The organism is Armatimonadota bacterium, from assembly GCA_036504095.1.
In the GTDB taxonomy this organism is placed as follows: domain Bacteria; phylum Armatimonadota; class DTGP01; order JAKQQT01; family JAKQQT01; genus DASXUL01.
Genome location: DASXVS010000013.1, coordinates 1 through 57671, shown reverse-complemented (window position 1 = coordinate 57671; position 57671 = coordinate 1). Strand labels below are relative to the sequence as shown.

At 62.0% G+C, this 57671-nt stretch carries 50 protein-coding genes and 1 tRNA gene (1 of these 51 running past the window's edge); 34 read left to right on the top strand and 17 right to left on the bottom strand.

Annotated features, from left to right (window positions below; all coding sequences use genetic code 11):
* From VGM51_02125 to VGM51_02115, 3 genes are all read left to right on the top strand, one after another.
* On the top strand, nt 1-1584 hold the 3' portion of the coding sequence (locus VGM51_02125) for a right-handed parallel beta-helix repeat-containing protein (protein ID HEY3411833.1). Its footprint begins 801 nt before the window's first position; only the last 1584 of its 2385 coding nucleotides appear in the window; its start codon lies beyond the left edge, outside the window; its stop codon occupies nt 1582-1584.
* 17 nt (nt 1585-1601) lie between these two features.
* Nucleotides 1602-2348 carry a hypothetical protein gene (locus VGM51_02120; GenBank protein HEY3411832.1) on the top strand — a complete coding sequence of 249 codons (747 nt, stop codon included), beginning with the start codon at nt 1602-1604 and terminating at the stop codon, nt 2346-2348.
* A 229-nt stretch (nt 2349-2577) separates the two neighbouring features.
* Nucleotides 2578-3873 (top strand): outer membrane protein transport protein, encoded by a 1296-nt coding sequence (locus tag VGM51_02115; protein ID HEY3411831.1) that lies wholly within the window; start codon nt 2578-2580, stop codon nt 3871-3873.
* Nucleotides 3874-3942: 69 nt separating this feature from the next.
* Here VGM51_02115 and VGM51_02110 read toward each other — a convergent pair whose 3' ends face one another.
* From VGM51_02110 to VGM51_02100, 3 genes are all read right to left on the bottom strand, one after another.
* Nucleotides 3943-4374 carry a thioesterase family protein gene (locus VGM51_02110; GenBank protein ID HEY3411830.1) on the bottom strand — a complete coding sequence of 144 codons (432 nt, stop codon included), beginning with the start codon at nt 4372-4374 and terminating at the stop codon, nt 3943-3945.
* 65 nt (nt 4375-4439) lie between these two features.
* Complete coding sequence (locus tag VGM51_02105; GenBank protein HEY3411829.1) at nt 4440-6026, bottom strand: cache domain-containing protein; 1587 nt, start codon at nt 6024-6026, stop codon at nt 4440-4442.
* A 182-nt stretch (nt 6027-6208) separates the two neighbouring features.
* Complete coding sequence (locus tag VGM51_02100; GenBank protein HEY3411828.1) at nt 6209-7708, bottom strand: hypothetical protein; 1500 nt, start codon at nt 7706-7708, stop codon at nt 6209-6211.
* Between the two features lie 139 nt (nt 7709-7847).
* On the opposite strand from VGM51_02100, the gene VGM51_02095 reads away from it, so the two are divergent.
* The 3 genes from VGM51_02095 (at nt 7848) to VGM51_02085 (ending at nt 11023) form a co-directional block, all read left to right on the top strand.
* A tRNA-Ser gene (locus VGM51_02095) sits at nt 7848-7941 on the top strand.
* Between the two features lie 91 nt (nt 7942-8032).
* The gene (locus VGM51_02090; GenBank protein ID HEY3411827.1) at nt 8033-9469 is read left to right on the top strand and encodes a tetratricopeptide repeat protein; all 1437 of its coding nucleotides are present in this window, start codon (nt 8033-8035) and stop codon (nt 9467-9469) included.
* A 90-nt stretch (nt 9470-9559) separates the two neighbouring features.
* Nucleotides 9560-11023 (top strand): tetratricopeptide repeat protein, encoded by a 1464-nt coding sequence (locus VGM51_02085; GenBank protein HEY3411826.1) that lies wholly within the window; start codon nt 9560-9562, stop codon nt 11021-11023.
* Between the two features lie 40 nt (nt 11024-11063).
* Here the strand turns inward: VGM51_02085 and VGM51_02080 are convergent, their stop codons facing one another.
* On the bottom strand, nt 11064-12476 hold the full coding sequence (locus VGM51_02080; GenBank protein HEY3411825.1) for an MATE family efflux transporter: 1413 nt from the start codon (nt 12474-12476) through the stop codon (nt 11064-11066).
* 177 nt (nt 12477-12653) lie between these two features.
* On the opposite strand from VGM51_02080, the gene VGM51_02075 reads away from it, so the two are divergent.
* Together VGM51_02075 and VGM51_02070 are read left to right on the top strand one after the other, a co-directional pair.
* Complete coding sequence (locus VGM51_02075) at nt 12654-14471, top strand: hypothetical protein (protein HEY3411824.1); 1818 nt, start codon at nt 12654-12656, stop codon at nt 14469-14471.
* A gap of 19 nt (nt 14472-14490) precedes the next feature.
* The gene (locus VGM51_02070) at nt 14491-16008 is read left to right on the top strand and encodes a trypsin-like peptidase domain-containing protein (protein ID HEY3411823.1); all 1518 of its coding nucleotides are present in this window, start codon (nt 14491-14493) and stop codon (nt 16006-16008) included.
* Between the two features lie 69 nt (nt 16009-16077).
* Here VGM51_02070 and VGM51_02065 read toward each other — a convergent pair whose 3' ends face one another.
* The 4 genes from VGM51_02065 to VGM51_02050 all read right to left on the bottom strand — a co-directional run bounded on the left by VGM51_02065 (nt 16078) and on the right by VGM51_02050 (nt 17866).
* Nucleotides 16078-16464 carry a hypothetical protein gene (locus tag VGM51_02065; protein HEY3411822.1) on the bottom strand — a complete coding sequence of 129 codons (387 nt, stop codon included), beginning with the start codon at nt 16462-16464 and terminating at the stop codon, nt 16078-16080.
* 105 nt (nt 16465-16569) lie between these two features.
* Nucleotides 16570-16956: an iron-sulfur cluster insertion protein ErpA gene (gene erpA, locus VGM51_02060; protein HEY3411821.1), complete on the bottom strand. Its 387-nt coding sequence runs from the start codon at nt 16954-16956 to the stop codon at nt 16570-16572.
* 107 nt (nt 16957-17063) lie between these two features.
* A complete protein-coding gene (gene folB / locus VGM51_02055) occupies nt 17064-17447 on the bottom strand; it encodes a dihydroneopterin aldolase (GenBank protein ID HEY3411820.1) in 384 nt (127 codons plus the stop codon).
* Between the two features lie 47 nt (nt 17448-17494).
* The gene (locus VGM51_02050) at nt 17495-17866 is read right to left on the bottom strand and encodes a hypothetical protein (protein HEY3411819.1); all 372 of its coding nucleotides are present in this window, start codon (nt 17864-17866) and stop codon (nt 17495-17497) included.
* A gap of 233 nt (nt 17867-18099) precedes the next feature.
* Between VGM51_02050 and VGM51_02045 the strand changes: the two genes are divergently transcribed.
* The 7 genes from VGM51_02045 to VGM51_02015 all read left to right on the top strand — a co-directional run bounded on the left by VGM51_02045 (nt 18100) and on the right by VGM51_02015 (nt 28801).
* The gene (locus VGM51_02045; protein HEY3411818.1) at nt 18100-18615 is read left to right on the top strand and encodes a hypothetical protein; all 516 of its coding nucleotides are present in this window, start codon (nt 18100-18102) and stop codon (nt 18613-18615) included.
* Nucleotides 18616-18934: 319 nt separating this feature from the next.
* Complete coding sequence (rpsO, locus tag VGM51_02040; protein HEY3411817.1) at nt 18935-19204, top strand: 30S ribosomal protein S15; 270 nt, start codon at nt 18935-18937, stop codon at nt 19202-19204.
* Nucleotides 19205-19505: 301 nt separating this feature from the next.
* Nucleotides 19506-21806 (top strand): polyribonucleotide nucleotidyltransferase, encoded by a 2301-nt coding sequence (locus VGM51_02035; GenBank protein ID HEY3411816.1) that lies wholly within the window; start codon nt 19506-19508, stop codon nt 21804-21806.
* 204 nt (nt 21807-22010) lie between these two features.
* A complete protein-coding gene (locus tag VGM51_02030; GenBank protein HEY3411815.1) occupies nt 22011-24632 on the top strand; it encodes an RCC1 repeat-containing protein in 2622 nt (873 codons plus the stop codon).
* A 279-nt stretch (nt 24633-24911) separates the two neighbouring features.
* A complete protein-coding gene (locus VGM51_02025; GenBank protein HEY3411814.1) occupies nt 24912-26123 on the top strand; it encodes a right-handed parallel beta-helix repeat-containing protein in 1212 nt (403 codons plus the stop codon).
* Nucleotides 26124-26481: 358 nt separating this feature from the next.
* Nucleotides 26482-27921, top strand: coding sequence for a nitronate monooxygenase (locus tag VGM51_02020; GenBank protein HEY3411813.1), 1440 nt, complete (start codon nt 26482-26484; stop codon nt 27919-27921).
* Between the two features lie 79 nt (nt 27922-28000).
* Complete coding sequence (locus tag VGM51_02015) at nt 28001-28801, top strand: class I SAM-dependent methyltransferase (GenBank protein ID HEY3411812.1); 801 nt, start codon at nt 28001-28003, stop codon at nt 28799-28801.
* A gap of 23 nt (nt 28802-28824) precedes the next feature.
* Here the strand turns inward: VGM51_02015 and VGM51_02010 are convergent, their stop codons facing one another.
* Nucleotides 28825-30228: an alkaline phosphatase family protein gene (locus tag VGM51_02010; GenBank protein HEY3411811.1), complete on the bottom strand. Its 1404-nt coding sequence runs from the start codon at nt 30226-30228 to the stop codon at nt 28825-28827.
* A gap of 185 nt (nt 30229-30413) precedes the next feature.
* On the opposite strand from VGM51_02010, the gene VGM51_02005 reads away from it, so the two are divergent.
* The 9 genes from VGM51_02005 to VGM51_01965 all read left to right on the top strand — a co-directional run bounded on the left by VGM51_02005 (nt 30414) and on the right by VGM51_01965 (nt 40451).
* Entirely contained in the window at nt 30414-31655 is a 1242-nt protein-coding gene (locus VGM51_02005; GenBank protein HEY3411810.1) for a pitrilysin family protein, read from the top strand.
* A gap of 87 nt (nt 31656-31742) precedes the next feature.
* The gene (dapB, locus tag VGM51_02000; GenBank protein ID HEY3411809.1) at nt 31743-32558 is read left to right on the top strand and encodes a 4-hydroxy-tetrahydrodipicolinate reductase; all 816 of its coding nucleotides are present in this window, start codon (nt 31743-31745) and stop codon (nt 32556-32558) included.
* A gap of 93 nt (nt 32559-32651) precedes the next feature.
* Nucleotides 32652-33737, top strand: a complete 1086-nt coding sequence (asd, locus tag VGM51_01995; protein HEY3411808.1) for an aspartate-semialdehyde dehydrogenase — start codon at nt 32652-32654, stop codon at nt 33735-33737.
* Between the two features lie 104 nt (nt 33738-33841).
* Nucleotides 33842-34747, top strand: coding sequence for a 4-hydroxy-tetrahydrodipicolinate synthase (gene dapA, locus VGM51_01990; GenBank protein ID HEY3411807.1), 906 nt, complete (start codon nt 33842-33844; stop codon nt 34745-34747).
* Between the two features lie 12 nt (nt 34748-34759).
* A complete protein-coding gene (locus VGM51_01985) occupies nt 34760-35080 on the top strand; it encodes a DsrE family protein (protein HEY3411806.1) in 321 nt (106 codons plus the stop codon).
* A 156-nt stretch (nt 35081-35236) separates the two neighbouring features.
* Nucleotides 35237-35743 carry a hemerythrin domain-containing protein gene (locus VGM51_01980; GenBank protein HEY3411805.1) on the top strand — a complete coding sequence of 169 codons (507 nt, stop codon included), beginning with the start codon at nt 35237-35239 and terminating at the stop codon, nt 35741-35743.
* A 62-nt stretch (nt 35744-35805) separates the two neighbouring features.
* On the top strand, nt 35806-39321 hold the full coding sequence (gene metH, locus VGM51_01975) for a methionine synthase (protein ID HEY3411804.1): 3516 nt from the start codon (nt 35806-35808) through the stop codon (nt 39319-39321).
* 38 nt (nt 39322-39359) lie between these two features.
* A complete protein-coding gene (locus VGM51_01970; GenBank protein HEY3411803.1) occupies nt 39360-39977 on the top strand; it encodes a hypothetical protein in 618 nt (205 codons plus the stop codon).
* Between the two features lie 30 nt (nt 39978-40007).
* A complete protein-coding gene (locus VGM51_01965; protein ID HEY3411802.1) occupies nt 40008-40451 on the top strand; it encodes a GNAT family N-acetyltransferase in 444 nt (147 codons plus the stop codon).
* A 66-nt stretch (nt 40452-40517) separates the two neighbouring features.
* Here the strand turns inward: VGM51_01965 and VGM51_01960 are convergent, their stop codons facing one another.
* The 4 genes from VGM51_01960 to VGM51_01945 form a co-directional block, all read right to left on the bottom strand.
* Nucleotides 40518-41708 (bottom strand): hypothetical protein, encoded by a 1191-nt coding sequence (locus tag VGM51_01960; protein HEY3411801.1) that lies wholly within the window; start codon nt 41706-41708, stop codon nt 40518-40520.
* Between the two features lie 16 nt (nt 41709-41724).
* Nucleotides 41725-42741 (bottom strand): cytochrome c peroxidase, encoded by a 1017-nt coding sequence (locus VGM51_01955; GenBank protein HEY3411800.1) that lies wholly within the window; start codon nt 42739-42741, stop codon nt 41725-41727.
* Between the two features lie 170 nt (nt 42742-42911).
* The gene (locus VGM51_01950) at nt 42912-44417 is read right to left on the bottom strand and encodes a TIGR03790 family protein (GenBank protein ID HEY3411799.1); all 1506 of its coding nucleotides are present in this window, start codon (nt 44415-44417) and stop codon (nt 42912-42914) included.
* A gap of 4 nt (nt 44418-44421) precedes the next feature.
* Nucleotides 44422-45246 carry a hypothetical protein gene (locus VGM51_01945; GenBank protein HEY3411798.1) on the bottom strand — a complete coding sequence of 275 codons (825 nt, stop codon included), beginning with the start codon at nt 45244-45246 and terminating at the stop codon, nt 44422-44424.
* Nucleotides 45247-45296: 50 nt separating this feature from the next.
* Between VGM51_01945 and VGM51_01940 the strand changes: the two genes are divergently transcribed.
* Entirely contained in the window at nt 45297-45944 is a 648-nt protein-coding gene (locus VGM51_01940) for a DedA family protein (GenBank protein HEY3411797.1), read from the top strand.
* An 18-nt stretch (nt 45945-45962) separates the two neighbouring features.
* On the opposite strand, the gene VGM51_01935 is transcribed toward VGM51_01940, so the two are convergent.
* A complete protein-coding gene (locus VGM51_01935; GenBank protein ID HEY3411796.1) occupies nt 45963-46880 on the bottom strand; it encodes a hypothetical protein in 918 nt (305 codons plus the stop codon).
* Nucleotides 46881-47018: 138 nt separating this feature from the next.
* Here VGM51_01935 and VGM51_01930 point away from each other — a divergent pair, with 138 nt between their 5' ends.
* From VGM51_01930 to VGM51_01900, 7 genes are read left to right on the top strand one after another with little or no spacing between them, the layout of a single operon-like run.
* Nucleotides 47019-47606 (top strand): response regulator, encoded by a 588-nt coding sequence (locus tag VGM51_01930; protein ID HEY3411795.1) that lies wholly within the window; start codon nt 47019-47021, stop codon nt 47604-47606.
* Nucleotides 47603-48226, top strand: a complete 624-nt coding sequence (locus VGM51_01925; protein HEY3411794.1) for a histidine kinase dimerization/phosphoacceptor domain -containing protein — start codon at nt 47603-47605, stop codon at nt 48224-48226. Before VGM51_01930 ends, VGM51_01925 begins: the two co-directional genes overlap by 4 nt.
* A complete protein-coding gene (locus VGM51_01920; GenBank protein ID HEY3411793.1) occupies nt 48217-49080 on the top strand; it encodes an ABC transporter permease in 864 nt (287 codons plus the stop codon). The genes VGM51_01925 and VGM51_01920 overlap by 10 nt, the downstream gene beginning before the upstream one ends.
* Entirely contained in the window at nt 49080-49811 is a 732-nt protein-coding gene (locus VGM51_01915; GenBank protein HEY3411792.1) for an ABC transporter ATP-binding protein, read from the top strand. The genes VGM51_01920 and VGM51_01915 overlap by 1 nt, the downstream gene beginning before the upstream one ends.
* 3 nt (nt 49812-49814) lie before the next feature.
* Entirely contained in the window at nt 49815-50807 is a 993-nt protein-coding gene (locus tag VGM51_01910) for a potassium channel protein (GenBank protein ID HEY3411791.1), read from the top strand.
* 14 nt (nt 50808-50821) lie between these two features.
* Nucleotides 50822-51700, top strand: a complete 879-nt coding sequence (locus VGM51_01905) for a metallophosphoesterase (GenBank protein ID HEY3411790.1) — start codon at nt 50822-50824, stop codon at nt 51698-51700.
* 50 nt (nt 51701-51750) lie between these two features.
* Entirely contained in the window at nt 51751-52665 is a 915-nt protein-coding gene (locus VGM51_01900; GenBank protein ID HEY3411789.1) for a phosphatidate cytidylyltransferase, read from the top strand.
* 182 nt (nt 52666-52847) lie between these two features.
* On the opposite strand, the gene purN is transcribed toward VGM51_01900, so the two are convergent.
* Entirely contained in the window at nt 52848-53927 is a 1080-nt protein-coding gene (gene purN, locus VGM51_01895) for a phosphoribosylglycinamide formyltransferase (GenBank protein ID HEY3411788.1), read from the bottom strand.
* Nucleotides 53928-54027: 100 nt separating this feature from the next.
* Nucleotides 54028-55062 carry a phosphoribosylformylglycinamidine cyclo-ligase gene (gene purM / locus VGM51_01890; GenBank protein ID HEY3411787.1) on the bottom strand — a complete coding sequence of 345 codons (1035 nt, stop codon included), beginning with the start codon at nt 55060-55062 and terminating at the stop codon, nt 54028-54030.
* 235 nt (nt 55063-55297) lie between these two features.
* Between purM and VGM51_01885 the strand changes: the two genes are divergently transcribed.
* A complete protein-coding gene (locus VGM51_01885; protein ID HEY3411786.1) occupies nt 55298-55756 on the top strand; it encodes a DoxX family protein in 459 nt (152 codons plus the stop codon).
* A 43-nt stretch (nt 55757-55799) separates the two neighbouring features.
* Nucleotides 55800-56465 (top strand): YceI family protein, encoded by a 666-nt coding sequence (locus VGM51_01880; GenBank protein ID HEY3411785.1) that lies wholly within the window; start codon nt 55800-55802, stop codon nt 56463-56465.
* An 86-nt stretch (nt 56466-56551) separates the two neighbouring features.
* On the opposite strand, the gene purF is transcribed toward VGM51_01880, so the two are convergent.
* Nucleotides 56552-57671 (bottom strand): amidophosphoribosyltransferase (gene purF / locus VGM51_01875; protein ID HEY3411784.1); only part of this gene is annotated, 1120 nt, incomplete at its 5' end.

The following is a 57671-nucleotide window of genomic DNA, read 5'->3' as shown; positions in this document are numbered from 1 at the left end:
GCCTGCCAGACCGGCGTCACCCTGGACGGCGCGGCCGCGGTCCTGAGGAACAACCTTGTGGCCTACCATTTCGCCGGCGTCACCGTGATCGCGGGCACAACCGGGGTCTCGCTTAAGTCCAACGGGTTCTACGGCGCGCGTATGCCCTTCGACGGCATCTCCGACCCAACGGGAACGGACGGTAACATCACCGCGGATCCAAAGCTCGCGTCCGCGACGTACGGCAACTTCCATCTGCAGCCCGATTCCCCGATGCGTGATGTTGGGGACGATTCCGCCGTTGCCGGCGGAGACACCGACATCGATGGTCAGCCCCGGCTGCAAGGCACGGTGGACATCGGCGCGGACGAATCGGACGGCACGCTCTGGACGGTCACCCCGTCCATCGTGCGGGTGATCGCCGACAGCGGCGACGACGCGAATGACGGGTCCGACTGGAGCAAGGCCAAAAAGACGATCCAGGCGGCCATGGACACAGCGATGCTGTCGGGCGGCGAGGTCTGGGCTGCGGTCGGGACCTACCCGGAGTCTATCACGCTGCGCCCCTTTGCTTACCTCTACGGCGGATTCACGGGCAATGAAGTGGCGCGCGAGCCCAACCGCCGCCAGTTGGGCGGAACGGTCGTTTCAGCCGGGACGCTCCCAACGGCGGTCAAGGTCCGCGGTGGCCACTCCTTCACGCTGATGGATGGGCTGACCGCAAGAGACGCTTTCTACTGCGCCTCTCTGATCGGCACGTCGACGAGCTTCGTCAACAACACGTTCGCCAAACGAGGCTTCATCTCTGAAACGAACGATGCAGCGAGCTTTCGCCGCAATCAGTTCAACGTGGACTGGAGCGCCATCCGCGCGGAGTCCTCTCAGCCTGAAATCTTGTTCAACGTATTCTCCGGTGGACCTTCGACTGCGTACGGCATCGACTCGGCGATCAGACTTAGCGGTGGTGCAGGGCTGATTGCCGGCAACCTCATTACCACTCGTGACATCGGCATCAACCTGGTCAACTCCGCTGCGAGCATCCTGAACAACACGCTGTATGGCACGGCCTATGGAATTCTGTACGGCCGGGTCGAGCCGCTTATCGCCAATAACATCATCAACAGCGTAAAGTGGGGGATCCAACGCAGTTCATCTTCCGCGACCCCATCCATCCGGAACAACGACGTCTTTGGCGGAATGGGGCTCTACTCCGGTCTGCCCACTCAGACTGGCGCCAACGGCAATATCTCTGTGAACCCGAAGTTCCGGGACGCAGCCCACGGTAACCACCGTCTTGCCGTCGGATCCCCGTGCATCGATACCGGAAACGATGCAGATATCCTCCCCGGGTCAACCGACCTGGATGGCAAGCAGCGCATTTTGGGCGCGCACGTCGATATCGGCGCCTATGAGTACACCGCCTCCCAGTTCGTCGTCGCGGACGCTGTCGCCTCCCTGCGGATCGCCGCCGGATTGGCGCAAAGCACCGTGGCCAATCTGGTGAAGCTCGATATCGAGACGACCGGCGCATCCGCCGGCAAGATCGATCTTCGCGATTCACTGCGCATCCTTCGCAACGCCTTCGGGCTGGACCCGGCCCAATGAAAAGGGGAGAGCTACGGATGAAGAAACAACCTGCAACGTCGGTTGGCGAGGTCGTGTTCATCACCGCTATCGCCGGATTTCTGATGTCGATCGTCTCGCCGATCGTCGCGGGCCGGCTCACGGGAGACGCCGCGGTCTGCTCAAACAACGAACGCCAAATCGGTGTCGCACTCCGGCTCTACGCCGACGACTATGACGGGACTTTCCCGCCGAACCGGTTGAGCAGCCCGCGCCAGGTGTGGAGGGACGTCGTCTTCCCATACCTGGCGCTGGATACGGCCCGCGCGCAGACCCTGTTCACCTGTCCCACCAACTTCGCCGCCTTTGACTCCGGAGGCGACGAGAGCCAACGTTGGCCCCGCAGTTACGCATACAATGCCGGCTTGATGTACGGGAAGTACGTTCTAACGGCCGGCGCCACGGATACCGTCCGCATCACGGACGTCAAGACTCCAGGGCGTTACATGCTCCTCCTCGAAACGCGAAACGCTGCGCCTGACCTGGGACCGTGGATGATCGACGGCAACGCCACGCCAGATGGCTCGTGGAGTAACCCTGATGTACGGTATTGGAACCAGCTTCCCTCAACCGGGAAGGGCGTATTTCACCACCACGACAAGTACATGAACGTGGTGATGGTTGACGGCCGGGCGTCCGCGGTGACACTGCCGCAGACGATCGCCGTCCCGCAGATGTGGAACGCATGGCAGCCTGCCGACGCGTACACAGGAAAACTCGCCGGGATGCTGGACGAGTACAAGTAAGAGGCTGAGGGACGTGGGCTGGGGGCTGAGACGGGGTATCCTGTCTCAGCCCCCAGCCCTTTTTCGTGCCGGATCTGAGGCCTTCCCGTTTCCCAGATGCCCGCTCGCATGCTACCGGCATGTTTACGTCTATAATCATCGCGTATGGACCGTCATCCGTGTTGCGGCGGCCCATATATATTCCGCGGCAGATTTGCCGCCCCTTCCTTCGATTGGAGGATCGTTTATCATGAAGCATCTCCGCGTGGCCCTCGCGGCCGCCGCCGTTCTGGCTTTCCCCACTTGCGTGCATGCAACGCACGGCTATTTCGCCTATGGCTACGGCACACAGGCGAAGGGCATGGGTGGCGCCGGCGTGGCTCTGCCCCTTGACTCGGTCCAGGCCGCCGTCAATCCCGCCGGTATGGTCTACCTCGGCAACCGTTTCGACGTGGGTGCGGGCCTGTTCAGCATCCGCCCGCAGTACAAGGTGACCGGCAACCCGTCCGGCGCCGCGCACACCTTCCCGCTCGTTCCGGAATCGGTAAGCGGCAAGCGCGATTTCATCCTCGCACCCAACGCCGGCTGGAACCACATGATTGACCCGCGGGGCTCCGTGGGCGTGTCCATCTACACCAACGGCGGCGCCAACACCAAGTATCCCGCGAGCGCCGGAGGCGGAAGAGGATCGTTCTACGCCGGACCGACCGGCGTGAAACTGAAGCAGTTGTTCATCCAGCCCTCATACTCCAGGATGATTGGCGAGAAGGCCTCGTTCGGCCTCGGACTGCCCTTCGCCATCCAATGGTTCGGCGCGGATGGCCTTGGCTCCTTCGCCCCGTTCGTCGCCGATGGCGTCGCTAACCATCTCACCAACATGGGCACCAAAGCCTCCACGGGCATGGGCTTCAAGGTGGGCGTGCAAGGGGAAGCGGCCGAAGGCCTTACTCTGGCGGCGTCCTACCAGAGCAAGATCAGCATGAAGCGCTACAAGGACTACGAAGACCTGATGGCACAGCGCGGAAAAGTGGACGTGCCTGCCACGGGCACCATCGGCCTGGCGTACAAGTGCGCGCCCGCGTCCGTGGTGGCCTTCGACATCCAGAAGATCTGGTACAGCAAGGTTCCCAGCCTTGCGAACCCGTTCGCCAATGTCTACGGCTTTGAGGCGGGCGATCCGACGAAAGGCCTCGGCGGCGAGAACGGCATCGGCCTTGGCTGGAAGGACGTAACCGTGTTCAAACTGGGCTACCAGGCGAAAACCAGCGAGGACATGACATGGCGCGCAGGCATCAGCTACGGCAAAGAGCCTATCCGCGCCTCAGAGGTGTTCTTCAATCTGATCGCGCCCGGCGTCAATGAAATGCATTACACGGTTGGCGCCACGAAGACCCTGAAGAAGGGCGGCGAAGTATCCTTCTCCGCCATGTTCGCCCCCACGCGGAAGGTGACCGGATACAATCCGCTCGAGGCCCCGGGACAGCAGACCATTCAACTCAGGCAAGGAGAAGTCGGTCTCGAGGTTGCGTACGGACGCAAACTGTAGGGGCCGACGGGAAATGAGGAAACGGGGAAGTGTAGGCACTGAACACTTCCCCGTTTCAACGATTGAACGTCAACCAATGCTCGCGGTTGCTTCCCGCCATGCGGATGCCAACAACTCCGGCATGGGAACGGGCCGGCTGTCTGAGAGTCGCACGAAGCCGCCGCTTTGGGATGCCTCCGCGGCGATTTCACCGTTTACAAGAAACTCGGCGGCGAGGCTCCATTTCACCCTGCCCACGCCGGTCATCCACATGCGGCAGGTAACCTGATCGAGCAAGCGGATCGGGCGCCTGTAGTCCACCTGGGTGTGCGCGAGAATCGGCGACAATCCCTCTGCGATGAGACCGTCCAACGGACAGTACTCGTCCAGCATCGCCAACCGCATGTCTTCCAGCCAGCGAACGTACACGATGTTGCTGACGACGCCGGCGAAATCGATGTCGTATCCTTGAACGCGGATCGGGCGAATCAACTCCAGATGGCGAGGCGATTGCGGTGACATGGCGGACTCCGTACGGTCGGTTGGGCGTTGTGATTATCGTCAGAATAGCATGCTCAGACACGGTGTCAGGTCATCCGCGCCATGGCGGCTTCGATGGCCGGATCCAGTTCCGGGGGTGGAGCAAGCTGCTTTTCCAACTGAACGGTCGTCCCCCCCGGACCGGTGGCAAGCCAGACCCGGTCCGACAATGCCAGCATCAGGGTGAAGCCCATGCCGAGAGAGACCTTGGTGGAGAAGCCGGGCAGGAGGATTGTCGCAGCCAGGTCCTCGGCTCTAATGCCGGGGCCCGCGTCGGATACGCGAACGATGAGGCGGTCACTCTCCGCGAAGATCTGGCAGCGTCCGCTTGTTGTATGCTTCAAGGCGTTGGTGACAGCTTCGCCCGCAGCCTGAACAAGAGCGGTGGTGTTGCTGTGGTCCATGCCCAGGCCTCTGGCGATCTCGACGATCTTTCGCCGGACAAAGGTGTAGTCGTCTTCACCCCTCACCTCAATGTCCGCTTGCACCGATGGTGGTTCCGGGATCGCACCCGGCGCCACCAGGTTGAATTTGCCGTGCGTTACGGCGCGAATGACCTCGGTGTAAACGCGTTGCCGATCGCGCTCGGCGTCCAGCAGTTTCTGCTGGGCGGTTTCCAGAGACATGCTCATGTCGTCAAACGATCGAGCGAGTAAGCCGAGTTCGTCCCGATGAGCTCCCATACCGGTCCGGGCTGTCAGGTCGCCCGAGCTCAGTCGGCGGGTCGTTTCCACCAGCACGCGGATGCGCTTCAACACGAAGACATCGGCGCTAACGTATGCCGCAACCGCCGTCAATGCGACGACGCAGAGCAGAATCACGGCGTTGCGTACCCGAACCCGGTCTACTTCAGCAAAAGCAACCGACCTTGGAACGCCGACGCACACGGTTGCCTCCAGGCCGGCCGCGGATTCGGTGAGCGGCGCGAATACATAGAGGCGCATCTTCCCATGGGCGTCACGCAGTTCCGCAACTCCCGAGCGCATGCGGAAAACGGTCGATCCCTGTGGCATGGAGCGGAAGGGGCGGCCGATCAGCGCGGGGTTCGGCGGTTCGACAACAATGATTGTCCCCTTACGGTCGGCGATGACGAATTCAGCGGCCGGCGGCAGATCGAGGCTGGCGGTCAGCCGTCCGAGGAACTGGAGATCGAGTGCGGCGTACACCACCCCCACCACGCTGCCGCTTGAACTGCGGACCGGATAAGCCACGTTGACCGACGGGCGCCCGGTTACCCTGCCGATTTGATACTCGCCCACGGCGAACGTACCGTTCCTGATGGCGCGCTGGATGTACCCCCTGTCGCCGAGGAACGTGTGAGGCCGGGCCGGCACCGCGCTGCAGATCAATCTGCCGTGCGCATCGGTCATTCCGAAATTCCTGTACTGCGGATTGCGCGGCAGAATGCGCCGAAACAATTCGGTACACGCTTGCGGGTCATTGATCCGCACGTCAGACGTTTCCGAAACGACCATCAGGAGGTCTCGCGAGCCGTCGATGATGCGCTGGCACTCGCCGGAGGTCCGCTCAATGAGCCGGATGGCATCCTGATGTACCTGCCGTTCCCGGTCGGCACGACGCTCAGCGGCGTTGTAGAACATCAATGCCGTGGATGGCGTCAGTGCACAAAGCACTAACCCAACGAGACGGGTCCGAAAACTCCTTGGATGCAATTTCAACATAGCTAGGCGATGAACCGGTCATGCATCTCTGCGCAACGTAACCGAATACATCGAATGATACAACCATTGTGTCATATCGGCACACTCACCCATCGCTGGCGGCTTTGGCCCGGAGAGGCTCCGCGGCGTTTCCGTCACAGCCCCCAGGCGGCTCGCGCCAGGAAGACGACATCCTGATAGTCAATCCTGGATGTGGACGGTGCATCTGTGACTCGATTCAAGCGGGTGAGGTCATCGGTTGTTGTTTTGGAGAGGCCGCCCGCAGCGCGGAGCGCGATGACGATATCCGGCACCGTGAAGTTCCAGGTGAGATCGTAGTCCCCGGTACAGGTACCGTTGAACCCATCGCCCACAAGCACCGTGTATGCGCGCGACGGTTGTGCAACGGCGGTCAGCATGGCGCTGTTGGTGCTGATAGCCTCCGCCCATTTGTTGCCGTAGGCGTCGTAGAGGCGGATCATCGGCCACAGGCTACCACCCGTTCGCGTCATCCGCAGCGCCAGGGTGGTTGGGCCAGAGGGTGGCATCGTCAGTGTGTAGGTCCTCATGACTCCCGGCGCGCCGATGTTGTCCGAAATGCGGGCGCCCACACCCAGTTCGCCCGCGTTTGCCGGGTGTGTAAGCGTCTGGGTGAACAGGTTGTACTGCCCGGTGTATGTGCCGTTGAACGCGTCGCCCACCAACAGTGTGTAGCTTCCCGTCGTGCCAACCGCGCGGGTCAACTCGGTTGTGAGCGAGGATCCTTCCTGCTGCAGGAACACCCCGTTTGGATCGTAAAGGCGAATCAGCGGCCAGACGTTCCCGGAAGACCGCGCCATGCGGGCAAAGATGACTTCACCGCGTTCCGCCTCAATGCTGAATGTCCGCATCACCGCCGGTCCGTCGATGCTGCCGAAGCCGGTCAGTCCCGGAGCGGCTGCCGAAACCGCTCCCGGGCGATTGGTCTGTTGAACAAAGAGACTCACAGTGCCGGGAAAAGTGCCGTTGAAGCCGTCGCCGACCAGGACCGTGTACATACCCGTGTTGGACAGGGTACGCGAAACCTCTGCAGTCACAGTGCCGGAGGCCGAGTCAACCAGACAGCCCGTCGGATCATGGAGGCGGATCAGCGGCCAGACGTTGCCTGTCGATTGGGTGGCGCGACAGACCAGAACGTCGCCCGCCTGTGCCGGGATGCTGAACGCAGCGAAAGCGCCGGGCGCAATTGCCTGCGCGGCCAGTGTCTGCCCCGCGCTGATGGCGGTAGATTTCCCCGGACGGTTGTTCACCTGCGCGTATATCGCGTATTCGCCCGTGGCGGTTCCGCTGAAGCCGTCGGACACATTGATACGGATGAGGCCGGAGATCGGCGTGGTACACTGCAGGTCAACTGTGGGGATCTGCGTAACATCGTATGCGGTGGTGCTGGCGGGGTCGCGAACAACCAACCTGGGCCACATCTCTCCGCTGGTGCGACACACTCGAACGGTGATTACATCTCCCGCCTGCGCAGACAATGTGTATGCGTTTGTCTGCAGAGGGGATGAAATGGCCCCACTGAGCACGTCGCCCGCATCTATACGAGTCTGCGCGTGTACATTCCAGGCGCCGATGAGGGCCAGCACGGTGACGATCTTGGCAAGAGCTCTGAACATAGGTCTTCCTCTTGAACAATCAAACCGGGTCGTCTTACGCAGTCATGCCTGCACATTAGCACCGTGCGCTCGTCATCGGGCAATTCCGGACACAGCCATTTGCCGCCGGGCGCAGGATGTGGTAAACTGTCCATGGCGTGGAGTGGTGACCGAGCGGCTTAAGGTGATCGCCTGCTAAGCGATTGTAGGGGCATAAACTTCTACCCCGGGTTCAAATCCCGGCCACTCCGCCAGACAGGCGGGCGGATCGTGCACGACGGGCACGTCTGCCCGCCGTTTGCCGTCATAGGCCCGCCCCAGATCGTGCACTCGGAGCAAACAACTGTGAAAATACTTCTAGCGACCATCAGTATCATCGCGTTGTCCACGCCGTCTTTTGCGCAGACTGCCCCCGCGACGCTGAATTCAACGCGCGCGCTTGTCACAGACCAGCGCTACGCCGATGCCCGGCCCGCCGCACAGGCTCTCGTGGCCGCCGATGCCACATCCGCCGCGGCACACGACCTTCTGGGGCAGTGCTTGTGGCGGACCGAGAAGCCGGACGCAGATGCGGCTGTGAAGGAACTGACGCAGGCAGTAACGCTGGATCCCCAGACAGCCTCATACCAGTCTGACCTCGGCGACGCGTATATGGCGAGGTTCATCATCGGGCTTCGGGACTGGGTGAAAGACCATCCCGGCGACATGGTCGGATCCATCACGTCCAGCGTTCCCGGGACGTTGGCGGGAGGCACCTTCGGTATGGGCCGGATGAACCCGGACCTGTTCTCCCAGCAGACGGATATGGTGAGGTCATCCGCGCAAATGCAGCCGGCGGATTGGGCCCGCCTCGAATCCGGTGTCAAGTCGGCTTTGAAGGCGTACAATGCCGCCCTGGCGGTGGACCAGGCTAACAAGCCCGCCCTGCACGGGAAGGGCCTCGCGTCGTTGATGCTCGGAGAGTGGAAAGATACCGTTTCCGCGTGGAAAGCCGGCGGTGTCCCGGCCTTCGATTCCTTCCTATGGGATATCGCCCGAAACGTCACCGATGCGCATGGCAAGGGGCCGGAGTCCATTGACATCTGGGAGATGGTCTCGCAAGCGCAGCCTGCCAACCCCTGGGCCTATTGGAACCTGCGCGCGCTCTACGACGAGTTCCGGCATTCCGACTGGAAATACGGCTATTACGATGCGATGCGGATGCTTTTCGCCAACCAGATAAGCAACGAAAGCGATGCACAGAAACCGTCGCCGAAGGATGCCCTCAAGGGTCTGAAGGACGTCACGGACAAGCACCCGGAGTACGCGCCCGCCTGGCGCGGAACCGGTATGACACTGCTGGTGCTGAAGGATAAGAAGGGGGCGGCGGAGGCCTTCGCGAAAGCGGTTGCCGCGGATCCGACCGACGGGTACAGCTTCCTGATGTTGGGCGTCGGCCAATTGGCGGGTGGAAATGCGCAGGCCGCGCAGGCCAGCCTCGCCAAAGCCGCGAAATATCGGCCCGAGGATGCCACCGCCTGGAATGCGCTGGGCGCGGCGGCCGAAAAGAACGAGGATCTGGATGGCGCTGAGATGTATTACCAGCGCGCCGTGGAACTGGCCCCGAACTGGCCCGATGCCCGGTTCAGCCTCGGCAGCATCCTGCTGGACCGCCGAAAGGGCGCCGAAGCCCTTCCGCACCTCCAGCGATATGTGGAACTCGTGCCGGACGCGAAAAACGTCAAGGATGTGAAAAAGGCCATCGAGCAGGTGAAGGAAATCCTGGCCAAGCAGAACAAATAGGGCAGGCGGCAACGCTTCAATCCAGCAATCATTTGCAGCGCTGACTCTGAACGCCTGCCACCAACGGGTGGAGCGGAAAGAGGCATCGTAATGAAGCACTTATCGGTGTTGGCGGTCACTCTGAGCCTGGGCGCGGCGGCACTTGCCGAAGCGCCCTCGGAGGATATGGACGCGATCCGCACCTTGCTGGATGCCGGACGCGGCGCAGACGCCCTCCCTCTCGCGCGCCACGCCGTGGTTGCGGATGCCGGCAGCGCCGCGACGCACGACCTCCTCGGCCAGGTCCTCACAAGCATCGGGCGCCCGTCCGAAGCGATTGGCGAACTGTCCACCGCCTCCGGGATAGAGCCTTCCAATGCCACCATCCTTGTCCACATCGGCGAGGCCCAACTGGCGATCTTCACGCAGGGGCTGGACAAGTGGAGACGGGCGCACCCCGAGGAGCGTACGACGAGATCGCTCACACCGGTCATTTCCGGCGCCATGGCCGGAGGGTTATTCCGGTATCTCCCCGGGGGAGGTACGGGCTGGGGCGAATCCGACAGCGCTTCCTCCCTAACACATCGCGACATCGAGGCCCGCGACTCCCACTACGATCCCCGCGGATATTACATGGGCGCACTGAGCCGGCCGGGTACTGCGATGACCGCGAAAGATCGGGAGACGTTCCAGGAGCCCGTGCGGCAGTCGCTACTGGCGTTCGACAGGGCGCTGGCCATTGATCCCGTCTCGCCATCGGCTTTGCACGGCAGGGCCTACGCCCTGTACGTCGTCTCGGATTTCGAGGCGGCAGGACCGGCATGCGAAAAGGCCGCCGCCGCCCTCAAAACCGACGACTCCCTCTACCAGATGGCCGCCGTCGCTTACACCCGAACGGACCGCACCGATGACGCCATCCGCATGTGGGAGAAGGTTGCAGACCTCCAGCCGGCGCGCCTCGACCCCTACAAACGCCTGGAAGACCTCTATAAGGGGCCGGACAAGCCCCGCTGGCAGGCGCGCTATTACGCCGCGATGTGCCGGATGGTGAGCGGTAATGCGGACGAAGCGCTGGACCGCCTGACGTGGATAACAGCTAATCACCCGGAGTACGAGCCCGGTTGGCGCGCTTACGGCAGCGCGTGCCTGGCGCTGAGAGACCCGCAGAAGGCCGTGGAAAGCCTCCGGAAGGCCGTGGTGCTGGAGCCGAAAGATGGCCTGGCCGAATTCGAACTCGGCGCAGCCCTGATTATGGCCGGGGACTCAAAGTCGGCGCATGGGCATCTGTTGACAGCCGCCCAACTGCGTCCCGATTTCGCCCCGGCCTGGTTCACGCTGGGGCAGATTGCGGAGAAGGAGTCGGATCCGGACACCGCCATCGCGATGTATGAGCGTGCCCTGGAGCGCCAGCCAAACTGGCCCGAAGCGCACTTCAACCTGGGTGCGCTGTTGCTGGAGAAGCGCGAAAGCGCGAAAGCGCTTCAACACCTGGAACGCTACCTGGCCCTGAGCCCCAAAGCCTCAGACGCGAAGGATGTCCGTAAGGTCGTGGACCAGATCAAGGCGGCGAGGTGATGGCAGCGATGGCCGGCGGCTGAGCCCGGACGCCAGCGTTTCAAACCCGCACGCGGCGCCACGTGCCCCGGCGCCAGGCCGCCAGAATCAGCAGACCTTGTACGCACGTAGACCCCGACATGGCCCACCACGCAGCGTTGGCGCCCAGGCCGAGGTGCAGCCCAAAATACCACGTCGTCGCCAATCGAAGCAGCATGGTATTGATAACCACCCACATCGGCTTCATCGTGTCGCCGGCACCCTGCAGCGCTCCGGTCAGCGTCATGGCGACGGCCAGGAACGGTTCGGAGATGGCGGCAATGCGCAGGTAGGCTACGGCGAACGGAACGGCTTCCGGCGCTGCCAGCGCTTTGGCCATCTGCGGTGCGAAGACAAAGAAGGTGGCGCCCATCAGCGCCATGATCCAGATGGCCTGCAGCGTGGCGGCGCGCGCCGCGCGCGCCGCGCGGTTGGGGTTCCTTGCGCCGAGGCTTTGCCCGACGAGCGCCGCGGCGGCCACGTTGAACGCCATCCCCGGCATGAACGCGATCCCCTCCGACCGCAACCCCACGCTCAGCGCCGCAACCACGGCCGGCCCGTGCTGCATCCTTGCCAGGAGGCCCACGAAGGTCGAGCTTGCGATCGTACGCAGACCGGCTTGCAATCCCGCCGGAAATCCCACGCGTATGAGCCGCTTCGCCCAACCCAGATCCAGGCGCCAGGAATCGGACGCCGTTATCAGGCGATGGGGCGATCGCCAAAGCGCGACGAGGAAGGCGGTGCTCCCAACGGATCGCATGATGAAGGTGCCCAGCCCGGCGCCGGCGACGCCCATCTTCGGGATGGGGCCGAACCCCCAGATCAACGTGCTGTCGGTTAGCACGCTCACGCCGACCAGCAGCGTGAGCAGGTACAACGGAGTGCGGGTGTCGCCTGCGCCGCGAAAGGCCGCGCCGCATACGTTGATCAGGAAAAACGGGACGATGCCGAACAGGAGCCAGTGGTAGTAGATCAGTCCGAGCGGCAGCGACGAATGGTTCGCGCCCATTGCCAGCAGAACGGGGCGCTCCAGCAGGGCCAGGACGGCGGTGGTGAAGACCCCGAGAATGATCCCCAGCATCAGGCTCTGGCGCGTCGCGTCCGCGGCCGAGCGTTCGTCTCCCGCGCCGATGGACCGGGCCACCAGAGCCGTTGTGCCGATGCTGACCCCCACCGCTACGGCGAACACGATGCCGATCATCTGCTCGCCCCACGTAACAGCGTTCATCGATCCCACGCCCAGGCCGTGTACGAAATAGAGGTTGATCAGGCCACCCACGTTCATCAGAACGTTGGCGATGATCGTGGGCCAGGCAAGCTGCCAGACTTCATGGCGCATATTGCTCGGCTCGCCGCCATCCGCCGGCGTCACCACAGTCTGGCCGTCACCCGTGGCGTCATCATCCCTGTCCCGAATTGGCGTATCTACACCCATGCGCACCTTCCGGCTCTCTCCAAGCCGCTCTCATTGTGTCACCAGGCGGCACGCGGTTGGCGACCCCTGATGAAGGCCAACAAATAAGGCTTAATTAGCTGAACAAATGGGAAAACTCATTCCGCCACCGTGTATAATTCAGCCAGCTTATCACTGTTATCAGTAAAGGAGGGTTTTGTGCAAATTCGATACCTGGCAGCCTGTGCGCTGCTGCACTTCGTTGGGTCCGTCGCTTCACATGCGGCGATTCCTCATACCATCCCATTCCAGGGAATTCTCGCCAATGCGTCGGGAGTGCCGAAGCCGGCCGGCTCCTATAACGTCACGTTCAGGCTGTTCGACGCGGCGACAGCCGGCTCGCCACTTTGGACAGAAGCCTCGAAGCCGGTCAGCGTAACCGGCAGCCACGGGCTTTTCACCACCGAACTCGGTGCTCCCACTTCCTTCGGCGGACTGGCATTTGACACCAGATACTGGGTGGAGATCCAGTTGGACGGCGAGGCATCGCCGATGACTCCCAGACTTGCCTTGGACGCGGTTCCCTACGCCCTGACTGCGGGCGGTGGCGCCCTTTCCCTGCCTTTCACCGGCAACGCGGCGGTCGCCAGTCCGGGAACCGCAATGTCCATCACCAACACCGGAAACGGAAACGCTATCACGGGCACGTCCGCCGCGGTCGCTCTATCCGGGCTCAGCAGTGGGTGGTGGGGGGCTTACGGCAGGAACGGCGCCGGCAGCGGTCTCACATCCGCGAAAGGCTTTGGTGGTGGCGTTTGGGGCGATACCGATAACGGCATTGGGGTCAAAGGTCAGAGCGCCTCAGCCTGGGGCGTTTATGGCGAGCAAAGTGGCCCCAGCGGAATCATGGCGCCAACCGCGGGCGGCGTCTGGGGTGACTCGCTGAACACGGATGCCGTGATGGGCACCAGCGGCTCCGCGGTAGGAATCTACGGAGAGAGCGGTTCTTACCTGGGGGTCAACGGCGTGGGCCATACGGCCGGATTGCCGGCGGTTTATGGCCAGAACGACAACGCGGCGGGCGACGGAGTGTGGGGCAGCGGTGGAAACACCGGCGTATGGGGCGATTCCGGTCCCGGCACGGGAGTCTTCGGTCTCTCTGAAAGGGGGCAGTACGGCGTCATCGGTGAAAGCACCCAGGGTTTTGCCGGCATTTGGGGACACGGCGCGCACAACGGGCTTTACGGGCAAACGTCTAGCGCCGCCGACAACGGTGTGATAGGCCGCAATGAAGCCGGTGGCACTGGCGTCTTCGGTTACAGCATTGGCGGGACCGGCGTGATCGGGCGAACGGAATCCGATGGGAAGACCGGTGTGTTCGGATACACGAACCACAACAACGGCAGCATCGGCGTCTGGGGGGCGAATGACGGCAACGGCGCCGGCGTTCAGGGAAATAGTGGCGGCGGCGACGGGGTGATCGGGTTCTCCAACGCCACGATCCACGCTGGAGTCTCGGGCATCAACCTGACCACCGGATACGGCGTCTATGGCCAGAGCAATGGCGGAGGATACGCAGGTTACTTCGCCGGCCTCACGCACGTCGGGATACTCGAGATATCCGGCGGGTCCGACGTCGCGGAGAAATTCAGCGTGGCCGGCGCCGCTCAACCCGGAACGGTCGTTTCGATTGACACCGAGCACGCGGGCGCTTTGAGGCTATCCACTGGGGCCTATGACCGGACCGTCGCCGGCGTTATCAGCGGGGCTAATCACCTCAGCGCCGGGATGGTGCTTCCCGATTCCGGAGGCGTGGCAGGCGCGCTTCCAGTTGCCATGGCGGGGCGCGTGTGGGTGAGGTGCAACGATTCCGATGGCCCCATCCATCCCGGCGATATGCTCACCACTTCCGATACAGCGGGAGTTGCTATGAAGGTGACCGACTACTCCCGCTCCGAGGGCGCCACCATCGGCAAGGCCATGTCGCCGCTTGAGCACGGCACAGGGCTTGTCCTCGCCCTGGTGAATCTGCACTGAGGGGAAGTGAGGGAGCACTATGAGATACACACTACTGCTCTTGTTTCTAGCATCAAACACACCAGCGTGGTCCGGTTCGAAAGGCGCCAGGGCGGTCCAGCCGCCGTCGCCCTTCTGCGACGCCGCGCTGTACCAGTCCGCACCGGCCAGCGCCGCGCGCCTGGTGGCTCCGGATGTGGCGCCCGTGAAGATTATCCTGCCCGCGACCGTTATCGCGCCCCAGCCCGCCGCCACGGGCTCCGATACCGACGGGCTCCAGATCGGTTACGTGCAGCCGGCGCCTCCAAACCTCCTCGACTCGGCGGCCTGGCTGCCCGCTCCCGATGGGGGCTCCGTCATGAAAGTTGAACTCACCTCCGCCAATGCTGGCGGGCTCCGCGTGCAACTCGCGGGGCTCGGCGGCACCGGCATTGAGGTCCGACCTTACGCTCCCGGATCCAGCGCCGTGTTCGGCCCATATCAGCCTGCTTCAGGGGGCGACCCCGCCGGATGGTGGTCGCCGCTGGTATTCGGCGATACCTTTGGCCTGGAACTGCACCTTCCGGCCGGAAAGCTGATGCCGCTGGCTGGGCCCGTCATTACGGGCATCGTCCACACATACTGCAACAACGGGTGCAATACGGGGCCGGGCGCTACACTTGCCTGTCACCTCGATTCCACCTGCTATCCCGCGTGGGCGGGGGAAGCGAGCGGGGTCGCCAAGATAATCTTTCAGGACAATGGCGGATGCTTCATGTGCAGTGGATCGATGCTGAATCGAAACGCCGGTGACTCCTCGCCGTTGTTTCTCACGGCAAACCACTGCATCAACAATGCGGCGGCGGCCAGCACCGTCGAGTTTCTGTGGTTTTACCAGACGCCGGCCTGCAACGGCACGCCACCCGACCCCAATACCGTCCCCTGCACGCTGGGTTCGCTCCTGTTGAAAAACCAGGGGTTCTACGACTGTTCATTGATCGGGCTGTATGCCAATCCGCCGGGCGGCGTGCAGTACGAGGGGTGGACAACCGTGGCGTGGGGGACAGGAGATGCCGTCACCGGTATTCACCATCCGCGGGGATCGTGGAAGCGCATCTCATTCGGTACCTTCAGCGACTCCGGCGTCCGGCAGTACAACGATAACGGCCAGATCATCAGTGTTTCCGTCTGGCTGGTGGACTATTCGCAGGGTACCATTGAACCGGGATCGTCCGGTTCGCCCCTGTTTGACAGCTCGCACCACGTGCGCGGCCCGCTGACGGGCGGCCCGGGCGGATGCACACCATCGGGGGTCGGTTACGGCCGGCTGGACCTCGCGTATGATACCCTCTCGCCGTTCCTCAACAGCGTACCGAGCCCGGTCTACGTCAGTCCGGGCGGCGGAGGCGGCCAGCGCGGCACCAGCGCGGAGCCGCTTCCATCGGTTTTCGCCGGGATGTACTGCGTGAAGGCGGGTGATACGGTGGTCGCTAACGCGGGAGTGTATTCGGAGCGCGAGACGCTTTTCCGCCCGATGCGGATTACGGCCCAAGGGGGCATCGTTCGGATTGGAGGTTAGGCAAGACGACGACGCCCCGGTTTCCGATTGACCGGAAACCGGGGCGTCGTCAATTCCAGCTTATCGGCGCTATGGCGATCCGGGTTTGCGCCGGAAATAGTCACTCATGAACGTTGGGGGTTCGGCAAGAGTCGAATCTGTAACCCTGGGGTCTTCCTCATCGAACTCCGTTTCCCCGTACAGGCGAAGGGAAGCCACAATCTGCGGGTCGAGTTCCAGCCGTACCTTCACGGCCTTGCACTCGCCCGATCGCAGAGTGAGGTAGGACAAGCACTCTTCAACACCGCACAGCGTACCGTCTGCGCGATAGGCAACCACCACCATATTCGCGGAACTGATGGTATCGTCCGTGTTGTTCCGCAACTCGGCGTACACGTCCAGCGTCTCATCCCGTGCGATCCCGCCAACGTTCGGCAGAATCTCAAGGCGGTAATGGGGATCGATCTGGATCGTCATGGCAGTACCCCCTTTTTAGTGATGAAGTGGGAGCGATGAATTCTGATTACGCCACGCCGACGGGTACATCGGCATCGCGCGCCCATCATCCATCACTCTCCACACTTAGTGCGCGCTGCTGCAACTGCCGCACCCACTGGCGGCGCCACCGGAATCCTCCGTGCTGAAGGAAGACCCGCAACCGCAACTGGATTTCGCGTTAGGATTGTCGATCTTGAAACCCGCGCCCATCAGCCCTTCCAGGTAGTCCACGTTCGCCCCGTTCAGATACGGGAACGACTGCTGGTCGATGATGATCCGAACGCCGTTTTGCTCGAAGACCTGATCGCCTTCCATAGGCTCGGTCTCCAGCGCCATGCCGTACTGCAAGCCGGAACACCCGCCGCCCGCAACGTAAATCCGCAACATCGCGTTCGGCTCGCCCTGATCGGCCAGCACGGCCTTCACTTCCTGCGCCGCGCGATCCGTAACCGTCAAGCCAACCTGCTCCATAACATCAACCACGGGTATTCTCCTTCCACGGCAAGTGACAACGCCTCGCCGATAGTGCGTAACTCTCTATGGGATATAACACCCGCCTCAAGCGGCGGGTTCTCGATTTAAACACCAGACCGTGTCCGGGTGATCTCCACACCGGAATATGCGACAATTCCCTCCAACGGCGGCATCAACTTCCGGACCTTCACCGTGACTTCCGCTACGCCGAATTCGGCCAGCAGAACCGTCGCTATCCTGCCTGCCAAACGCTCCAGCAACTGGTGGCGTTCCTTCTGCCCGATTTCCAGGATGCGCTTGTGCATCGCATAGTAGTCGACAGTGTCCGCCAGCGAATCGGAGGTCCCGGCTTTCCGGGTGTCGAACGCTACGATGACGTCCACTTCAAAGCGGCCGCCCACCGTCCTCTCCGCTTCGGAATCACCATGATGACCGCGAAACTGGATACCGGCGAGTATAATCTTGTCTGCGCGTGTGTCTCCGACCATTTTAGTCGCACTTACAGTATAGCATATCGTGGCCCAAGTTTGGGCGCTTAGCCCCCCGCGAGCCGCCAGCCCAGATAGCCGGCCCCTAAAGACAGCGCTTGAAGCGCGACGTACTGGATGCGAAAGGCCCGGTCGCGCTTCTTGTCCGTGTCCATCAACCGCAACGGCAGCATCACGAACAACACCATCCAGTATCCCATGAGGTCCCACGGCGTCTTCCAAGCGTTCCCGTGCAGCACAAATCCGGCAAACAGCCAGACGGCGGGTTCAACGATGAAGTTCTGCAGGCTGATGCGCGCGAAATCTTCGTCTTCGCCCACCACGCGCGGGATAATCGGCTTTCCGCCGTATTCTTCAACGCGCCATGGATCCTTGTCATCCAGGGCGATCGGTTCCGGCTCGTGTTTGGCCTTGGACATGCTCGTAACTCTCTGTGTTTATGATACCACGACCGGGAAAGCGATGAGCGAGGAATTGTGAATGCAGAAGTCGGAATGCAGAATGATGAATCCCGATTCAACGTGGGGGATGCGGGGTGTGAGCCAAGCGGAGGTGTAGGTTCGCCTGCTTTGCGGTATGCATGCAGTGCGCGGCGAAGTGTCGCGCGAACTGATGTCAGTGCACGGCGAGGTGCCGCGCACGGGAGGAATCGATGTCAATCAGATTCGTCGCTGCGATCGCTCTGCTCGCCATGGCTGGCGCGGCTCAGGCCAAAGACGCGGTCACAAGCCGCAAGACGGTACAGACGCGCTCGGGATATGGCGCGCCGTACGTGGCAGGGAGCCGCGGCGTCGCGAATTCGCTGGTGGTCCTTCGCGAGAGCGGCGGCGTGGCCGGCATGGACCGTCAGACGGTGCTCCGCCTCATGGGACGGGTGGTGAAGGCCGGCGAAGTCGGCAAAGCCCGCGTGAACCGGGATGTACAGGTTCCCGGGCCGGTGATGCGCGGCGTGGAGAAGGCCGTGCGGGATTCGGGATTCATGCGACTCTCCAGTCGTTACGCGGGCCGTCCGATTGCGGATGGAATGACGCGCACCGTCCGCGTCACGATGCTCGGAAAGACAAAGGCCGTGAGTGTGGCGGATGGGGCCGAGGTACCGGCCGCGTTTGAAACGGTCTGGAAGGCCGCGAACGACGCGATGACGGCTCGCGGTTCAATCGTGAAATAGAGGTTGGGGAACGCTGGAAGAGGTGGGAAGTCGGAGGTTGGAATCCAGTTCCCAGCCTCCACCCGGACCCCAGCCCATCCCTCAACCCCTATTCCCCATCCCCCAAGTTGTGCTATGCTATGGGAGGTTCCGGGCGCCTGCGGTTCGCGGCGGACGCACCGGCTTATCGACATGGGTGGCTTGATAATATCGCCACCGAACGCGGACTGCCACGGCGAGGAGACAGGAGACAGGAGACAGGAGGCAGGACCGGTGGTTAATCACCGACCATAACCTCTAACCCCTAGCCCCCAGACCCTCCCAAACCGGAGGACAAACCATGCCGCTCCCACTGGAGCAGAAGTCCGTCATTATGACGGAGTACGCCACGAAGCCGGGCGATACCGGCTCACCTGAGGTGCAGATTGCGCTGCTTTCCGCGCGCATCCTCCAACTAACGGAGCACCTGAAGATTCACAAGAAGGACCACCACAGCCGGCGCGGCCTGCTGATGTTGGTCGGGCAGCGCCGCCGACTGCTGAACTACCTTACAAAGGTAGACATCGAGCGTTACCGCTCTGTTGTACAGCGTTTGGGCCTGCGCCGCTAACTCTTTTCTTGAAGGCGCTATGAAACAATGTCAAAGCCGGAATGGACTGTTCTGATGCGGTCTTTCCGGTTTTTGGCGTTTTGCAGACAGCCTTCAATCGCGTTGGGAAGGTTGAAAGTTGAAATCCGGGTGTGTATTGGGGCGGCCACCCGATCGAGCGCACCTGGATTTCAGCCTTCAGCCTTCCAAATAGGCAGCAATAACCGGCAAGGAGCCGGACATATCGCCCGTGCGGGCATCCGGCAAGGCGCCGGAGCCACCGTGGCGTTGTGAACTGCCTGAAGTCTTGAAGGAGACAAATATGATAGAGAAAGTTGAGTGTCAACTCAACGGCACCACCTTGAGCCTCGAAACAGGCAAGGTTGCCAAGCAAGCCAACGGCGCCGTCATGGCCCGATTCGGCGACACGATGATCCTTTGCACCGCCGCAATGAGCGACTCGCCCCGCGAAGGAGTGGATTTCTTCCCCCTCACCTGTGACCTCGAAGAGCGTTTCTACGCTGCCGGCAAGATACCGGGTTCATTCCACCGCCGCGAAGGCCGTCCCGGTGAGCGAGCCATCCTCACCTGCCGCTTGATGGACCGCCCCATCCGGCCGCTCTTCCCCAAAGGCTTCCGCAATGACGTACAGGTCATCGGAACGGTGATGAGCGTGGACGGCGAGAACTGGGCGGACGTTATCGCCATCACCGGCGCTTCCGCTGCGCTCACCATCTCCGATATCCCGTTTCAGGGTCCCATCGGCGCCGTCCGTGTCGGCCGGCTGAACGGTGAGTTCATCGCCAACCCCACGCTGGAACAACTCGCCGAGAGTGACCTGGACCTCATTGTCTGCGGCACCGCGGAGAGCGTGCTGATGATTGAAGCCGGCGCCGAGGAAGTGACCGAAGACGACATGGCGGCTGCCATTCTGTGGGGCCACGAGCAGGTAAAACCACTCTGCGCCATGCAGGAAGAGCTTCGCAAGAAGATCGGCAAGACCAAGATCGTCCCCGTTTCGATGGATCCGGCCGAAGATGTGGTCACCGCCGTCAAGACATACGCAGCTCAGGTTCGCAAAAGCATCCAGGATCCGGACAAGGCCACGCGCGAAAACGCGATCTCCGAAATGAAGAAGGAGATCGTCGCGGAACTCATGGTGAAACCGGAGTTCGAAGGCCGCGCCAAGGAACTGGGCGAGGCGGTCGAGAAACTGGTCAAATCCCAGGTTCGCGCGCTGATCCTTGAAGAGGGCAAGCGACCGGACGGACGGACGACCACCGAAATCCGCGCTTTGAGCGCTGAAATCGGCATCCTGCCCCGGGCGCACGGCAGCGCGCTGTTCAGCCGCGGCCAGACGCAGGTCCTCTCCGTGGCCACACTGGGAAGCCTCGGCGACGAGCAGATGCTGGACCAGTTGATGGGCGACCAGACGAAGCGTTGGACCCACCATTACAACTTCCCCCCGTACAGCGTTGGCGAAGCCCGTCCGCTGCGCGGCACAGGCCGTCGCGAAGTGGGGCACGGAGCGCTCGCCGAGCGCGGGCTGAAAGCCGTTCTCCCGAAGTTTGAGGATTTCCCCTACGTTCTTCGCGTGGTGTCCGACGTGCTGGAGTCCAACGGCTCCTCCTCGATGGCTTCCACATGCGGAACGTCGCTGGCGTTGATGGACGCAGGCGTGCCGATTAAGGCCCACGTGGCCGGAATCGCGATGGGCCTGATGAGTGACGGCGAGAAGTTCGCCGTGCTCACGGACATCCAGGGCATGGAAGACTTCGGCGGCGACATGGACTTCAAAGTCGCCGGCACCCGCAACGGCATCACAGCCATCCAGATGGACACCAAGCTTGGCGGCATCCCGGAGCAGGTTTTCCGCGATGCGATCAATCAGGCGAAGGTCGCCCGTCTACAGATACTGGATGTGATGGACGCGGCGATCTCGGTCCCCAAGACCGAGCTCAGCATGCACGCCCCCCGCATCTTTAAGATGCAGATCAACCCGGAGCAGATCGGTTCCGTCATCGGACCGGGCGGCAAGGTCATCAAGAAGATCCAGGCCGATACCGGCGCGAAGATCGACATCGAGCAGGACGGTACCGTCTACATCAGTTGCGTTGACGGCGAGGGTGGCGAAGCCGCTCGCAAAGCCGTGGAAGGCCTGACCAAGACGATCGAAGCCGGCGAAACCTACATGGGGACGGTGGTGCGGATTATGCCCATCGGCGCCTTCGTGGAGATCCTGCCCGGCAAGGACGGCCTTGTCCACATCTCCGAACTCGCGCCGGTCCGCGTGAACAACGTTGAAGACGTTGTAAAAATGGGCGACGTGATTGAGGTGAAGGTGAAGGAAGTCGACAGCCAGGGACGCGTGAACCTGACCCGCAAGGGAATGGCCGGCTTCGAGGAGGCCGGCGAGAAGGCGAAAGCGGCCGGTGGCGGCGGCGAGCCCGAAGCGCGACGCGAGCGCAGCGGCGGCGACCGCGGCGGACGCGGCGGTGATCGCGGCGGACGTGGTGGTGATCGCGGTGGCCGCCCCGGCGGCGATCGTGGACCGCGCACTCCGAGTCCGGACGCTCCGGAAGGCCCCGTAGGCTTCCGCTTCCGCCCCAAAAAGGGTGAGTAAACCGCGCAGGGCATTGAGGCAATGAGGAAATGGGGAAACGAACCGGAGTGGTTTGTTTCCCCATTTCCTCATTTCGACAAGACGGGGATAGTTAGAGTACAATTGTGATGGTTGCCTGCCGCGAAACAACGCTGATGTAACGAATGAAGACTGGCCGCGCGAATTCGACATCAGCGCTAAGTACTTGATTCCAGAAAGGTCACCATGATGGTTCGCTGCTACGTGCTCGCTTTCCTCGGTTGGTGCCTTACGCTCCCTTCCGCCTGCCTTGGATCCCAGCAGGTGGCTGCGTGGGGCAGCAACCAATATGGCCAGGCGGGTGGACCGATCTCGCCTGCCTGGTCTCCCGCGCAGTCTGTTCTCACAAACGCCAGGCAGATCTCCGCCGGATCTCACCACACCCTTGCAGTGAAACAGGATGGCACCGTTTGGGCATGGGGATCCAACTATAACGGTGAGTTGGGTGTCGGCACGTCAACCGCCCAGACGGCTATACCGATGAAATTGCCCAGCCTTGCCGGCATTGTCTTCGTGAGCGCGGGCAGGGCCCACAGCCTGGCACTTACGGAGGATGGGAGCGTCTGGGCGTGGGGCAATAACTATTACGGGGCGTTGGGCGACGGCACAACGATGGATCGCGCCACTCCCGTTCGCGTCCCCGGCGTGACAGGCGCGGTAGCGATGTGTGCGGGGTGGTACCATAGCATCGCGGTCAAGGATGACGGCACTGTCTGGAGCTGGGGGCAGAACTTGAACGGCGGTCTAGGGGATGGCACGACCACGGACCGCAAAGCCCCGGTTCAAGCGACCGGGCTAACTAACATCGTCGCCGTGGCCGCCGGCTTGTACCATAGTTTGGCACTTGGAGAGGATGGCGCAGTCTGGGCATGGGGGTACAACGGCGCCGGGCAACTCGGAGACAGAACGACTATTACTCGTCTCACGCCGGTGAAACTAAATGCCCTCGTTAGTATCGCTGCTGTTAGCGCTGGCCTGAGTGGGAGTGTTGCGCTGGGCCGCGACGGTAGAGTATGGACATGGGGAGGTGGTCGCCTCACTCCAACTCAAGTGTCCGGCCTCGCCGACATCGTTGCTGTGCGCTCTGGCGACAATCACACGCTGGCGCTGAAGAGAGATGGATCCATCTGGGCGTGGGGATGGAACGGAGACGGCGAGTTGGGTGATGGGACAACCGCCTTCCGTAACGCTCCGGTGCGCGTGACCGGCCTGACCGGCGTGGTTGCCGTGAGCGCCGGTGCGACCTACAGCGTCGCGGTTACGCACGATGGCGCCTCTTGGGCGTGGGGGGATAACAGCAGTGGGGGCCTGGGCGACGCCACCAACTGCGTCCGCCAAGTACCGGTTCCGGCAAATGGCGTGCCGGAGCCTGCGCGGGTGAGTGCGGGAGACTACAACAGCTTTGCTGTCGATAGCAAAGGTGGCGTTTGGGCTTGGGGGCGGAATAACTACGGCCAGTTAGGCGACGGCACTTACGCCGACCATCTTGCGCCGGTCTCCGTACTCGGGCTCACAGGCGTCCAGACGGTGAGCGCCGGAAGCCAGCATTGCCTCGCGCTGGATAGTGACGGCAGAGTTTGGGCTTGGGGAAATAACAATTACGGCCAGTTGGGCGACGGCACGAATACGAATCGTGGCAGGCCGATGGTCGTGCCCGGGCTCACCGATATCGTCACAGTGAGTGCTGGCGCGAACCACTCTGTAGCCGTCAAGTCGGACGGAACTGTGCTGGCCTGGGGTTACAATGCAAACGGCCAGGTGGGCGACGGCACGAAGACGAATCGAACTCAACCTACCATTGTGCAGGGGCTTACCAATGTCATTGCGATTAGCGCCGGCTTTGACCACACGCTGGCCGTCGTCCAGGGCGGTACGGTCTGGGCTTGGGGTGGTAATATTAGTGGGCAATTAGGCGACGGAACGACTTCCGCGCGATCATCCCCAGTAACCGTTGCCGGCCTCACCGATGTTAGTGACGTCAGCGCCGGAGGGCATCATAGCCTGGCTCTGAAACTGGACGGCACTGTCTGGGCGTGGGGGTACAACTATGACGGCCAGTTGGGGAACGGATCAACAACACAGCGCCTCACTCCCGGGCAGGTAACAGGCCTCATCGACGCACAGGCAATCAGCGCGGCCGGTTCCCACAGCTTGGCCGTCACAAAGGGCGGCACGTTGTGGGCGTGGGGGAGCAACGCTTCGGGAGCGCTGGGCGACGGAACAACCTCCTCGCACACAGTCCCCGTGCGAGTAACGGGTCTCACGGGCGTGGGACATGTGAGCGCCGGTACATATCACAACCTAGCGGTGACGGCTGACCCAGTGGTAGCAGCTCTATTATTCACGGTACAGCCAGCTGTCGGCACCGGCTCCGCACTGGCCACGCAGCCCGTTATCCAAGTCCGTGGCACAGATGGCGCTGCAATGAACGTCCCCGGCCCCGTAACGATCTTCGTGAAGCCGGGAACCGGCGCGAGCGGCTCATACCTGTCGGGCACCACCACGGTGAACTGCGTGAACGGAGTTGCCACATTCACGGGGCTTGGCCTGAGCCAGCGCGGGCGTGGCTACGTGCTTCGAGCGGTCTTCCCGGGCCTACCACCCGTAGACAGCGAGCCGTTCGATGTCGCGGGCGCTCCGTATGCGTGGACGGACACGGTTCACGCTTTGCACCTGGTCGGAGGACTGGACACAGCCTCCGCGTGGGATACGACCAACGGTAACCCGGAGGCACCCCTTGACCATATCGACCTCGTCGATGCGATCCGCATCGCGCGCAAGGCGACCGGGCTGGAAGCAAACCCGTAGGGCCAGGTAGGCTTCGGCATCCGCCCCAAAAAGGGCGAGGAACGCGCGAAGGGAAATTGGGAAACGAACCAACGTGGTCGTTTCCCCATTTCCGCGTTACTACTCCAATTGCGAGTTGTAGAAAGCTACCGGGTGTGATATGATTTACAGCAAGAGAGCGTGGACTTCGCGAACACTCGCGTGTGGCTCTCCGAGACTCCTCTCCAGTGCTGCCGATAACTGACGCCCTCTGCCGACTGACAAGGGTTGCGGTCGTCCCCAACCCACGTGAGGTGTGCTATGAGATATCTTCGCTCGCTGTTCATTTCGGTTGTGCAGTCCTCGCCATTGCTGCTGGTCGCCGCCCTGCCGGCATCCGCCGCCGTTGTCTACGTTGACAAGAACGCCTCGGGATCTGTGCATGACGGGACGGCATGGTCCACCGCCTTCCTGACTGTCACAGCGGGACTCGACGGGGCCACGAACAGCGGCGACGAAGTATGGGTTTCGCAGGGAACGTACTCGGAGACCGACCTGACGCCACAAGCGGGCGTGGCCATGTACGGCGGCTTTACAGGGACCGAGACACAACGGAGCCAGAGGGACTGGCGAGCGAACGAAACCGTGCTCGACGGAGGCGGAGATAGCGTGAGTAAAGTGGTCAACTGCCGCTGTTTGAACATCACCCTGGACGGTTTCCACATCCGAAACTGTGGTTACGGCGTATATGTGTACGGCACTACAGCAACCATCACAAACAACTCCGTCAGTGGCATCCGTTATCGCGGCATCGTTGTCGATCTCGGCACGGCCTCTCTTGCCAACAACACTGTCAACAACAACCGCGGCGTTGGCGTATACGTCGCCGGCACGGCCACTCTCACCAACAACGCTATCATTGGCAATCAAGACATAGGCGTGTATCTGACCCGCGGCACGTCTACTCTGACCAACAACACGATCGCGTCCAACGCAGGAGACGGTGTACACGTGCCTGGCGGCACTGCCAATCTCATCAACAACATCGTGGCCTACAATGGCACCTTCGGTGTGATCGTGTTTGGCAACACGGTCTCCACGTTCTCGCATAACGACGTCTACGGCAACACGGCAGGGGACTATTCGGCCTACACACCGCCTACCGGACAGGGGAATATCAGCCAGGATCCGTTGTTCGTGAACCGGACGGCGGGCGGCTACCGATTACTCGCGGGCTCACCTTGCATTGATGCGGGAGACGACAGCGTGGTAACGTTGGGCCAGTTGGATCTGGACGGCAAGCCACGGGTCATCGGAACGCACGTGGACTTGGGCGCCTACGAGTACGGCGTGGTCGGTCCGTCTTCGTTTGTACTCGGGGATGTCCGACGAGCCCTCGCCACTTGGTCGGGTTACTTCGCTTCCATTGGAGCCGACAATACGCGGCTGGACATTCTGCCCGGCGGAACCATAGACCTCCTGGATGCCGTCCGCATCGCCCGCAAGGTATCCGGCCTGGAACCAAATCCTTAGGGCCCGGTGGGCTTCCGCTTCCGCCTCAAAAAGGGTGAGTAATCCCCGGTAGGTCGGGCCTCCGTGCCCGACACGGGACCACAAATGAAGAAATGGGGAAACGAACCGCTCCGGTTTGTTTCCCCATTTCCGCAATAGACCCATCCGGCGGCCGCCGTGGCGTTCGACCTCTTGGCCTCGTGAATGGCCGTGTTTTCCTACGCTCCATCGGCTTCCTCAGTTCCCCGGTCACAATCCCGTGTACTTAAGCCCCTCTATGCCGTATAATGGGGTGGGCGGCATCATTTCAGATGGCACCCCCATTGGGTTGCGCGTGCGGCCCCTGTAACATAGGACACGATCGAGGTTGGATAAAGATATGGAGTCAAGGAATCCCCGCCTGATACAGGGAGGGATGGGTATCGGCGTCTCCGGCTGGAGGCTTGCCAGAGAGGTGTCCAAGACTGGCCACCTTGGCGTCGTCTCGGGTGTCGGCATCACGCAGGTTTTCGCCCGCAATCTGCAGAACGGCGATATCGGTGGACACATGCGGCGCGCCCTGGAGCACTTTCCGACGCCCGAGATCGCCCAGCGTGTGCTCAAGAAGTACTACGTCGAGGCCGGCAGGGCGGCGAAAGAACGCTTCCGGCAGCTCCCGAAGTTCACCATCAAGCCGCCGCGCGAGCTGACCGAACTATGCGTCTGCGCGAGTTTCACCGAAGTCTGGCTGGCGCGAGAGGGACACGACAACCCGGTGGGCATGAACCTCCTGGAGAAAATCCAGATGCAGCACCTGCCTTCGCTGTACGGCGCCATGTTGGCGGGCGTCGCCTACGTCCTCATGGGCGCCGGCATCCCGACCCAGATTCCCGGCGCGCTCGACACCCTGGCGCTTCACCAGCCGTCCTCCTATCGCCTTTCCGTAGACGGCGCCGGGCCTGAAGACGACTTTCGCTCGACGTTCGACCCTTCCACCATTCTCCCGCTGGGTGCGGCGCCGCTCAAGCGTCCGCAGTTTCTGGCGATCATCTCGTCCGCCACGCTGGGACTGATGCTCAAGAACAAATCCTCAGGGGTGGTCAACGGATTCGTGGTGGAGAGCCCCACGGCGGGCGGCCACAACGCTCCGCCGCGCGGCAAGGCGCAGTTCAACGAACGCGGCGAACCCATCTACGGCGAACGCGACCTTGTGGACTTTGCCAAAATGCGCGAGCTTGACCTGCCCTTCTGGCTGGCCGGCTCATACGCGAAGCCGGAACGGTGGCAGGAAGTGATGGCCACGGGCGCGCAGGGCATCCAGGCCGGAAGCATCTTCGCGCTGTGCGACGAGTCCGGTCTGGTTCCCGCTATCCGGAAGGAGCTCCGCCGCGCGGCATACCGCAAGGAACTGAACATCGTCACCGATGCCCGCGCATCTTCGTCCGGCTTCCCGTTCAAGGTCGCGGCGCTGCCGGGATCCCTTGCAGACCAGGGGGTCTTCGAGGCGCGCACCCGCATCTGCGATATCGGCTACCTGCAATCCCTGTACAAGAAGGAAGATGGGACCATCGGCTACCGCTGCTCGGCGGAACCCACCGAGGTTTACGTCGCGAAGGGCGGAAAGCTGGAGGCGACGGAAGGGACCAAATGCCTCTGCAACGGCCTCATGGCGGATATCGGCCTCCCCCAGGTATTCAAGGATGGCGACTTCGAACGCCCCCTCGTCACTCTGGGCGATGATTACTCGTTCCTCCCTCACCTGATGAAGGACGAGAATGACTCCTACTCGGCGAGAGATGCCATCAAGTATCTGGAGTCCGGCATGTGCAATTCGGTGTAAGAAGAGTCGCAACCACAGGGACACAGAGGCACAGAGTCCAATCTCTGTGCCTCTGTGTCCCTGTGGACAGTATTCCCGTATGGACGATTACATCGCTTCAAACCGCGATTTGTGGGATAAGTGGGCGGAGGCGCACGTCTCGGGGCCGCATTACGACGTGCCGGCCTTCATCGCCGGCGGCAATCGTCTGCACTCCGTAGAGTTGGACGAGGTTGGCGATGTAGCCGGCAAGTCGCTCCTCCATCTGCAGTGCCACTTCGGCCTGGACACTCTTTCCTGGGCGCGCCTCGGCGCGATCGCAACAGGCGCGGATTTCTCTCCCAAGGCCATAGAGGCCGCGCGCTCCATCGCCGAAACCTGCGGCCTTCCGGCAACCTTCGTCCTGTCGGACGTCTATGACCTGCCGAACAACCTGTCCGGCGCATTTGACATCGTCTTCACGTCGTACGGAGCCATCTATTGGCTGCCGGACCTTGCCCGCTGGGCGAAGGTCATCGCCCATTTCCTCAAACCCGGCGGCGCGTTTCATATCGTCGATTTCCACCCGATGGGCTGCGTCTATGAAGGCAGCGAACCCGACCTCGAAATGGTTTTCCCGTACTTCCACACCGATGAGCCCTGGGTGGAGGAAGTCGTTGGCTCGTACGCCACGGACGAACCCATCAAGGGCGTTGAGCACGGTTGGGCGCACACTCTGGCAGACGTGGTGAACGCCCTCATCGGCGCCGGCCTGCGAATCGACTTCCTGCACGAGTTTCCCTACTCAACCGTCCCGCATCCGCCCTTCGTGACGAAATGCGAAGACGGCCAGTACCGCTTGAAGGAACACGACGGGAAGATCGCGCTGCTGTTCTCCGTCAAAGCCACGCGAGAACGATGAATCCCGAGTCCGGGATTCCTCGTTCATCGTTCCTGCTTCATCAATTCGAAGTCGCTGAAGTCCAGTTTGGTGTCGCTGGTGATGACGACCGGGTTCAGCGGTTTCTGTTTGAAGTCGAAGCAGTTCAGCATGTCTTTCGACTTTCGATCCCGGTCCGTGAGGGGCTTCAGGCCGAATTTCGTCTCGATCAGTTTCAGCGGTGAGGTAAAGTCGAACGTCGTGTGGTTCACGTGGCCGGGCTTTGACCAGGCGGAGATCACCAGGGCCGGCACTCGCGGGCCGAAACCGTACGCGTCCACGGTCGGCGGCTTCACGTGGTCATAGAACCCGCCGTAATCGTCCCACGTCACGATGATCGCGGTATCGTCCCAGTACTTGCTCTTCATGACCTCGTTTACAAGGCCGGTCACATGCCACATGCCGCGGGCGGAGTCTGCCGGCGGATGCTCGCTGTCGGCGCCGATGGGTACGATCCACGACACTTCCGGAAGATTACCGGTTTGGATATCCCTGGCGAATTCGTCCAGCGATACGAGGTGATCCATCAGTTTCGGATCTTTCTGGAACGCCTTGAAACCCGGAAGTGGGTTCCAGAGTGATTGCTTCTTCGGGTTGGGCTTCTGATCGTAATACTTCCATGTCACGCCGGAACCGGAGAGCAGCTCGGCCATCGTCGGGAAATCGTAGACGCCTTCCTGGCCGGCAACATCCCGCATGGGGTTATTCACAAGCCCGCCGGACTGGGCGGCAACGGTGTAAAGGTGGTTCGGCTCGCTGGGTCCGGCCAGGGATGAGAAGAACGCGTCGCACAAAGTGAAACGCCGCGCATACTCCCAGTAGTTGGGAATCTCGCGGTAGTCGTAGTACGAAAGGGTATTGAGGACCCACTTTGGCGTCGGCGCCTGCGGTGGCGTGTTGCGGGCCAACGCTCCGGCGTTCGCCTGACCGCCCGCGACGGCCGCGCCTTCACCCACCGCCCCCCTGGCGGCAGCCGCCGGGCGGCGCACGGGCTGGCGCGGAATCCCGGGAATCGGGAAGACGTCCTCAGGATCAGGCTCCGGGAGTTTTCCTTTCCAATAGTACGCCAGGGCCCGCGGCCATTCCGCCCACAGGAACCCGTCCATCTTCCCGCCGTTGTACGCCACGTGCGCGGCCTGCCACGAATGGTTCAGGTCGCGGGGAATGGAAGTCTGCGCCAGGTGGAACGGGGCAACCTCTTTCGGCCCGTCCGGTTTGTAGGCGAATCTGGCGCCTTTCGGAATACCGTCGGCGCCGGGGTAAGTGCCGAAGTAATGGTCGAAGGTAATGTTTTCTTGAATGATGTAGACGAAGTGTTTGATGGGTATGTCCGTACGTGGGGCGGCGTTGGCGGCCGCTGCGGCGAGCCCGGCGATAAGCGCCGCGGCCAGGATCAGTTCAGTTCTCATGCCTGTTCCCTTTCGTGCAGGAATATCGACTCTTAGACGATACATTGCCCCCGGAGGTCGCGCCCGCCACGCCCCGTAAGGTAGCGACCTCCTGGTCTGCGCCTTGCCCATACTGCGAGCCTGCCCATATATTGAAAGAACCGGTAATTGACAGAATCGCCCCGGAGGAGGGGCCAACACGCACTATGGTTGAAACCACGAAACTCGATAACGGCGTCACCATCGTCACTGAGGAAGTCACCTACGTCCAGTCGGTTAGTCTGGGCTTGTGGTTCAAGGTGGGGTCGCGCGAGGAAGATGCCCGCAACAACGGCATCTCCCATTTCATTGAGCACATGCTCTTCAAAGGGACCGAAAAGCGTTCCGCGCTGCAGATTGCCCAGGAACTGGATTTTGTAGGCGGGCAGCTGAATGCGGGGACGGACAAGGAATACACGTGCTATTACGCTCGTGTGCTGAGCGAGCACCTTCCCGTCGCCGCTGACGTGTTGGCCGACATGTGCCTGAACTCGCTGCTCGATCCCGAGGAACTGGGCCGCGAGCGCAACGTCGTCCTCGAGGAGATCAAGCGATACCAGGATACCCCGGACGAACTTGTGCACGATCTGTTCGTGCAGAACCTGTTCCCGGACCACCCGATCGGCCGGCCGGTTATCGGAACGCCGGAAACGGTCAGCGCGTTAGAGAGGGATGACCTCGTAACATACATGAACCGCTGGTACCAGCCGAACCGCACATACGTGGTGGCTTCGGGCAATCTGAAGCATGCGGACGTGGTGGATCTGTTCAAGGATACGCTGGGCAGCCGGCGCGGCACTGCGGAGAGCCTTCCTTCGGCGCCCTTGAACGGCTCCAATCGGGACGTACGCTACGAGCGGACCACCGAACAGGTGCATTTCTGCATCGGAACGAGGGGGCCCGACCAATATGACGACACAAAATACGCCCTCGCGGTGATGGACGCAGCGGTGGGCGGCGGAATGAGCAGCCGCCTCTTCCAGGAAATCCGGGAAAAGCGCGGCCTCGCATACAGCGTCGGCTCCTACCCGCACAGTTACGCGGATACCGGCCTTTACGCCATCTACGCCGGCACCAGTCCGGACACTCTGGATGACGTGCTCGATCTGTGCCGGCAGGAAGCCCGGCACGTGCGCAAGGAAGGCTTGAACGCCGACGAGTTCCAGCGCGCGCAGAACCAGATCAAGGGCGCGCTGGTGCTCAGCCTTGAGAGCATGAGCAGCCGTATGAGCCGAATGGCGAAATCGCAGATGTACTTCGACCGCGTCATCCCGATGGAAGAGGTTGTCGAGAAGGTGATGTCCGTAACGCACGACGACGTGAAGGCTGTGGCAGACCGCGTGTTGAACGAGGACGAATGGAGCCTCACGGTGATCGGGCCGGAGCATGAAGGCAGCGCAGAGGCGTGACGGCGGCGGACCGGCAGCCGGAATGACGCTACGAAACGGGCGGGGTGAACGCCGGATGCACCACTGGACATGACGGGACATACGCATATGGCAAACAAGTTGAAAGTGTTGGTGACCGGCGCAGCGGGGCGAATGGGGCGTGAAGTGGTCCGGGCCATCTCGGCCGAGGCCGACATGGAAGTGGTCGCCGCTATTGATCCGTCCTTTGCGGCAGCGAATCCGGACACGGATGCCGGCGTTCTGGCCGGGGTCGGGCGCCTCGGCGTGGACGTGCAGCCCGGTTTGTCCGACGCTCTATACCGGACAACCCCGGACGTTGTGGTGGACTTCACGCAACCGGCTTCCGTGATGGATAACCTCAGGTTGGTGCTGGGCGACGGCGTCAACGCCGTTGTGGGCACGACGGGCCTGACCGACGCCGATCTCACGGAGATCCGCCAGTTGTGCTCAACAAACGATGCGCGATGCCTGGTGGCGCCGAACTTTGCGATCGGCGCCGTGCTGATGATGCAGTTCGTTAAGGCGGCCGCCCGCCACATGCCGGACTGCGAGATCATCGAGATGCATCACAATAAGAAGCTCGATGCGCCCAGCGGTACGGCGATGAAAACCGCCGAGATAGTGGCGGCGGCCCGGACCGGCGCATCGCCCGATGCAACGCAGAAAGTGATCCTTGAAGGAGCCCGCGGCGGCGACTTCGAGGGCATCAAGGTCCACAGTATTCGAATGCCCGGCTTCGTGGCCAGCCAGGAGGTCATCTTCGGCGGCCAGGGCCAGACGCTGACGATTCGGCATGACACACTGGACCGGTCATCGTTCATGCCCGGTGTGGTGCTGGGGATCCGGCGGATCGGCGGACGCTCCGGCCTGGTGTACGGGCTCGACGCGTTATTGGAGACGTGATGATGTCGGGGGCGCTCACGAACGGGAGTCCCTGTGGGGTAATATGGTCGGACGTTTGGCGGCTATGCGCCAAGCGTGAGTTAGAGGAGTAAGATGGCTAAGAAGATATTGAAAGCGTGTATCGTTGGGGCGACGGGGATCGTCGGCCAGCAGTTTATCGTCGCGCTGCAGAACCATCCGTTCATCAAGATCGCCGGGCTCGCCGGATCCGAGCGCAGCGCCGGCAAGAAGTACGGCGACGCCACGCGCGCCGCGAACGGAGCATCGCAGTGGTTTTGCGAGGAGAAGCCGAAGCCCGAGATCAAGGACATGACGGTCCTGCTCTCCTCCGAGATCGATGCGGCGGACTACGACGTGATCTTCACAGCGCTGGAGGCGGATACCGCGCGCATACTGGAACCCAAATACGCGGTCACCACACCGGTCATCAGCACGGCCTCGGCGTTCCGATACGACGATGACGTGCCTCTGCTGATCCCGAATGTAAATCCCGAGCACTCGAAACTCCTGGACGTTCAACGGAAGAAGCGCGGCTGGAAGGGCTTCATCACGCCTAACCCGAACTGCACCACGGTTGGCCTGGCGATCACGCTGAAGCCATTGGCGGAAGCGTTCGGCATCAGGACCGTCCTGATGACGTCTATGCAGGCCATTTCCGGTGCGGGCCGCAGCGGCGGCGTGCTGGGGCTGGATATCCTGGATAACGTGATCCCCTATATCCCTAAGGAAGAGGAGAAGGTCCAGCTCGAGACGAAAAAGATCCTCGGCGCCTTCAGCGGCGAAGCGATCCACGACGGCGCGTTCGGCGTGTCTTGCACCTGTACGCGCGTCGGCGTTCAGGACGGACACACCGAGAGCGTGTTCGTGGCGCTGGACAAGCACGCAACGCCGGCGGAAGTCAAAGCGGCGATGGTGGCCTTCAATGGCGAAGCGGCAAAGCACCTTCCGAGCGCCCCGTGCAACATGATCACCGTTACCGATGACCCTTTCCGCCCGCAGCCCAAGTGGGATCGCCTTCTGGAAGACGGAATGACTACCGTGGTAGGCCGCATCCGCGAAGACGCGGCGCTCCCCAACGGCATCAAATACGTTCTGGTGAGCCACAACACCAAGATGGGAGCGGCCAAGGGTTGCGTGCTCACCGCGGAGATGCTGGCTGAGCAGGGCTATATCGGATAACAGCGCAGAGCGGAAATGGGGAAACGAGGAAATGTGGTAACGCGGTTGTCGCGATTTCCTCATTTCTCCGTTTCCCCATTTCCTCCACAAGGAAAGAGCCCCAAATGTTATACACAGAAGGACCGCGGTTCGGGCGCATGCTCACCGCGATGGTGACACCGTTCAAAGAGGACGGTTCGATTGATTACGACCGGGCGGCCGAACTGGCCAACCGACTGGCGGACAGCGGCAGCGACGGTATCGTGGTAAGCGGCACGACCGGCGAATCGCCCACACTGTCCCACGAAGAGGACTCTGTTCTGGCCCGGGTGGTCGTTGCGGCGGTCGGCAAGCGTGTAGCCGTTGTTGCCGGGGGGGGAACCAACTCCACGAACGAAAGCCAGAAACTCACGCGTAATGCCGAGAAGGCGGGCGTGGACGGAATCATGCTGGTCGTACCCTACTACAACAATCCGCCGCAGGAAGGCCTTTACCAGCACTTTCGCACCGTCGCCGAATCGACATCGCTGCCGGTGATCCTTTACAATATCCCGCCGCGCTCGCCCCGCAACCTTGAGCCGGAGACCCTCGGGCGTCTGGCCGCCGACGTGCCGAACATCATCGGCGTCAAGGAAGCGGCGAAAAGCATGGATCAGGTGAGCCGATATCTGGAGGTCACGCCCCCAGATTTCACTCTGTACAGCGGCGACGACTCCGCGACGCTCGCGATACTCGCGCTGGGCGGAAGCGGTGTCATCAGCGTGGCTTCCCATATCGTCGGCCCGCAGATCAAGGAGATGGTAACCGCGCATTTCGATGGCCTTCCGGCCCGGGCGGTGGCGTTACACCACCACCTGATGCCTATCTTCGAAGGCATCTTTGCCGCGCCGAATCCGATCCTGGTCAAGGCGGCGCTCGAGATGGTTGGCTTCCCGGTCGGCGGCCTGCGCCGCCCGCTCATCGAGGCGACGGACGCCGAACGGGCGACGCTGAAGAAGGTCCTGGAGAAGGTCCTGCAAACTGAGCTGTAGCGGGGAGAACCGATGCACCTTGCGCTGATTCTCAATTCACTTAACGCCGAGACGATGAGCAATGCCTTTCGTCTCGGCGCGTTTTCCCTTGCATCCGGTGATGCCGTGACCGTCTTCCTGATGGGCGAGGCCGTTGAGATTGGCCGCGCGGATGACAGCTGGTTTGGTCTGCCCGGAAAGGCGCGGGCATTCATCCACGAGGGCGGCGATGTTCTCGCATGCGGCACCTGCCTCCAGAATCACGGTCTCGGCGCCTCGGACATTTACCAGACGTCCGACATGAAGGCGCTGCACGATCTGATCGGGCGTGCGGACAGGGTTCTCTCGTTCTGAAGTGCGCGGCAATTCCGGCGGGCCCGCGGGCTCTCCATTAACCCAGCGAGACATCAGGCTCCCATTCTCCTGGCACCAGCCCCCGTAGTGACGTGTTTGTCAAATGACGGGGCTGCGCGATCCGTCCTTTCCGATGAACGCAAGGAGGGCGAACCTATGGACCAGGAAACGGCGCTTGGACGGCTGCGGGCGGATCATAAAGAGGTGTCACGGCGTCTTGAAGAACTGCTCGTGAACCTTGATTCCGTCTCTGACCCGGCCGATCCCGATACCGCCATCGCGCTCAGGAACGCATTGGAGTTCATCACTCACGAGGTGTGGTTCCATTTCAAGCGCGAGGAGCAGGCGTTATTTCCCGCGATCTCGCGCGTCTTCCCCGCCGAGAATGCCCCCATCGTCGGCGGACCCGTGTACGTGCTCACCGAAGAACATGGCGTGCTGCGCAAGTTGGTCGATCGCTTCGCAGACGAGGTAGATCATTGGGAGGCGGGCGCCCCGGGCGCGCCTGAAGCCGTTCGTTTGGCCGGAAAGCAGTTGGTCCGCGCCTTTCAGAAACACATCTACAAGGAAGACAACATCGTGTTCCGTCTCACGCAGCAGATGCTGACTCCCGACGAACTGGCAGCCATCGACGTCGCCTTTGCCGCCGTGCAGGCGCCGTGAACCCCGTCTGCCTTTCCACGTTCCCGGCACGCGGCATTCGTCCTGCGTGTTAGAATGACCTTATGAATTCCCGCTTTCTAGACACATTGAAGACGCGCGTGCTGTTGTTCGACGGCGCCATGGGCACGTCGATCCAGACGTTCGGGCTGAATGACGCCGATTTCGGCGGCTTGCATGGCTGTAACGAGATTCTCGTTCGAACGCGGCCGGACGTCATCGAGGAGATTCATGCGCGCTTTTTCCAAGCCGGGTGCGACGCGGTGGAGACGGATACCTTCAACGGCACGAGGCTTCGCCTGGCCGAATACGGCCTCGGAGAGGATACCCGCGAACTTAACCGCACTGCCGCCGCGATAGCCCGCACTGTGGCGGACCGCTTCTCCACGCCGGAACACCCGCGATTCGTCGTCGGCAGCTGCGGCCCCACGGGACGGCTTCCCAGCGGAAACGACCCCGTTTTGTCGAAGATCACTTTCGACGAACTGGCGGACACTTTTGCTGAACAGGGGACCGGGCTGGTCGAGGGCGGCGCGGACGTCCTCCTTCTGGAGACTTCTTTCGACGTTCTGGAACTGAAGGCCGGTATCGCCGGCTTCGAGCGGGCCTTCCGGAACGGATTGCGCCGCGTGCCGGTGATGGCCCAGGTGTTCCTTGTACCGGAGAACGGCAAAATGCTGTTTGGAACGGACATCGCCGCGCTGATGACAACTCTCCAGGCGCTTCCGATCCATGTCATCGGCCTGAACTGCTCCGCCGGCCCCGAGATGTTCCGCGATCCCATAGGCTACCTCACGGAAAACGCTTCACTGCCGGTGTCGTGCCTCCCAAATGCCGGACTCCCCGAGCAGGGGCCGGATGGCGAAGCGGTTTATCGTCAGACGCCGGATAAGTTCAGTGCGTATATGGCGGAGTTCGTGCGCGATTTCGGTGTCAACATCGTCGGCGGGTGTTGCGGGACCACGCATGAGCATATGGCGGCGGTCAACGATGCCATCGCGCCGTACCGCGACAAGCCCCGTCGCTTCTGGTCGGCGTTCGACGGCGCCAAAGTTACGAATGCCGATACGGAAGACTGCCCCTATTACGTTCCCGGTGTGTCGTCCGGCATGCGGCGGTTCGATATGCAGCAGGTACCGGCGCCGCTCATCGTGGGTGAGCGGGTCAATTCGGTGGGCAGCCGCAAGATCAAGCGCCTTCTCCTCAAGGACGACTATAATGGCTGCCTCGACGTTGCCCGCGAGCAGGTGGACGGCGGCGCGCACGTTCTGGATGTGTGCGTGGCCATGACCGAGCGCCAGGACGAGCGAGACCAGATGGTGAAACTGGTCAAGACCCTCGCGATGGGCATCGAGGCGCCGTTGGTCATTGACACTACCGAGGCCGACGTGATGGAGGCCGCGCTGAAGATATATCCAGGCCGCGCCATCGTCAACAGCATTAACCTGGAGAACCGCTCGGAACGCGTGGACAAATGGCTGCCCATCCTGCGCGAGCACGGCGCCGCCGTCGTGGCGATGACCATCGACGAGAACGGGATGGCGAAGACCGCCGAGGCGAAGTTCAACGTGGCGCGAAAACTGTACGATATCGTGGTCGGCGAGTACGGCATGACGCCGGACACGCTGATCTATGATGTGCAGGTATTCCCGGTCGTCACCGGCCAGGAGGACCTGGCAAACTCCGCCGTGGAAAATCTGAACGCCCTGAGACGCATCAAGGCCGAACTGCCCGGCACGATGACCATCCTTGGCGTGAGCAATCTGTCGTTCGGCATCAGCCCGCACGCGCGCGCCGTGCTCAACAGCGTCTTCCTGCACCACGCCGTCAAGGCCGGCCTGGACATGGCTATCGTCAACCCGGCGCACATCACTCCCTACTCCGAGGTGGACGCCGACCAGCGCGACCTGGCCGATGACCTGGTTCTCAACCGCCGCCCGGACGCCCTCGCCCGCTACATCGGCTATTTCGAGACTGTGGACGCTCCAGACGCCAGCGCCGGACGAGTGGATCCGATGGAAGGCCTGAGCGTCGAGGAGCGCATCCACTACCGGATCCTCCACCGGAAGCGCGACGGCGTGACCGAAGATATCGAGACCGCCCTGAGTGACAGGGAGGCAGCGGGCACCCGCCGCGCCGACGGCGCCATCGATGTGCTGAACAACGTATTGCTGCCGGCGATGAAGGAGGTCGGTGACAAATTCGGCGCCGGCGAGCTGATCCTGCCGTTCGTTCTCCAGAGCGCCGAGGTAATGAAGGCCTCCGTCGCCCACCTGGAGCAGTACCTGGAGAAGAAGGAAGGCTCCACAAAGGGCAAGCTCGTCCTGGCGACCGTCTTCGGCGACGTTCACGATATCGGGAAATCACTGGTGAATACCATCCTGTCGAACAATGGCTACACTGTTTACGATCTCGGTAAGCAGGTCCCCATCAACACCATCATCGAGAAAGCCGTTGAAGTTGGCGCGGACGCGATCGGCCTGAGCGCCCTTCTCGTGAGCACGAGCAAACAGATGCCGCTCTGCGTGAAGGAGTTAGACAAACGCGGGCTGAGCATACCGGTCATCATCGGCGGTGCCGCCATCAACCCCGCCTTCGGACATCGTGCGCTCTATGTGGCGGAGGGCCGCGCGTACAACGCAGGAATCTATTACTGCAAAGATGCTTTCGAGGGGCTGGACAAGATGGACCGGCTCACGGACGGCGATGCCCGGGAGGCTCTCTACGAGCAAACGCTCCTGGACGCCGCGCGAACATTCGGACGGGACGCCGACAAGGCAGCTCGCCGCGCCGCCGCGCCGGCGCAGGAACGCTCCAAAGTGGCCGATGCGCCCATCCCGACCGCGCCGTTCTGGGGCACCAGGGTCGTCCCCGGAATTCCGCTCAGCGAGATCTGGCCGCTCCTCGACCTGAACGAGCTCTACCGCCTTCAATGGGGCGCAAAGAACGCCAAGGGCGATGAGTATGAGGCGCTAAAGCGCGACACTTTCGAACCGAAACTGGCCGAACTCAAGGCGCAATGTGAGGCCGAAGGCTGGTTGGCGCCAAAGGCGGTCTACGGCTATTTCCCGGCGCGCCGGGAAGGCGAATCCGTAGTGGTATTCGACCCCGCTGACCATAACAAGGAGGTCGCCCGCTTCGACTTCCCGCGACAGGCCGGGCCGCCATACCTGTGCCTGTCCGATTACCTGTCCGCCGATCGGACCGATGTGCTGCCGCTGCAGGTCGTGACGGTTGGCCCGCGCGCTACTGAGATATGCGAGGCCTTGAACAAGGCAGGCGATTACAGCCTCTCGTATTTCCTTCATGGGCTCAGCGTTGAGACCGCGGAAGCCACCGCCGAGTGGATGCACCGCCGGATTGCGGACGAGTTAGGCATCCCGCGAAACCAGGGGCACCGGTATAGCTGGGGATACCCCGCCTGCCCGGACCTGGAACAGCACCACACGCTGTTCACACTGCTGCCGGCCGGTGAGGAACTAGGCATGGAGGTTACGGAAGCCGGCCAACTGGTCCCGGACCAGAGCACCGCCGCGCTAGTGATCCACCACCCGGACGCCATCTACTTCGGGGCAGTGTAACACCCAACTCCAACCGAATCAGGAAAAGAGACTCGCAAATGCCGATCCGCCCACGAACACCGCTGTACGACCTCATCGACCGCCTCATAAAGCTCCTGTCCGTCGTCTACACAGTTCTCTTTCTGGCGATCTTCTTCGGGTTGCCTTTGCGCACACGCTTGGGCATCAGGCTCTTCAACCATCCCAACGACTTCCTGATCTATATGGCTGCTCTGTTCCTCATGGTGATCGCCCTATTCGCACTGCATGCCCTTCGTAACCAACTGAGGGGCGATATCTTCCCGACCGAACCACCTCGCGAGATTCGATTTCGCGAGGCTTCCGCCTCTGGACGCTCCTTTCGTTCGGTATTCTCTCGGTTCGGTGGTGCGAGTAACTGCTTGGAAGTGACTGTTACGGACGACGAGCTCTGGACCCGGCCGGGCTGGCCGTTCCGCCTCATATGGACCGGCCGTGAGAACGGGCTGGAGAACCGCATACCTTTGGCGAGCATCTCGGCGGTTACTCATACAGGCTGGCGTAAGCGAGGGCGCCTGCTGGAATACCGCGACATGTCGGGCGGCGTGGGGAGCCTCGAGTTGCGTGTCCGAGACGTTGAGAGCTTCGATCGGGCACTTCAATCCGGGAACCCGGCGTTGACAGTGACAGATAAGTAGCACCTTCATGGCACCGGAGATGTGGTTACCGTGACAGAACCTCCACACAGCGTGAACATCACTGTGCATTTGCAGCCAGCGCGGGAGGATGCGCTGGCGGTACACGAGTTTCTGCGCCGGCACAATGAGTCCCGCATCGGGGCGACGAACCGGGCGCCGCTTACCGTTATCGCGCGCGATGCAGATGGCGCGGTCGTGGGCGGGGTACACGCCGAAACGATGCATGGCTGGCTGCACGTTGCCACGCTGGCGGTCGCGGAGGAATGGCGCGGACAGGGAATCGGGACGCGGCTCCTGCGCGCCGTCGAGGCCGAGGGCTGGCGACGAGGCTGCACAAACGTGTGGCTGGACACGTTCAGCTTCCAGGCGCAGCCCTTTTACGAGCGGGAAGGGTACCACGTGTTCGGGGTCCTCGAGGACTTTCCACCGGGCGAGACCCGCTATTTTATGACGAAGGCTCTCTCTCCAAGCTGAAGGTGCGCGCCTTGCTGCCCTATCAGCAAAAGGCATGTCGGGGCCGCGACGGCCCCGACAGCGTTTCTAGATGCCGAAGTCCAGTCCGAATACGAACAGCCGCTCCTTCGCGTTGTCGTCATCGGGCTGTGCCTGGCGGCGGTCCGAATACTCCGCGTGGATCGCCATGCTGTCGGCGAGGTAATACCTGCCACCGATTGTCCACCGCTTGATGCCCGCGCTCACCGAGCGGGGCGTCTTCACCCAGTCGTACCTTCCGAAGCCCACAATGCGGGTTGACGGCAGAAAGCTAAGCTCGGCGAAACCGCCGGAGTACTTGACGTCGTCCGCCGTTCCCCACAGGGCTTTGTCGTCTTTGCCGTGGAGATACTGGAGGGCCAGGTTCACCTGTTTGAAGTTGAGGCTTGCATCCACGCCGATACGACTGATTGCCTTGCGGTCCGTTGGGCCGTCGAAAGCCGACGGCTTGGCCTTGCCCGCATATCCCATCAGGCCGATCCGCTGTCCCGCCGTTTGCCCCTCTCCGGGACCGATCACGTGCGTAGCATGGATATAGAAATCGTCAGCGCTCTGGTTGTCGTTGTTCGTTGCAGCGCCGTTCAGCCAGCCCGCGGTGTAAGCGGTGCCGCCGCGGGCAAACCCGGCCAGTTCCACGCCGGTCTGCGTGTCGGAGAGCGGGGTTCCGCCGGGGAATGTGAAGTTGTATATCTCGTAAGGAGAGAACGTAAGACTCCGTTTCACGCTGAACGCCAGCGCCCCCGGTTCGAAGCGCCCGGCCCTCACGTTGAGCCACGACGTTTTCGGATTTGAGAGAACCACGCTCGCCATTTCCAGAGTGCCAGGCTGACCAACGACGCCTCGTGAGGCTTCGATCTTCGGCGGGTATACGAGCATGTAGCCGATGTTCCGGTCCAAAAGGCCTGCAGACAGGATGTCCAGATTGTTCACCTGGAACTGCTTCACGTCGTTGGAGCCCGGCGTGTTAGTGAATTTGTCCGAGTTGAAGGTCGCGCTTGTCCGCAGCGCCAGCGGGGCGGGGGTTTCGTAAACAGTCTTCTCCTCGTCCTCACGGCCCATGAGCCTATAACCGTTCATGCGATATCGCTGGCCGTAGTCATTGAGGCGCGGGAAATTGGAGTGACACATCGTGCAGTTGAAGCCATATTTGCGCGCGAACACAGGAATCGCGTGAGACGGCACGGTGGGTGCCAGACAAAGCGCCGCGCTCGCAACAAGGGTTGTTCTATGGAATCGCATCTTCAAGCCTCCTCGTTTACTCCGGCAGTTCCGGTTTGTCGCTGCTCAGCGGCGGGCCGCTCAGCGCTTTGAGGAACTCCACCAGTTCGTGCTTCTCGCGATCGGTGAGATTCAGCGGCAACATCGCGCGGTCCAGGTTCGGATTCTGGATGCCGCCGCGGTCGTACAGGTCGATCACCGACGCCAATGTGGCCTCGGAACCATCGTGAAGGTACGGGGCCGTCTCGGCTACCCCTCTCAACCCAGGGGTTTTGAACGCGCCCAGATCCTTGCGGTCTTTGGTGACGATCATGCGGCCTTCATCGGCGAATTTGCCGCCGGAGAAACCGATACCCAGGTTATGGAACCGCCCATCGGAGAAGTACGGCCCGCTGTGGCATGCGGTGCAATGTCCTCTGCCGTTGAAGAGCGCCATCCCTCGAACGGCCGCCGCAGACATGGCCTTGCGGTCGCCGTCAAGGTACCGGTCGTAGGGCGTATCCATCTGCACGATGGTCCGTTCGAATGCCGCGATCGCCTTAGCCACGCCCTCTTCGTTCGGTTCCGTTCCGAAGACGTCCTTGAACTGACTCACGTAGCCGGGGATGCCCTTCAGGCGGCCGAGGGCCATATCCATCGTCAGCTGCATCTCGACGGGATTCTGGATGGGGCCGACGGCCTGCTTCTCAAGATTGATCGCGCGCCCATCCCAGAACTGCAGGACGCTGTACGCCGCATTCAGCACCGAGGGGGAGTTGCGCCCGCCTTTGGCATGGCCAACGCCCTCGGAGACGGGGCCGGTGTCTGCCCACCCGTGGTCCGGCTTGTGGCACGAGGCGCAACTGATGCTGTTGTCCGAGGATAGCCGGGTATCGAAATAAAGTTGGCGCCCCAGGCGGATCTTTGCGTCGGTCTGGGGATTGTTGACGGGAACCGTCACGGCCGGAAGGTGACCGTTCGAGAAAGGAAATGCCTTCACGGTATTGGGGGGATAGTTCGCCACCCCCATCGCTCCAGCCAGAAGGACAGACGATACGACTGCGAGGACTCTCATAACACGCCTCCTGTGGGTTCGGGGGCGCTGCCGGAACGATTACCTGATTCGGCACGCCCGATGTCCGCTACGGCAATTGTGCCGTTTCAAGACGGCGGAAGGCAACATCCCTGACGGCTGCCGTACCAGCGCGCGGAATGCAATACCGCACGCGGATTCCCGGCCTTTCCTCAAGCCTTCCACTCCGTCCAGACGCGGGCCGTGTTGCCGGCCGGATCCGTAACGACCACACCGATCCAGGCGTGATCCGACCGGGGCCGGGGTGCGGTCAATCCGAACTCGCGCTGATAGCGACCGTCATGGTACGTGGGCGGCGCTAACAGTTTGTCGTTTCTTGCGTCCGCCACGACCATTCGGGCACGCGCAATCTCGGCCTTTCCCGTCATCACGATGCTCACGTGCAAACCGTCGTGGCCCGTGCTAACGGTGACAGATGGCAGCGAGATCGCGTTATCGCGACTCCTGCCCCGGCCATATGGGTTCATGAGAGGGTCGCCGATGGCGAAGTCCACGAACGGATGCTGCGGCATACTGAGCCAGGCGGACTCTCCAAACGTGTAGCCGCGGGTGTAGTACGCGAAGAATACGTCCGGTTGCGGGTGCCCGTTGGCGTATGGTTCGGCAAAGCAGCCGACGGCGCCGCTTGCCCCGTTGAAGAGGGCCATCCCGTCGAAACTCCCCATGAAGAGGTTGTGGGCGTAGAGGCTCGCCGAGTCGAAGTCGATAGCCACCGATCCGGGCAGCCAGTCCCACACCGCGTTGTAGCGTCCGTAATTGTACCAGCCCGCGTAGGCAAGCGCCCTCGGCGCGACGTCCGCGGGCGAGCCATCGGTGTATCTGAGCCCAGCCTTGCTGTCGCCGATCGATTCATCGTCGGGCTGCTGGCGCACCTTCAGTTTGGCCGCCTGGAAGTAGGACCGCGTGGACTCCACGCCCTTATCGATGTCGGCAAGGGCGAAATAGTGCCCGCCGGACTGCCATGCCCGGAGTTCAGCGTCGGAGTGAACCCCGTATCGATTGTCCACGTAGGCAAAGCCATCCAGCTTGTACGTGTCGGCGTAGATGGCGCCGTCGATCAGCGATTTGCAGGCCGCCACGCTCACGCCATCAATGCGCGAGACGATATAGCCGATATCGTCCGGCGGATCAGATGCGGCGTGCCGGGCGCGAAACGCCTCAAAGTGCTGGGCGCCGTACCTTCCATCGGGCTGCAGATCGTAATATCGCCCGCTGTGGAGCCCGTCTTCCGAAATGCGGAATGGCTGCGCAAGGGCGACATCCGCGGACATGTCCGTCTTGCCGGTAGGAACCTGGACCCGCAACGGCAACCCAAATGTGGTGACGATATACTGGATGCGGGTGCGTCCGAGGGCGTTCAGTTTCGCGCGCAACGGCTTCACAAGCGCGGATCGGTAGGACTCCCACGTCCAGCGGAGATATTTGTCGAACGGGTTGGCGCCGCCCGGAAGCTCAACCTTCACCCCCAGCAAGTGGTCCGACGGGATGCCGCGGCGCGCCGCGTAGTATCTGGCGATCTGTTCCGAGTCGCCGGTCCCGTCCTTGTCATAGTCGTCGCAATTGGTCCTATAGATGACCACCACCGTAGCGGGATTTTCGCCCGCCGGGGACTTCGCTGCGACCAGCACGAGGGCAAGCAGAGCAAGTGTAAGCCTCATCGCTTCAGCCCCTTATCCATTCGTCCAGTTTGCGGAGCGTTGGCGTGGCGGCGATGTCTGCGTTCAGCGACCGCCTCTCCGCATAAACGTGAAAAACGACCAACGCCACGAGGGCTGAGGCCACCGCCTCCCAGCGTGCGTACGCGACGAAAGTGACGCCCAGGAACGCGCCCATCACGTTCGACCCCGCGTCACCCAGCATCGCCAAACGGCGCCGGTCCAGCGGCAGCCACGCCAGGGCGGCGCCGAGCCCGGCCGCGATGATCGGAGCCTGGGTACGATCGCAGACGAGGCTCGCGGCGACAAGCCCGACAAAAGCGCAAGCCGCTCTTGCCGGGCGCGTGTCCAGCAGATTGAGGGCGTTGGCGCTGAGAGCGATGACCGCCGACTTCAGGAGCCACAACGTCCCGGCGGCCTCCCAGCCGGAGTCCATCAGCAGACGGCCACAGAGGAGCGCCGTCAGGCCGCCACCGAACAACTTGATGAAACCGGTGGTGATTCGGCCGCGCAGGGCCGAGCGGATATGGCCGCCGAAGCCGGAAACGGTGCGATCGCCCCAGCGGTCGTCAACGTATCCCAGCACGGCGAAAGCGAGGATAGCGATGCCGGCAACCGCCGGCTTCCCAGTCCAAACGGTCCCGCGGAATCCCGCATTCGAGGCCAAATCCCACTGCAGGCCGAAAAGAATGCCGATCGCGACCGCGATGCCCGCGATCGGGATGGATTTCCCCTCGAAGTTTGCCGCCACCGGAAACGCTCGCGCGGCGCTACCGAGCCAGAAGACCAGCAACGTGGCAACGATGGCGACCAGCGGGATCATTAAGTCCATACGTCTATAATACTCCTGCGGGCAGTGAAGCGAACATGGAGGGCGACGGTTTGAAGGCTATTCTGGGGCCGGTGGTTGCATGGATCATCGCGGTTATCAGCGCCGGCGGCGCCTGGGGCATCGTAGGGCTGATGGCCATTGAGAGCGCCTGCATCCCGTTGCCCAGCGAAGTGATCATGCCTTTTGCGGGCTACCTGGTCTCGCAGGGGAAGATGGGCTTCCACCAGGCCGCCTGGGCCGGAGCGCTGGGCTGCGCGGCGGGTTCCGCGCTGGCTTACTGGGTTGGCGCTGTCGGTGGCCGGCCGATGATCAAGCGCTACGGAAAGTACATCCTGATGCGCATGCGGGACCTTGACCGCGCGGATGCCTTCTTTACCCGCCACGGGGATGCGGCCATCTTCTGGAGCCGCTTGTTGCCGGTCGTTCGCACATTCATCTCGCTTCCCGCCGGCATTTCACGCATGCCTTTCGGCAAGTTCATCATCTACTCATTTGTCGGGTCATTGCCGTGGTGCTATTTCCTCGCATGGATCGGCCTCGTTCTGGGCCGCAACTCGAAGGATTTCGCCGCTGTGCACGATCGCATTGCGGGTTATTTCCACGGCGCGGACGTCGTCATCGGCGTTGTGCTGCTGGCGATGTTCGGTGTCTTCGTCTGGCACCACCTGAAGCCCGATCCGGAGGAATCGGCCTCCTAGGAGCTTCCACGGTCGCGTTCACCTCAGCCGTCGCACCACCAGCGTGTAAATTCCGGCCATTGCCAGCACCATCAGCAAGGCGTAGAGCGAGGCGAACGTCTCGGAACGGCTCATCTTCAGCCGCCTGCCGTTTACGCAAACGATCGCGAGCGCCATTGGGACGATTGCCGGCAGATAGTCCAGGCCGCCGAAAATGACGATAAGCATCGCCGGGACCAGGAACGCCAGCAGCGCCCAGAACGTTCGGCGCGGCTGAAGGTCATAGCGGAACGCGACGGCAAGGAACATCGTGAGGAAGAGCCAATCGCCGAATCCCACGAATGACGCCGGCTGGACTCCGCGCTGAGTCAGCCCTCCCCCAAAGGTTGGAATGCCGGCGGAAACGGCGCGCACGAGATTCGGCGAGGCCTTAATGAACGCGGATGTGGTACCCAGGTAGACGCCCCAGTAGTCCACGAGGGCGCCGACAAGCGCGACCGGCAGCAGCATCTTCGGGTCCGAAATCACTTTGGCAACGAGCGTTCCCATCAGCGCCGCCGCGGTGATCAGCGCCAGGTCCGCCATCGGCCTGTCGAACAGGAGCATGAACCGCGCCGCATGGAGGTGGTGCCGCCAATCAATGTGTCGGAGAACGCCGAACGGCATCCCGAGCAGCAATTCCGCCCAGACTACGGCGAGGATCAGGAAAACCGGAAGCGCAACACGAATTCGCGGCGCGTTCCGGCTGATCTCGCGCAGCCAGAGCAGGGGCAGGAGCAGAAATACCACCGTCGCGACGATATTGGCAAGCGCAGGAAACGGAAGACGGATGAATGGGGCGGCCATCCTCAAGAGCAGATAAGCGGCGGGCCAGACAATCAGACGCCCGATCGAAATGCGCCTTTTTCGCTCGAAGGGTTCGTCGGCGCCCGAAGCCTTCTTTGTCGCGGAGTTCATGATGTGCGTCCTCCTGCTTGTGACGCAGCGAGCGTCTCGGTTATAATATACTACTGACCGAATGCCGGACCGAAAGCCATTCCGTTGGTGCGGGTGAACGCTGAGACGTGCGATGTTTCGCCTCGGAAGGGATCATTTATGGCGCTCCGCATACTTATCGCGGATGACGAACCGATTGCGCGGTTGGACTTGCGAGAAATGCTGGCGTCACTTGGTCACAAGGTCGTCGCCGAGGCCGCTGATGGCGACACGGCCCTGAAACTCGCTCGCGAAACCCATCCATCCATTGCAATGCTGGATATCCGTATGCCCGGCCTCGATGGGCTGGAAGTCGCCCATACGCTCGCCGTTGAGCGCATTGCCCCCACGCTCATTCTGTCCGCTTACACCGATCAGGAATACCTGGACCGATCCCGCGAAGCCGGGTGCCTCTGCTATCTCGTGAAGCCGTTCCGGCAGAGCGACCTGGCTCCCGCTATCGCGATGACGCTGGCCCTCAGCGACCGCCTCACCGGGCTCCAAACCGAACTCCGCAACCTCCAGGAATCCGTGCTGACGCGAAAAGCGGTCGATCACGCGAAGGGCATCCTTATGGACAAATATGGCACGAAGGAGAACGATGCCTTTCGCCAGATTCAATTGGAAAGCATGAGCTCGCGCCGAACGCTTCGCGAAGTCGCTGAATCCATCATAGACGCTGATCGCGTTATGTCCGGCGACTTCTGAGGCACAAAGGGAGGGATCGCGCCATCAGACCACAATCGACATCGGAGAGCATCCCCACCCTGCCCCGGGAGTTCCCCCCATCTCCGGAGTGGCGGGCAGCCCAGCACCGCGTCCGTAACGACCTTCAGACAATCGGCGCGCTGTGGCGTATCGCACGGCGTCGCGCTACGTCCGACGAACTCGCGGAGGCCTTCCCATCGTGGCTCAATGCGCTTGCGGCTATCTATGACTCTTTACCGCTATGGCAATCGGACGAGAGGGTGGCCATTGGGGACCTGTTGGCCGCGCTGCGGTCACGATGCGATTTTGGCGCACAATTCGAATTTGAGCTCATTGGCGAAACGTGTGTGCCGGCTCAGATGGCGGTGGCCGGCGCTCTCGCCGTATCGGATCTGCTCTCCTTCAGCGCGGCTTCATCCGAGCCCGGATCGATTATCAAGGTCACGACAACGAGCGATAACGACGTGACCCGGATCGAGACCGCGTTTGTCTCCCGGCCGACCCCGGCCGACTGGCCGCCTCTGGGCCTCGCCGTCGCCGCCGAAGCGGTCGGGGCCCAATACGCGTCCCACCCGGACGGTGACCAGGCTGGGGCTGTTCTGGTGATGCCGTGGCACTGAGGACCGGAGACGCGAGCCTCATAGCGAATCTGCGCGAGTTGGCGAGCTATCGCGAACTCATCCGCAACCTCATGGTACGGGACATCAAGGTCCGGTACAAGAACTCGGCGCTCGGCTTCTTCTGGTCTCTCATCAATCCGATGGCCCAGGTGTTTATCATCACGCTGGTCTTCAAATTCGTCATCCGGATCGGATTCAATAACTATTCCGCGTACGTCCTTGCGGGCTTCTTGCCATGGACATTCTTTCAGATGGCCGTTCTGGACGCATCGCAGAGCATCCTTCTTCACGGCGCGTTGCTCAAGAAGGTTTATATACCACGCGAAGCGATCCCAATCAGCATCGTGCTCAGCAACCTGGTGCATTTTCTGCTGGCCCTGGGCGTCCTCTTCGTCTATATGGGTGTTCTCGGCATCGAGTTCACGTGGAAACTGGCGCTGCTCCCTCCGATCATCCTGATGCATTTCCTCCTCACGCTCGGAGTGGGGCTGCTCGTTTCGTGCGCGAACGTTTTCTATGAGGACATCAAATATGTAATGACGGTTGGTCTCAACCTGATGTACTACATGGTGCCGGTGATCTACGTTCTGGAACAATTGGCCAATATACCCCCCCGGTTTCCCTGGTTGTACGCGCATCGCGAGACGGTGTTGTGGTTGTACCAACTGAACCCGCTTGCAGTGTGGATTACGGCCTACCGACGCGTTTTGCTCCCGCCGGTCCCGGTGTCCATTGGCTACGCGCCTTTGTCACCCCTGGTCATCATCGTGGCATCGATCATGTCGATCGCGATCGCGGTTCTGGGCTATGCGGTGTTCAACCGGTATAAGTGGGACTTTGCGGAGAACCTCTGATGAGTTACACCGTCATCGTAGCGAAGGGCCTCGGCAAACGGTTTCGCCTCCAGCATGAAGGCGCCGGGAGTCTGAAGACGCTGGCTCTGAGGGGGCGCAGACGCCACACCGAAGCGCTTTGGGCCCTGCGGGATGTCTCTTTCGACATATCGACCGGCGAGACTGTTGGCGTGGTTGGCCACAACGGAAGCGGGAAATCCACGCTCCTTGGCCTCTTGGCCCGCGTCTATCGCCCAACGCAGGGCGCCGTGAGTGTCAGCGGCCGAATCGCGCCGCTACTGGAACTAGGCGCGGGTTTCCACGAAGACTTGACCGGTATGGAGAACATCACGCTTCACGGCAGCATCCTCGGCCTCAGCAACCGGCGGATGGCGGAGTTGGCGCCGGCCATCGTGGAGTTTTCAGAGCTGGAATCGTTCATCGACACCCCCTTGCGAACCTACTCAGCGGGCATGGTGATGCGGCTGGGATTCAGCATTGCGGTCCACTGCGATCCTGATGTCCTGCTGGTTGACGAGGTCCTGGCGGTCGGTGACGAGTCGTTTCAGCGCAAATGCTATCAGCGGATCGCGGAGTTTCAGGCGGCCGGCAAGACGATCGTATTCGTGAGCCACGACCTGGAGGCGGTGGAACGCGTCGCCGGGCGCGCGATCTGGATGAAATCCGGGCGACTGGCTTTGGATGGGGCGGCGCGTGACGTTGTGGCGGCGTATCGTGAGAGCGAGGCATAGCGAATGCACTGGGCCCCTCTCAGGCAAGTCCGCGTGGCGCTGGTCGTCCTGCTGATCCTCGTCATTGTCGGGACCGTTGGCTACTCTCTACTGTGGAACGTGAGCCTGCTGGACGGCCTGTATATGACCGTCATCACCCTCACAACGGTCGGTTACCGCGAACTGCGGCCTCCAAGCCCGGAGGTGAAGGTGTTCACCATCGGCCTGATCGTGGTGGGCGTAGCCACGATTACGTGGGCTGTACGCGCGGCCGCCGAGATGGCGGTGAGCGTACAATTCCGCGAGTATTTTGGGAAGAGGCAATTGGAACAGACCATCGCTAAACTGGTGGACCACACGATTATATGTGGTTTCGGCCGCATGGGCGGGCAGATCGCTGCGGATCTTGCGCGATCGGGAAAAGCGTTTGTGGTCATCGATCCCAACCCCGACGTTCTCGAACGTCTCAAGGGGTCCGGCTACCCCTACATCGCGCTTGATGCCAGCAACGAGGCCACTCTGAAGGCGGCCGGCATTGAGCGCGCAGCCAACCTCGTGTCCGTTGCGCCCACCGACGCAGACAACATCTTCATCGTGCTGACCGCGCGCGACCTCAATCCAAAGCTGTTCATCGTCGCCCGCAGCACGCGTATCGAAAACGAGGACAAGGTGCGCCGCGCGGGCGCCGACCGCGTGGTATCGCCCTATGTGATGGGTGGCCGCCGGATGTCCGCCGCCATCCTCCACCCGCACAGCGTCGATTTCCTGGAAGTGTTAACCGGCAGTGAGTATTCCGAAATGGAGCTTGCGGGAGTGGAGGTCGCCAGGGAATCCTCCCTTTCGGGACGCCCATTGGGCGAAGCGGAACTCGAGAAGAACTACGGCGTGACCGTGGTCGCCATGAAGCGCGACGGAATTTTCGGAATGGCCCCGGATCGCGATGTGATCCTGCTGCCGGGTGACGTGCTGATGATCATCGGCCCGAGCGCCCAGGTCGAGGCGCTCAGAGACCTGTGAGAGAGGACCACTAGTTGAAGGGGGCTGCCGTCGATTCGAATCCTCCCGCCGTCGCCGACATTTCGCAGCATCGGGTGACACGTCGCCGGTTGCTTCAGGGCGCCGCGGCGGCCCTCGTGGCTGGAGCTGTCAGCACGCCATACACCTTTCACGCGCATGTTACTCGCAGGACGATCTGGCTGCGCGATCTGCCGCCAGGTTGGGACGGCATTACCGCGCTGCACCTCAGCGATTTCCACCGCGGCCCACTGGTTTCGGCACTGTACATGAGAGGTGTGTTCGATCACGCGCGACGTTTGCCGCACGACATCGCCTTCTTTACAGGCGATTTTGTGAGCGTGAGCGCGGGATACATCGGCGAAATGTGCGACTGGATGCGCCACTGGCCCGCTCCATTGGGCAGCTATGCGGTTCTGGGCAATCACGACCACTACACGGACGCCGCAAGGATAAGCGCGGCGGTGGAAGCCGTCGGCATCCCGGTGCTGTCGAATCGTTCGGTATCGTTGAGCCGGAACGGATCTCACCTCAGGCTTGTGGGAGTAGACGACCCATCAACAAGCAAACAGGACTACGGGGCGGCAATGCGCGATGTGGAGAAGGGCGCGTTCCGCCTGATGCTGGCCCATTCGCCTGATATCGTCTGGCATTTCGGACAAGGCGACATAGACCTTGTTCTGAGCGGTCACACGCACGGAGGACAGGTGTGCCTGCCCGGTGGGCAGGCGCTGGTATGCCCTACGAGCCTCGGTGTGGACTATGCGAGCGGCATGTTCCTGTGGCGTGGCGCTAAGCTGTTCGTGAACCGGGGCCTGGGAGTCACCGCCTTCCCGCTGCGCGCGTTCTGCCCGCCGGAAATCGCACTGCTGACATTGAAACGGGGAACAGGTTAGGCATTCAGGATTCGGGTTCTGCATTCTGACTTCTCGCGAGGGACTCAACCATGATGACGCGCATCCTCACATCGCTGGTCGGCGTTCCGTTGATTCTAGTGCTTCTGTTCTGGCCGGGCGGTTGGCCATGGTTCTTCTTCGTGGCCGCCGTTATGGCGATGGCTATCTACGAGTTCACGAAAGCCCTTTGGGCCAAAGGCATATACGTGCACTGGATAGCGTTAGCGTTCTTTGGAGTGCTGGCGATTACCAGGGCCGCGCCGGCACTCATGGGCCTGGAAGGGCGAATCGGGTTGGAGCGCCCGCTGATGTTTGTGATCGGGGGCAGCGTGTTCCCTGAGTTCGCGGCCCTATTTGTTATGCTCCTGTTGGCGGGCGATCTCTTGTGGAAGCGGCGCTCTCCTCTGAAAAATGTTGGCGCCACCTTTCTCGGGATGGGTTGGATCGCTCTTACACTGCCGTTCCTGGTTGACATTCGCCGAGTCGGCCAATCAGCGGCAAACCATACGGTGCTGCCAGATGCCGTGACGCCGCCGTTGGGTGCGCAGGAGGGCGCCTGGTTGATGTTCGCTGTCCTTCTGGTCATTTGGGCAGGCGACAGCGGCGCCTATTTCGTCGGTAAGGCGATTGGCAGACACAAAATGGCGCCAGGCATCAGCCCCAACAAGACATGGGAAGGCTCAGTGGGCGGACTGGCAGCCTCCTGGATCGTTGGCATGGCGATGACCTGGCCGTTGGCGTTGAACCCCCTGACATGCCTTCTATTCGGTCTCGTCGTTGGCGCGGTCGGCCAGGTTGGCGACCTCGTTGAGAGCGCAATCAAACGCGAGATAGGTATCAAGGATTTCGGCGACCTGCTGCCGGGGCATGGCGGTGTGCTGGATCGTTTCGACAGTCTTATCTTCGCCGCGCCGGTTGCGTTCTTCATCCTCTACCCGGGCGGAGTCGTGCGTTTTTTGCGGTGAGACGGAAGCCTTGACAAGGGGACGGGGGAGGGCGGGCCTCCCCCGTGGGACGGAACCCGGCTCCGAAGGTGTTGGCAGCCACCCCCGGAGCACAGGCATATCATCCTTCCACGGGCGGGGGGCAAAACCCCACGGAAATTGCACCTTATGGCGTATGGCTGCCTGCTTTGTTCGGTATGCGCTCACGAACCCGTTGGCTTCGTCATCCGCCGATGGGGGATGCCGGCGTCATCGAAGACCGGGCCCTCAGCCACGAAGCCGAGCCTCTCGTAGAACGGGATGACGGGCACCTGTGCATCCAGAATCATTGGCTGCAGTTTCAGATCTTTTGCCATATGCATGGCCCATTCCATCACCTTCACGCCCAGCCCGCGCCCGCGGTATGCCTTGAGGACCGCCACGCGGCCGATCTTGGCGGCGCCGCCCTTGTTCAGTAGCCGCGCGGTAGCGACCGGAACACCGTCCATGAATGCGAGGAAGTGCCACGCCGCGGCGTCATACTCGTCCAGTTCCAGGTCCTCAGGCACGTGCTGCTCCACGCAGAAGACTTCCTTGCGGATGGCGAAGGCGCATTGCAGGAGGCCCGCATCATCCGGCGCCACGGGCCGTCCCCACTCGCCCATCACGACGAACACACCGGGCGGAACCTGGCGCACGCGACGGCCGATCACCGCGAGCCGGCCCGACGCGAGCAGCGTCAGAGCCTCTACGTATGCTTTGTGCTCGTTCGGCAGAATGCGCGCCGCCAGCGTCTCCGGCGCGTCGTCGTCCAGGACCGCGACGGTCTTCTGGAGCACGATCGGGCCGTGGTCGTACTGATCATCGGCGAAATGGACCGTGCAGCCCGACACCTTGGCTCCATAGGCGAGAACAGCCTCATGTACGTGCCGGCCATACATCCCTCGGCCGCCAAAGGATGGCAGAAGTCCGGGGTGGACGTTCAGTATGCGGTTGGAGTAGCGGCTGGTGAAATCGCCGCTCAGTTTGCGCATAAAGCCGGCAAGCGCAATGGCTTCGGTCGTGTGTTCATCCAGGACGGCAAGCACGCGCGATTCGAACTCGGAACGATCCACGCATCCGGCGGCATCGACCACGATTGCCGGCACTCCGTACCGCGTTGCGCGCTCCAGAGCGCCGTGTCCCGGCGCGGCGCTTACGACAGCGCACACGCGGAATGGGCAGTCGGCCTTCGCGGCCGCCTGCATGATAGCCTCGGCGTTTGTGCCGCGCCCGTGACCGGAAACAAGGATGGCAATATTCATGGTGAGGGTCCAGGGTCCAGGGCTTAGGGTTTAGGGACCAGGGTTTAGGGTCTAGACCCCAAACCCTGGTCCCTAAACCCTAACCCTGGACCCTTGTCCGCTACACTCCTTCGATTTGCACGTGGCGCGGGCCTTCCTTGGCATCGCCGATAGTGAACACCGTCTCTCCGGCCGCAGCCAGTTGGCTGGCGACGTGGCCCGCGGCGTCCGGAGCGACCATCAGCACCATGCCGACGCCCATGTTGAATGCGCGATACATTTCCGCGTCCGGAACGTCGCCGGCCGAGCGGATCGCCTCGAAAATGCTCGGGACCTCCCACGCGTGCCGGTCTATTGAAACACCAACGCCTTCGGGCAGGGAGCGTGGTATATTGTCCACCAGGCCGCCACCGGTGATGTGCGCCATTCCATGGATCATGCCTTCACCGACCAACGGCAGGATGCTTCCAGCGTAACAACGATGGGGTCTCAGAAGCGCATCCGCCAGCGTCTCGCCGACCCCGTCCAGAACCGTGTCGATCTGATACCCCGCAGCCGAGAAGAGCGCCTTTCGAGCGAGGGAATAGCCGTTGGTATGCAGGCCGTCCGATGCCAGCCCTAACAGGACGTCGCCCGGCTTTACGGCCGATCCGTCCAAGATGCGACCCTTGTCCACAACGCCCACGATGAACCCGGCCAGATCGTACTCGCTCCGCGCGTAAAAGTCCGGCATTTCCGCGGTCTCGCCGCCCAGCAGAGCGCACCCGGCATCCTGGCAGCCCTTTGACAGGCCCTCCACGATCGATACGACCGTATCTTCAACCAGGTGTCCCAGCGCAATGTAGTCGAGGAAAAACAGCGAGCGGGCGCCCTGAACGAGGATGTCGTTGGCGCAGTGGTGGACAAGGTCCATGCCGACCGTGTTGTGCCGGCCCGCGGCGAACGCGATTTTGAGTTTCGTCCCCACGCCGTCCGCGCTGGCTACGAGGACCGGTTCGCTCATTTCGTGGAAGGCCGCCTTGAACAAACCTCCGAACGCCCCGATGCCACCGATAACTCCCGGTGTGCGCGTTTGGTCCACCAGTGCTTTCATGCGCTTCTTGGCTGCGTCTGCGGCCGCGATGTTCACTCCCGAGTCTTTGTACGTGATGCTCATATGGCTATTGTGGCACCCGGACGCCCTGCTCCTCCATTCGTGGCCCCGATTTGGGGTGACAAATGCGAGATCGCCGATCTGCGTGTCATTGAGCTGCAAAGGAACGTGCGCCGTCTCGCGAAATGCGGGTATATAGGAGCAAGGAACTTCACCAGTTCAATCATTGTTAAACCCTATGACATTAAACGATTGTCGGGCGACGCCTTACAGGCGTCTCCATTGAGGAGGAAAGCATATGGCCGCAGGGATAGAGGAGAGCGTCGATCGCTCCGCGGTGGACTGGGCTTTGCTGGTTGCGAGGGTCGTGGTCGGCGTGATATTCATGGCCCATGGGTCGCAGTTGATGTTCGGAGCGTTCAACGGACCGGGATTAGCCGGTTTCGTGAAAATGATGGGGCCTATCGGCTATCTGGTAGCCATCGGCCAGTTCTTCGGGGGCTTGGGGCTGGTGGTCGGGTTCCTGTCGCGGTTCTCGGCGGCATCCCTGATCGTGATCATGATCGGAGCTATCGTGAAGGTCCATTTGCCCAACGGTTTCTTCCTCGGGCCAAAGCCCGGCTACGAATATAACCTCGCGCTGATTGGGCTGTTGGCCCCCATCCTGATCGCCGGACCCGGGGCGTTCACAATCGGCCGGCTGCTGCCATTGCCTCGAATCGGGCAAACGAAACGCCCCATCGGCATTCTGGAATAACCCTGGAATTGAGACTTTGCATTCACAGAGGAGAGAATTGGATATGAGACACGGAATTCGATTTGCTGTATTGACAGGCGCCCTTGCGATTGGCCTTGGGATTGCCGCCAATTGGCGCGGTGCGACGACCTATGCGCAGACGCCGGTAGCGAACACCCTGCAAACAACGGGAACCTGGACGGTAGACCCGATGCACACCAGCGTCAACTTCGTGATACGCCACTTTGGGATCAGCCTGGTCCACGGCAGGTTCGATGATTTCGCCGGTACCATCGTAGCGAACGCCGAGCAGCCGGAGAAGTCCTCGGTGAAGTTCACGATTCAGGCCGCCAGTGTCGATACCAACGTGAAAATGCGGGATGACGACCTGCGCAGCGCTAACTACTTTGACGTCGCCAAGTTCCCCACGATCACGTTCGAAAGCACGGCTGTCAAGAAGGGAAAGGGCGGCCAGTTCGTGGCGGTGGGAAACCTGACGATTCACGGGGTGACCAAGGAGGTCTCGCTTCCGTTCCGCCCGGTTGGCCCTGTGAAGGACACATTTGGCGGGACACGCGCGGGGCTCGTGACCGCGATCAAGCTGAACCGCCTGGACTATGGCGTTGGCGGCGTCAAACTGATGGACAACGGGAGCCTGGATATCGGCAAGGAAGTTGACGTTGACATCAGCCTCGAGGCTGTGCCGGCCAAGCCCGCTGCAACTTCGTAGAAGCTGGCTAAATCCCAAATGACGGGAAACGCGGGCCTGATGGGCGACCATCAGGCCCGCGTATTTGCGCCCGGCATCCCGGCTGATCAGCCGAGGCTATCGTCCGAACCCTCCTCGATCTGGTCGCCGCCATTCTCAAAGGCGAACTTGCTCAGGCGCACTCCCTCGGGTATCTGGATCGGGTAACGCCCCGTAAAACAGGCGCGGCAGAAATGCCCGCCGGCAACCCCGCAGGCGGTAACCAAAGCGTCCGGGCTCAGGTAGCCCAGGCTGTCCGCACCGATATGCTGCCTGATCTCCTCGACACTCTTATTTGCAGCTATTAACTCTGATTGCGAGGCCATATCAATTCCGAAGAAGCAGGGGTACCTGACAGGCGGGCTGGAGATTCTTACGTGGACTTCTTTGGCGCCGGCTTCTCTCAGGAGTTTGACGATGCTGCCGGTGGTGGTGCCCCTCACTATGCTGTCGTCCACCATGACTACCGATTTGCCGTTCAGGACCTCCGGGAGTGGGGTGAGTTTCATGCGGACACCCATTTCGCGCATCCGCTGGTCGGGCTGGATGAACGTTCGGTGGATGTAGCGGCACTTTATGACGCCTTCGCCGTAGGGGATGTGGCTGGCCTCGGCGTAGCCTATGGCGGCGGCTATGGCGGTATCGGGGATGGGGATGACGATATCGCCGTTGGGGACGGGGTGCTCGCGGGCGAGCTCGTGGCCCATGCGGCGGCGGGCGAGGTGGAGGCTCTGGCCGTACATGACGCTATCGGGGCGCGCGAGGTAGATGAACTCGAAGCTGCAGAGGCTGGGGCGCGGCTGATCCAATACCTGGCGGTGGCGGACACCATCGTTGTCGATGATGACGATTTCGCCGGGCTGGACCTCGCACTCCAGGGTGGCGCCGACGACGGTGAGGGCGCACGTTTCGGAGGCGAGGACCCAGCCGGAATTGTTGATGCGGCCGAGGCAGAGGGGGCGGACGCCATGGGCATCGCGGATGCCCATGACGCAGTGGCGGGTGAGGATGGAGAGGGCGTAGGCGCCGACGATGAGGGGCATGGCCTTGGCGACGGCTTCCTCGATGGTGGCCTCGCGCTGGTGGGCGATGAGGCGGGCGATGACCTCGGAATCGTTGGTTCCGCGGAAATGGACGCCATCGTCCTGGAGCTGGGATCGCAACTCGGCGGCGTTGAGGAGGTTGCCG

Coding starts and splice junctions, on each gene's coding strand:
- VGM51_02120 (HEY3411832.1), top strand. CDS start 1,602: ATGAAGAAACAACCTGCAACGTCGGTTGGCGAGGTCGTGTTCATCACC.
- VGM51_02115 (HEY3411831.1), top strand. CDS start 2,578: ATGAAGCATCTCCGCGTGGCCCTCGCGGCCGCCGCCGTTCTGGCTTTC.
- VGM51_02110 (HEY3411830.1), bottom strand. CDS start 4,374: ATGTCACCGCAATCGCCTCGCCATCTGGAGTTGATTCGCCCGATCCGC.
- VGM51_02100 (HEY3411828.1), bottom strand. CDS start 7,708: ATGTTCAGAGCTCTTGCCAAGATCGTCACCGTGCTGGCCCTCATCGGC.
- VGM51_02085 (HEY3411826.1), top strand. CDS start 9,560: ATGAAGCACTTATCGGTGTTGGCGGTCACTCTGAGCCTGGGCGCGGCG.
- VGM51_02080 (HEY3411825.1), bottom strand. CDS start 12,476: ATGGGTGTAGATACGCCAATTCGGGACAGGGATGATGACGCCACGGGT.
- VGM51_02070 (HEY3411823.1), top strand. CDS start 14,491: ATGAGATACACACTACTGCTCTTGTTTCTAGCATCAAACACACCAGCG.
- VGM51_02065 (HEY3411822.1), bottom strand. CDS start 16,464: ATGACGATCCAGATCGATCCCCATTACCGCCTTGAGATTCTGCCGAAC.
- erpA (HEY3411821.1), bottom strand. CDS start 16,956: ATGGAGCAGGTTGGCTTGACGGTTACGGATCGCGCGGCGCAGGAAGTG.
- folB (HEY3411820.1), bottom strand. CDS start 17,447: ATGGTCGGAGACACACGCGCAGACAAGATTATACTCGCCGGTATCCAG.
- VGM51_02050 (HEY3411819.1), bottom strand. CDS start 17,866: ATGTCCAAGGCCAAACACGAGCCGGAACCGATCGCCCTGGATGACAAG.
- VGM51_02045 (HEY3411818.1), top strand. CDS start 18,100: ATGTCAATCAGATTCGTCGCTGCGATCGCTCTGCTCGCCATGGCTGGC.
- rpsO (HEY3411817.1), top strand. CDS start 18,935: ATGCCGCTCCCACTGGAGCAGAAGTCCGTCATTATGACGGAGTACGCC.
- VGM51_02035 (HEY3411816.1), top strand. CDS start 19,506: ATGATAGAGAAAGTTGAGTGTCAACTCAACGGCACCACCTTGAGCCTC.
- VGM51_02030 (HEY3411815.1), top strand. CDS start 22,011: ATGATGGTTCGCTGCTACGTGCTCGCTTTCCTCGGTTGGTGCCTTACG.
- VGM51_02025 (HEY3411814.1), top strand. CDS start 24,912: ATGAGATATCTTCGCTCGCTGTTCATTTCGGTTGTGCAGTCCTCGCCA.
- VGM51_02020 (HEY3411813.1), top strand. CDS start 26,482: ATGGAGTCAAGGAATCCCCGCCTGATACAGGGAGGGATGGGTATCGGC.
- VGM51_02015 (HEY3411812.1), top strand. CDS start 28,001: ATGGACGATTACATCGCTTCAAACCGCGATTTGTGGGATAAGTGGGCG.
- VGM51_02010 (HEY3411811.1), bottom strand. CDS start 30,228: ATGAGAACTGAACTGATCCTGGCCGCGGCGCTTATCGCCGGGCTCGCC.
- VGM51_02005 (HEY3411810.1), top strand. CDS start 30,414: ATGGTTGAAACCACGAAACTCGATAACGGCGTCACCATCGTCACTGAG.
- dapB (HEY3411809.1), top strand. CDS start 31,743: ATGGCAAACAAGTTGAAAGTGTTGGTGACCGGCGCAGCGGGGCGAATG.
- asd (HEY3411808.1), top strand. CDS start 32,652: ATGGCTAAGAAGATATTGAAAGCGTGTATCGTTGGGGCGACGGGGATC.
- dapA (HEY3411807.1), top strand. CDS start 33,842: ATGTTATACACAGAAGGACCGCGGTTCGGGCGCATGCTCACCGCGATG.
- VGM51_01985 (HEY3411806.1), top strand. CDS start 34,760: ATGCACCTTGCGCTGATTCTCAATTCACTTAACGCCGAGACGATGAGC.
- VGM51_01980 (HEY3411805.1), top strand. CDS start 35,237: ATGGACCAGGAAACGGCGCTTGGACGGCTGCGGGCGGATCATAAAGAG.
- metH (HEY3411804.1), top strand. CDS start 35,806: ATGAATTCCCGCTTTCTAGACACATTGAAGACGCGCGTGCTGTTGTTC.
- VGM51_01970 (HEY3411803.1), top strand. CDS start 39,360: ATGCCGATCCGCCCACGAACACCGCTGTACGACCTCATCGACCGCCTC.
- VGM51_01960 (HEY3411801.1), bottom strand. CDS start 41,708: ATGCGATTCCATAGAACAACCCTTGTTGCGAGCGCGGCGCTTTGTCTG.
- VGM51_01955 (HEY3411800.1), bottom strand. CDS start 42,741: ATGAGAGTCCTCGCAGTCGTATCGTCTGTCCTTCTGGCTGGAGCGATG.
- VGM51_01950 (HEY3411799.1), bottom strand. CDS start 44,417: ATGAGGCTTACACTTGCTCTGCTTGCCCTCGTGCTGGTCGCAGCGAAG.
- VGM51_01945 (HEY3411798.1), bottom strand. CDS start 45,246: ATGGACTTAATGATCCCGCTGGTCGCCATCGTTGCCACGTTGCTGGTC.
- VGM51_01935 (HEY3411796.1), bottom strand. CDS start 46,880: ATGAACTCCGCGACAAAGAAGGCTTCGGGCGCCGACGAACCCTTCGAG.
- VGM51_01930 (HEY3411795.1), top strand. CDS start 47,019: ATGGCGCTCCGCATACTTATCGCGGATGACGAACCGATTGCGCGGTTG.
- VGM51_01915 (HEY3411792.1), top strand. CDS start 49,080: ATGAGTTACACCGTCATCGTAGCGAAGGGCCTCGGCAAACGGTTTCGC.
- VGM51_01910 (HEY3411791.1), top strand. CDS start 49,815: ATGCACTGGGCCCCTCTCAGGCAAGTCCGCGTGGCGCTGGTCGTCCTG.
- VGM51_01900 (HEY3411789.1), top strand. CDS start 51,751: ATGATGACGCGCATCCTCACATCGCTGGTCGGCGTTCCGTTGATTCTA.
- purN (HEY3411788.1), bottom strand. CDS start 53,927: ATGAATATTGCCATCCTTGTTTCCGGTCACGGGCGCGGCACAAACGCC.
- purM (HEY3411787.1), bottom strand. CDS start 55,062: ATGAGCATCACGTACAAAGACTCGGGAGTGAACATCGCGGCCGCAGAC.
- VGM51_01885 (HEY3411786.1), top strand. CDS start 55,298: ATGGCCGCAGGGATAGAGGAGAGCGTCGATCGCTCCGCGGTGGACTGG.
- VGM51_01880 (HEY3411785.1), top strand. CDS start 55,800: ATGAGACACGGAATTCGATTTGCTGTATTGACAGGCGCCCTTGCGATT.